The sequence below is a fragment of the Haloprofundus halophilus genome (assembly GCF_003439925.1).
Taxonomy (GTDB): domain Archaea; phylum Halobacteriota; class Halobacteria; order Halobacteriales; family Haloferacaceae; genus Haloprofundus; species Haloprofundus halophilus.
In genome coordinates this window covers 1,786,405-1,841,595 of sequence record NZ_QQRR01000001.1, presented here as the reverse complement: position 1 = coordinate 1,841,595, position 55,191 = coordinate 1,786,405, and the positions used below count along the sequence as shown (strand labels likewise).

Annotated in this window: 55 protein-coding genes and 1 tRNA gene (2 of these 56 cut by a window edge); 31 read left to right on the top strand and 25 right to left on the bottom strand. The window is 66.2% G+C overall.

The window, feature by feature from the left end; all coding sequences use genetic code 11:
* Positions 1 to 439 carry the 5' portion of a hypothetical protein gene (locus tag DV709_RS17715; protein ID WP_157972696.1) on the bottom strand. 407 nt of this gene lie to the left of the window's left edge, so only the first 439 of its 846 coding nucleotides appear in the window; the start codon lies at positions 437 to 439; the stop codon falls past the left edge of the window.
* Positions 440 to 535: 96 nt separating this feature from the next.
* On the opposite strand from DV709_RS17715, the gene DV709_RS09265 reads away from it, so the two are divergent.
* From DV709_RS09265 to DV709_RS09245, 5 genes are all read left to right on the top strand, one after another.
* Positions 536 to 1,039 (top strand): ACT domain-containing protein, encoded by a 504-nt coding sequence (locus DV709_RS09265; RefSeq protein ID WP_117593896.1) that lies wholly within the window; start codon positions 536 to 538, stop codon positions 1,037 to 1,039.
* Positions 1,040 to 1,068: 29 nt separating this feature from the next.
* Positions 1,069 to 1,581 carry a hypothetical protein gene (locus DV709_RS09260; protein WP_157972695.1) on the top strand — a complete coding sequence of 171 codons (513 nt, stop codon included), beginning with the start codon at positions 1,069 to 1,071 and terminating at the stop codon, positions 1,579 to 1,581.
* Between the two features lie 58 nt (positions 1,582 to 1,639).
* Complete coding sequence (locus tag DV709_RS09255) at positions 1,640 to 2,269, top strand: IMPACT family protein (RefSeq protein ID WP_117594213.1); 630 nt, start codon at positions 1,640 to 1,642, stop codon at positions 2,267 to 2,269.
* Between the two features lie 58 nt (positions 2,270 to 2,327).
* Positions 2,328 to 3,482, top strand: coding sequence for an NAD(P)/FAD-dependent oxidoreductase (locus tag DV709_RS09250; protein ID WP_117593893.1), 1,155 nt, complete (start codon positions 2,328 to 2,330; stop codon positions 3,480 to 3,482).
* A gap of 68 nt (positions 3,483 to 3,550) precedes the next feature.
* Entirely contained in the window at positions 3,551 to 3,904 is a 354-nt protein-coding gene (locus DV709_RS09245; RefSeq protein WP_117593891.1) for a hypothetical protein, read from the top strand.
* A gap of 22 nt (positions 3,905 to 3,926) precedes the next feature.
* Here the strand turns inward: DV709_RS09245 and DV709_RS09240 are convergent, their stop codons facing one another.
* The 3 genes from DV709_RS09240 to DV709_RS09230 form a co-directional block, all read right to left on the bottom strand.
* Positions 3,927 to 6,635, bottom strand: coding sequence for a TRAP transporter permease (locus DV709_RS09240; RefSeq protein WP_117593889.1), 2,709 nt, complete (start codon positions 6,633 to 6,635; stop codon positions 3,927 to 3,929).
* The gene (locus DV709_RS09235; protein WP_117593887.1) at positions 6,632 to 7,135 is read right to left on the bottom strand and encodes a DUF1850 domain-containing protein; all 504 of its coding nucleotides are present in this window, start codon (positions 7,133 to 7,135) and stop codon (positions 6,632 to 6,634) included. The genes DV709_RS09240 and DV709_RS09235 overlap by 4 nt, the downstream gene beginning before the upstream one ends.
* Positions 7,136 to 7,237: 102 nt before the next feature.
* The gene (locus DV709_RS09230; RefSeq protein ID WP_117593885.1) at positions 7,238 to 8,353 is read right to left on the bottom strand and encodes a TAXI family TRAP transporter solute-binding subunit; all 1,116 of its coding nucleotides are present in this window, start codon (positions 8,351 to 8,353) and stop codon (positions 7,238 to 7,240) included.
* A 172-nt stretch (positions 8,354 to 8,525) separates the two neighbouring features.
* Here DV709_RS09230 and DV709_RS09225 point away from each other — a divergent pair, with 172 nt between their 5' ends.
* Entirely contained in the window at positions 8,526 to 10,589 is a 2,064-nt protein-coding gene (locus DV709_RS09225) for a S9 family peptidase (protein WP_117593883.1), read from the top strand.
* A 161-nt stretch (positions 10,590 to 10,750) separates the two neighbouring features.
* Here DV709_RS09225 and upp read toward each other — a convergent pair whose 3' ends face one another.
* A complete protein-coding gene (gene upp, locus DV709_RS09220) occupies positions 10,751 to 11,428 on the bottom strand; it encodes a uracil phosphoribosyltransferase (RefSeq protein ID WP_117593881.1) in 678 nt (225 codons plus the stop codon).
* Positions 11,429 to 11,612: 184 nt separating this feature from the next.
* Here upp and DV709_RS09215 point away from each other — a divergent pair, with 184 nt between their 5' ends.
* Together DV709_RS09215 and DV709_RS09210 are read left to right on the top strand one after the other, a co-directional pair.
* Complete coding sequence (locus DV709_RS09215; protein ID WP_117593879.1) at positions 11,613 to 12,770, top strand: GNAT family N-acetyltransferase; 1,158 nt, start codon at positions 11,613 to 11,615, stop codon at positions 12,768 to 12,770.
* A 329-nt stretch (positions 12,771 to 13,099) separates the two neighbouring features.
* Positions 13,100 to 13,999, top strand: a complete 900-nt coding sequence (locus tag DV709_RS09210) for a TylF/MycF/NovP-related O-methyltransferase (protein WP_117593877.1) — start codon at positions 13,100 to 13,102, stop codon at positions 13,997 to 13,999.
* Positions 14,000 to 14,041: 42 nt separating this feature from the next.
* Here the strand turns inward: DV709_RS09210 and DV709_RS18045 are convergent, their stop codons facing one another.
* Positions 14,042 to 14,218 carry a hypothetical protein gene (locus DV709_RS18045; protein WP_168191214.1) on the bottom strand — a complete coding sequence of 59 codons (177 nt, stop codon included), beginning with the start codon at positions 14,216 to 14,218 and terminating at the stop codon, positions 14,042 to 14,044.
* Between the two features lie 59 nt (positions 14,219 to 14,277).
* Between DV709_RS18045 and DV709_RS09205 the strand changes: the two genes are divergently transcribed.
* Positions 14,278 to 14,592: a hypothetical protein gene (locus DV709_RS09205; protein ID WP_117593875.1), complete on the top strand. Its 315-nt coding sequence runs from the start codon at positions 14,278 to 14,280 to the stop codon at positions 14,590 to 14,592.
* 56 nt (positions 14,593 to 14,648) lie between these two features.
* Complete coding sequence (locus DV709_RS09200; protein WP_117593873.1) at positions 14,649 to 15,059, top strand: SRPBCC family protein; 411 nt, start codon at positions 14,649 to 14,651, stop codon at positions 15,057 to 15,059.
* 42 nt (positions 15,060 to 15,101) lie between these two features.
* On the opposite strand, the gene DV709_RS09195 is transcribed toward DV709_RS09200, so the two are convergent.
* Complete coding sequence (locus DV709_RS09195; protein WP_117593871.1) at positions 15,102 to 16,343, bottom strand: CobW family GTP-binding protein; 1,242 nt, start codon at positions 16,341 to 16,343, stop codon at positions 15,102 to 15,104.
* A gap of 163 nt (positions 16,344 to 16,506) precedes the next feature.
* On the opposite strand from DV709_RS09195, the gene DV709_RS09190 reads away from it, so the two are divergent.
* From DV709_RS09190 to DV709_RS09180, 3 genes are all read left to right on the top strand, one after another.
* A complete protein-coding gene (locus DV709_RS09190) occupies positions 16,507 to 16,803 on the top strand; it encodes a hypothetical protein (protein ID WP_117593868.1) in 297 nt (98 codons plus the stop codon).
* 2 nt (positions 16,804 to 16,805) lie between these two features.
* The gene (locus DV709_RS09185; RefSeq protein WP_117593866.1) at positions 16,806 to 17,774 is read left to right on the top strand and encodes an ArsA family ATPase; all 969 of its coding nucleotides are present in this window, start codon (positions 16,806 to 16,808) and stop codon (positions 17,772 to 17,774) included.
* 167 nt (positions 17,775 to 17,941) lie between these two features.
* Complete coding sequence (locus DV709_RS09180; protein WP_117593864.1) at positions 17,942 to 19,744, top strand: carbon starvation CstA family protein; 1,803 nt, start codon at positions 17,942 to 17,944, stop codon at positions 19,742 to 19,744.
* A gap of 83 nt (positions 19,745 to 19,827) precedes the next feature.
* Here the strand turns inward: DV709_RS09180 and DV709_RS09175 are convergent, their stop codons facing one another.
* Complete coding sequence (locus DV709_RS09175; protein ID WP_117593862.1) at positions 19,828 to 20,448, bottom strand: hypothetical protein; 621 nt, start codon at positions 20,446 to 20,448, stop codon at positions 19,828 to 19,830.
* Entirely contained in the window at positions 20,445 to 20,816 is a 372-nt protein-coding gene (locus DV709_RS09170; protein WP_117593860.1) for a cupin domain-containing protein, read from the bottom strand. Before DV709_RS09170 ends, DV709_RS09175 begins: the two co-directional genes overlap by 4 nt.
* Positions 20,817 to 20,909: 93 nt before the next feature.
* On the opposite strand from DV709_RS09170, the gene DV709_RS09165 reads away from it, so the two are divergent.
* The 7 genes from DV709_RS09165 (at position 20,910) to DV709_RS09135 (ending at position 25,417) form a co-directional block, all read left to right on the top strand.
* On the top strand, positions 20,910 to 21,140 hold the full coding sequence (locus DV709_RS09165) for a hypothetical protein (RefSeq protein WP_117593858.1): 231 nt from the start codon (positions 20,910 to 20,912) through the stop codon (positions 21,138 to 21,140).
* Positions 21,141 to 21,223: 83 nt separating this feature from the next.
* The gene (locus DV709_RS09160) at positions 21,224 to 21,907 is read left to right on the top strand and encodes a DUF5828 family protein (protein WP_117593856.1); all 684 of its coding nucleotides are present in this window, start codon (positions 21,224 to 21,226) and stop codon (positions 21,905 to 21,907) included.
* Between the two features lie 169 nt (positions 21,908 to 22,076).
* Positions 22,077 to 22,322: a hypothetical protein gene (locus DV709_RS09155; protein WP_117593854.1), complete on the top strand. Its 246-nt coding sequence runs from the start codon at positions 22,077 to 22,079 to the stop codon at positions 22,320 to 22,322.
* Between the two features lie 43 nt (positions 22,323 to 22,365).
* The gene (locus DV709_RS09150; RefSeq protein ID WP_117593852.1) at positions 22,366 to 22,737 is read left to right on the top strand and encodes a helix-turn-helix domain-containing protein; all 372 of its coding nucleotides are present in this window, start codon (positions 22,366 to 22,368) and stop codon (positions 22,735 to 22,737) included.
* 124 nt (positions 22,738 to 22,861) lie between these two features.
* On the top strand, positions 22,862 to 24,172 hold the full coding sequence (gene thrC, locus DV709_RS09145; RefSeq protein ID WP_117593850.1) for a threonine synthase: 1,311 nt from the start codon (positions 22,862 to 22,864) through the stop codon (positions 24,170 to 24,172).
* Positions 24,173 to 24,294: 122 nt separating this feature from the next.
* A complete protein-coding gene (locus DV709_RS09140) occupies positions 24,295 to 24,918 on the top strand; it encodes a hypothetical protein (RefSeq protein WP_157972694.1) in 624 nt (207 codons plus the stop codon).
* Positions 24,919 to 25,030: 112 nt separating this feature from the next.
* Positions 25,031 to 25,417 carry a hypothetical protein gene (locus DV709_RS09135; RefSeq protein ID WP_117593846.1) on the top strand — a complete coding sequence of 129 codons (387 nt, stop codon included), beginning with the start codon at positions 25,031 to 25,033 and terminating at the stop codon, positions 25,415 to 25,417.
* Between the two features lie 85 nt (positions 25,418 to 25,502).
* On the opposite strand, the gene serA is transcribed toward DV709_RS09135, so the two are convergent.
* Entirely contained in the window at positions 25,503 to 27,122 is a 1,620-nt protein-coding gene (gene serA / locus DV709_RS09130; RefSeq protein WP_117593844.1) for a phosphoglycerate dehydrogenase, read from the bottom strand.
* Between the two features lie 299 nt (positions 27,123 to 27,421).
* On the opposite strand from serA, the gene serB reads away from it, so the two are divergent.
* Positions 27,422 to 28,069 carry a phosphoserine phosphatase SerB gene (serB, locus tag DV709_RS09125; RefSeq protein ID WP_117593842.1) on the top strand — a complete coding sequence of 216 codons (648 nt, stop codon included), beginning with the start codon at positions 27,422 to 27,424 and terminating at the stop codon, positions 28,067 to 28,069.
* 2 nt (positions 28,070 to 28,071) lie between these two features.
* Here the strand turns inward: serB and DV709_RS09120 are convergent, their stop codons facing one another.
* From DV709_RS09120 to DV709_RS09100, 5 genes are all read right to left on the bottom strand, one after another.
* Positions 28,072 to 29,391, bottom strand: coding sequence for an O-acetylhomoserine aminocarboxypropyltransferase/cysteine synthase family protein (locus tag DV709_RS09120; RefSeq protein WP_117593840.1), 1,320 nt, complete (start codon positions 29,389 to 29,391; stop codon positions 28,072 to 28,074).
* A gap of 166 nt (positions 29,392 to 29,557) precedes the next feature.
* Positions 29,558 to 30,838: a homoserine O-acetyltransferase MetX gene (gene metX, locus DV709_RS09115; RefSeq protein ID WP_117593838.1), complete on the bottom strand. Its 1,281-nt coding sequence runs from the start codon at positions 30,836 to 30,838 to the stop codon at positions 29,558 to 29,560.
* Positions 30,835 to 32,127 (bottom strand): O-acetylhomoserine aminocarboxypropyltransferase/cysteine synthase family protein, encoded by a 1,293-nt coding sequence (locus DV709_RS09110; protein ID WP_117593836.1) that lies wholly within the window; start codon positions 32,125 to 32,127, stop codon positions 30,835 to 30,837. Before DV709_RS09110 ends, metX begins: the two co-directional genes overlap by 4 nt.
* 110 nt (positions 32,128 to 32,237) lie before the next feature.
* The gene (locus DV709_RS09105; protein ID WP_117593834.1) at positions 32,238 to 33,437 is read right to left on the bottom strand and encodes a pyridoxal-phosphate-dependent aminotransferase family protein; all 1,200 of its coding nucleotides are present in this window, start codon (positions 33,435 to 33,437) and stop codon (positions 32,238 to 32,240) included.
* Between the two features lie 73 nt (positions 33,438 to 33,510).
* On the bottom strand, positions 33,511 to 34,317 hold the full coding sequence (locus DV709_RS09100) for a hypothetical protein (protein WP_117593832.1): 807 nt from the start codon (positions 34,315 to 34,317) through the stop codon (positions 33,511 to 33,513).
* Between the two features lie 94 nt (positions 34,318 to 34,411).
* On the opposite strand from DV709_RS09100, the gene ligA reads away from it, so the two are divergent.
* Both ligA and DV709_RS09090 read left to right on the top strand, forming a co-directional pair.
* Positions 34,412 to 36,475 carry an NAD-dependent DNA ligase LigA gene (gene ligA / locus DV709_RS09095; protein WP_117593830.1) on the top strand — a complete coding sequence of 688 codons (2,064 nt, stop codon included), beginning with the start codon at positions 34,412 to 34,414 and terminating at the stop codon, positions 36,473 to 36,475.
* Between the two features lie 58 nt (positions 36,476 to 36,533).
* Complete coding sequence (locus DV709_RS09090; protein ID WP_117593828.1) at positions 36,534 to 36,749, top strand: hypothetical protein; 216 nt, start codon at positions 36,534 to 36,536, stop codon at positions 36,747 to 36,749.
* Between the two features lie 32 nt (positions 36,750 to 36,781).
* On the opposite strand, the gene DV709_RS09085 is transcribed toward DV709_RS09090, so the two are convergent.
* The 3 genes from DV709_RS09085 to DV709_RS09075 form a co-directional block, all read right to left on the bottom strand.
* Entirely contained in the window at positions 36,782 to 37,597 is an 816-nt protein-coding gene (locus DV709_RS09085; RefSeq protein ID WP_117593826.1) for an ABC transporter permease subunit, read from the bottom strand.
* A complete protein-coding gene (locus tag DV709_RS09080) occupies positions 37,594 to 38,520 on the bottom strand; it encodes an ABC transporter ATP-binding protein (RefSeq protein WP_117593824.1) in 927 nt (308 codons plus the stop codon). Before DV709_RS09080 ends, DV709_RS09085 begins: the two co-directional genes overlap by 4 nt.
* Before the next feature lie 127 nt (positions 38,521 to 38,647).
* The gene (locus tag DV709_RS09075) at positions 38,648 to 38,911 is read right to left on the bottom strand and encodes a hypothetical protein (protein WP_117594211.1); all 264 of its coding nucleotides are present in this window, start codon (positions 38,909 to 38,911) and stop codon (positions 38,648 to 38,650) included.
* Positions 38,912 to 39,060: 149 nt separating this feature from the next.
* Between DV709_RS09075 and DV709_RS09070 the strand changes: the two genes are divergently transcribed.
* A complete protein-coding gene (locus tag DV709_RS09070) occupies positions 39,061 to 40,806 on the top strand; it encodes an excinuclease ABC subunit C (RefSeq protein WP_117593822.1) in 1,746 nt (581 codons plus the stop codon).
* 250 nt (positions 40,807 to 41,056) lie between these two features.
* Complete coding sequence (locus DV709_RS09065; protein ID WP_137047812.1) at positions 41,057 to 41,293, top strand: hypothetical protein; 237 nt, start codon at positions 41,057 to 41,059, stop codon at positions 41,291 to 41,293.
* Positions 41,294 to 41,376: 83 nt separating this feature from the next.
* On the opposite strand, the gene mdh is transcribed toward DV709_RS09065, so the two are convergent.
* Entirely contained in the window at positions 41,377 to 42,291 is a 915-nt protein-coding gene (gene mdh, locus DV709_RS09060) for a malate dehydrogenase (RefSeq protein ID WP_117593818.1), read from the bottom strand.
* Positions 42,292 to 42,485: 194 nt separating this feature from the next.
* Between mdh and DV709_RS09055 the strand changes: the two genes are divergently transcribed.
* Positions 42,486 to 43,121, top strand: coding sequence for an Sjogren's syndrome/scleroderma autoantigen 1 family protein (locus DV709_RS09055; protein ID WP_117593817.1), 636 nt, complete (start codon positions 42,486 to 42,488; stop codon positions 43,119 to 43,121).
* Positions 43,122 to 43,206: 85 nt separating this feature from the next.
* Here DV709_RS09055 and DV709_RS09050 read toward each other — a convergent pair whose 3' ends face one another.
* The 4 genes from DV709_RS09050 to DV709_RS09035 form a co-directional block, all read right to left on the bottom strand.
* A complete protein-coding gene (locus tag DV709_RS09050) occupies positions 43,207 to 43,464 on the bottom strand; it encodes a hypothetical protein (RefSeq protein WP_117593815.1) in 258 nt (85 codons plus the stop codon).
* A 308-nt stretch (positions 43,465 to 43,772) separates the two neighbouring features.
* Positions 43,773 to 46,217: a DEAD/DEAH box helicase gene (locus tag DV709_RS09045; RefSeq protein ID WP_117593813.1), complete on the bottom strand. Its 2,445-nt coding sequence runs from the start codon at positions 46,215 to 46,217 to the stop codon at positions 43,773 to 43,775.
* 97 nt (positions 46,218 to 46,314) lie between these two features.
* Positions 46,315 to 46,560 (bottom strand): ferredoxin, encoded by a 246-nt coding sequence (locus tag DV709_RS09040; protein WP_117593811.1) that lies wholly within the window; start codon positions 46,558 to 46,560, stop codon positions 46,315 to 46,317.
* 107 nt (positions 46,561 to 46,667) lie between these two features.
* Complete coding sequence (locus DV709_RS09035; protein ID WP_232819708.1) at positions 46,668 to 47,951, bottom strand: RNA-guided endonuclease InsQ/TnpB family protein; 1,284 nt, start codon at positions 47,949 to 47,951, stop codon at positions 46,668 to 46,670.
* 329 nt (positions 47,952 to 48,280) lie between these two features.
* Here DV709_RS09035 and DV709_RS09030 point away from each other — a divergent pair, with 329 nt between their 5' ends.
* The 4 genes from DV709_RS09030 (at position 48,281) to DV709_RS09015 (ending at position 53,505) form a co-directional block, all read left to right on the top strand.
* A complete protein-coding gene (locus tag DV709_RS09030; protein ID WP_117593809.1) occupies positions 48,281 to 50,692 on the top strand; it encodes an ATP-dependent DNA helicase in 2,412 nt (803 codons plus the stop codon).
* The gene (cgi121, locus tag DV709_RS09025) at positions 50,689 to 51,183 is read left to right on the top strand and encodes a KEOPS complex subunit Cgi121 (RefSeq protein ID WP_117593807.1); all 495 of its coding nucleotides are present in this window, start codon (positions 50,689 to 50,691) and stop codon (positions 51,181 to 51,183) included. The genes DV709_RS09030 and cgi121 overlap by 4 nt, the downstream gene beginning before the upstream one ends.
* Before the next feature lie 254 nt (positions 51,184 to 51,437).
* On the top strand, positions 51,438 to 52,643 hold the full coding sequence (locus DV709_RS09020) for an MFS transporter (protein WP_117593805.1): 1,206 nt from the start codon (positions 51,438 to 51,440) through the stop codon (positions 52,641 to 52,643).
* A 70-nt stretch (positions 52,644 to 52,713) separates the two neighbouring features.
* The gene (locus tag DV709_RS09015) at positions 52,714 to 53,505 is read left to right on the top strand and encodes a TrmB family transcriptional regulator (RefSeq protein WP_117593804.1); all 792 of its coding nucleotides are present in this window, start codon (positions 52,714 to 52,716) and stop codon (positions 53,503 to 53,505) included.
* A gap of 120 nt (positions 53,506 to 53,625) precedes the next feature.
* On the opposite strand, the gene DV709_RS09010 is transcribed toward DV709_RS09015, so the two are convergent.
* A tRNA-Gln gene (locus DV709_RS09010) sits at positions 53,626 to 53,698 on the bottom strand.
* Between the two features lie 208 nt (positions 53,699 to 53,906).
* Positions 53,907 to 54,740, bottom strand: coding sequence for a homing endonuclease associated repeat-containing protein (locus tag DV709_RS18040; protein ID WP_198665672.1), 834 nt, complete (start codon positions 54,738 to 54,740; stop codon positions 53,907 to 53,909).
* 317 nt (positions 54,741 to 55,057) lie between these two features.
* Between DV709_RS18040 and DV709_RS09000 the strand changes: the two genes are divergently transcribed.
* A protein-coding gene (locus DV709_RS09000; RefSeq protein ID WP_198665671.1) for a hypothetical protein crosses the window boundary here: on the top strand, positions 55,058 to 55,191 show its 5' end (the start). Its footprint extends 262 nt past the window's final position; the window shows 134 of its 396 coding nt (coding positions 1-134); its start codon is at positions 55,058 to 55,060; its stop codon lies off the right edge, out of view.

The window sequence follows — 55,191 nt, the reverse complement described above, 5'->3', positions numbered from 1 at the left end:
CGCCCTCGGCGTCGAGCGCGAGCGGGTCGTCGAACCCGGTCGTGTCGATGGCGTCGCCCGGCGACGGTACCGTAGGCGTCTGTTCCGGGTCCGGGTTCGACTCCGTCTGTATCCCCTCGTCGGGTCGGGCGTCGTCGGTGGCGTCGGTGGTTTCGGCAGCGTCGTCAGCGTCGGCGGTGTCGGTGGCGTCGGTGGTTTCGACAGGTTCCGGCGACGGGGACGACGCGTCGGGGGTCGAAGAGCCGCTCGCCGGTTCAGCGCCGCCGAGCACGTCGACGAGCGGTTCGAGGACAGTGCCGAGTTTCTGCCGGCAGGTCGTACAGAGCACGACCGTCCGCTGCTGGTCGTCGGTCGGGTCGAACCGCGGCGGGACGACGGCGAGTTCGGTGAGGCCGTCGCCGAACGTCCCGCAGAAGTAACACGAGTCGAGGTCGGCCATACGCCAGACGCGCGGGCCGGCGGCTAAAAACCAACGGCGCGGCCGGCGGAGACGGCCACAACTAAGACCGCGAGGCGCGCAGGCACTCGCAAGCGAATGTTCGACGAAATCATGGAGAAGTTCGAGGGGAGTCCGAGCCAACAGGCGGTCATCCGTCTGCTCCTCGAACGCGGCTTTTCGGTCAACGACGAGGGACGCGTCGTCTCCGGCAGTATCGAGATTCCGAACACCCAGATCGCCCGCGAGATCGGCGTCGACCGCCGCGTCATCGACTCGACGACGGAGGCGGTTCTCGCCGACGACGACCTGCGGCCCATCTTCCAGAACATCAGCGCCATCCCGAGTCTGTTGAGCCTCGCGCCCGTGCTCGACTTGGCCGCGCTGACCGTCGAGGTCGGCGACGCCGACGAACCGGGTATCGTCTCGACGATCACGACGCTGTTGGCCGACGAGGGCATCAGCATCCGCCAGACGATAAGCGAAGACCCCGAGTTCACCGACGAGCCGAAACTGTACATCGTCACCGACGACCCCATCCCCGGCGACCTGCTCAACGAGATCTCGGCGCTCCCGTTCGTCCGCCGCATCAGTCTCGCCTGAGTGGTTCGGGGCTCGAACGCCGACCGGCGATGAACAGCGTAATCTACCCCGAGGGGCCAAAAACGCGCATGGACAAGCCGACGGCGGTGCGGTCGAGCGAGCCGACGACCACCGAGAGCGCGGGCGTCACCGTCACGCGCCTCGTCGCCGGGCAGGCGGCGTTCGTCGCGGCGACCATCCACCTCTGGTGGGGGTTCCCGCGGCTGCTCGCCTACCTGCAGGCGGGGTCGTTCGCCGACCCCCGACCGTACCTGTTCGTCCCCTCCGGACTGCTGCTTCTCGGCGTCGTCGGCGCGATGCTGCTCGGCCGCCGCGACCGCGCGCTGTACGCCCTCGCGGCGGCGGTGCTCGCCGCGTACGTCCTCGGCTACGCCTGGTGGCATCTCGGCGACCACGGCGGCCTCGTCCCCGGCGGACACGCCCAGGGACCGCTCGCGACCATCCTCGAACACCTCCTCGAAGAGCCGCGCGACTTCGTGTCGATGTTCGCCGAACTGGTCGGTGTCGGCGCGTTCGCGGCCCTCGTCGGCCTCGACCGCTGAACCGGACCGGTGGAACGACAGAGACAACCCTTTCTCCCCGCGCCCCGCGCACACGACCATGACCGACGCCTATCGCACCGTCGCCGGGCGGGCGAGCGCGCAGTTCGAGGTCCGCGGCTCGGAGTTCATCGGCTACGTCTCCCCCGCCGACGGCGTCGACGCCGCGGAGGCGTTCGTCGCCGAAATCGAGGAGAAACACCCGGACGCAACCCACAACGTTCCCGCCTACCGCGTCCCCGCGGGCCCCGCCTCGGCGTCGAACCCGGGTGACGTGATGCTCCGGGAGTACCAGAGCGACGACGGGGAACCGACCGGGTCGTCGGGGAAGCCGGCGCTGAACGTGCTCGTCCAGCAGGACATCAGAAACGTCGTCGCCGTCGTGACGCGCTACTACGGCGGGACGAACCTCGGCGTCGGCGGCCTCGCGCGGTCGTACTCCCGCGCCGTCAAGGAGGCCGTCGAGGCCGCGGGCGTCGTCGAGGAACTGCCGCACGAGACGTTCTCCGCGGAGGTCGAGTACGACGACTCGGGGACGGTCCGCGGTATCCTGGAGAGCGCGGGCGTCGAGTTCGACGCCGACTACGAGGAGTCGGTCCGATTCGAGGTCCGGGTGCCCGTCGACGACGCCGACGCCCTCAGGGAGCGACTGCGGAACGCCACGAGCGGACGGGTCGAACTCGGAGGGTGAGCACTCGCGCAGTTCCGCCAACGACACACTCACGGCGGCGGGTTACGTCGCCCGAAACATGACCGAACGAGACGAGACGGACGGGGCGTACGAGGCTATCGTCGTCGGCGGCGGCATCGTCGGCGCGTCCGCTGCCTACCATCTCGCCCGCGAGGGGTGCGAGACGCTGCTCGTCGACCGGCGCGACGAGGGGAGAGCGACCGACGCCGGCGCGGGCATCCTCTCGGCGGCGACGAGCAGTCGCGGCGGCGACAGCACGTGGTTCGACTTCGCGACGACGGCCGTCGACTACTACGGCGAACTCGTGGCGGCGCTGGAAGCGGAGCAGGACGGACCGCACGGCTACGCGAAACGGGGGCTGCTGAACGTCGCGTTCGACGCCGAGGAGGCCGAACAGTACGACGAGGTGCTCGCGCGCATCCGCGAGCGACAGGCCGCCGGCGAACCGCCCGCCGAGGGGACGGTTCACGAACTCAGCTCCGAGGAGGCCCGCGAGCGCTTCCCGCCGCTGGGCGAGTCGGAGCGAGCGTTCTACTACGACGACGCCGCCCGCGTCGACGGGCAGACGTTCGAGGGGGCGCTCCGCCGCGCGGGCGAGAACCACGGCCTCGATACGTTGGAGGCGAGCGTCGAGTCGCTCGTCGTCGACGGCGACGAGGTGACGGGTGTCGTCGTCGATGAGACGGAACTCGCCGCCGACGCCGTCGTCGTCGCGGGCGGGGCGTGGTCGAACGCCTTCGGCGCGCAGTTGGGCGTCGAGATACCGGTCGAACCGCAGCGCGGCCAGATCGTCCACCTGGACCTCGACGCCGACACCGAGGGCTGGCCTATCGTCAGCCCCTACCGCCACAAGTACCTCGTCTCGTGGGACGACGGCCGCGTCGCCGTCGGCGCGACCCGCGAGACGGGTGCGGGGTTCGAACCGAAGACGACCGTCGAGGGTCTGCACGACGTGTTCAGCGAGATTCTCCGCGTCGCACCGGGACTCGCGGACGCGTCGCTTCGGGAGGCCCGAGTGGGACTGCGACCGCTCGCCAAGGACGGACTGCCCGTTCTGGGCGAGGTGCCCGGCGTCGACGGCGCGTTCGTGGCGACGGGCCACGGACCGACCGGGCTCCAACTGGGGCCGTACAGCGGCAAACTCGTCGCCGACGCGGTCCGCGGCGAGGACGCGACCGGGGAACTCGAACCGTTCGGCGTCGACCGGTTCTGAGGCCGAGCGGGAAGTGAGAAGGGGTCGTCGTCTGAACACTTATATCGACTGTCCGAAAAGCGGGACGCATGCTCCTCCAACTCGCGGGAAGCGAAGCCTCACTTCCCGAATACGCGCCGGAACTGGCGTTCGTCGTCCTGCTCGCGTTGGTCTCGTTCGCGGCGACGTATCTCGTCGTTCGGACGCTCTCCGTGGCGTTCGTCCGATGGACGGTGCGCGACGCACGGTCGCGTCTCGGAGCGGTCGGGACGACTGCCGCGAACGCGTTTTCGGTTCTTGTCGCGCTCGGCGTAGCCACCGGCATCGCCGGGTTCGGGTCGTTCGGACCGCTGTTCTCGCTTCTCGCCGTCGCCGGTCTCACCGCGTTCGCGGGCGTCGCGTACCGCGTCGAGCGGTCGCTGACGAGCGGACAGCGGTCGTAGAATCGGGAAAAGAAAGCCGCTCTCAGTCGGTCGTCGGCGACGCCGACGACGGTTCGGCGCGCTCGCCTTCCATCTGCCGCCGGTTCAGAAGCGTCAGCGCCCCCAACAGCACGCCGCCGACCGCCCGAAGCAGCAGGTCGAGCGTCAGTATCTCGACGCCGACGCTCATCCCGGCTCCCGAGAGAATCGTGAACAGCGGGTCGAGGAGCATCTGCGGCGCCATGAGCAGAATCGAGGAGACGGCGAACAGCGAGCGCTCGGCGCTGCCGAGCGGCGAGTAGAGATAGCCGATGATAGTCGGACCGAGCGCGAACACCCCGAGGAACAGCCCGACGATGGGGACGACCACCTCCGGGACGAAGTAGCCGAGGTCGGCGACGTCGGCGAAGTTGATGATGTGGTACTGCTCGGTGCTCTCGCCGCGGATGAGCAGGATGCCCGGCGCGAAGACGAACGCGAACGGGACGATAGCCTTGTTCAGAGAGAGCGTGAACGCCTCGACACCCGTCTTGAACGGGTCGGACTTCGCCACGCCGGAGGCGGCGTAGGCCGCGACGGCGACCGGCGGCGTGATGTCGGCGATGACGCCGAAGTAGAGGATGAACAGGTGCGCCGCCAAGAGCGGGATGTTCGCCAGTTCCGAGATGGCGCCGCCGAGCAGCGCGACGAGGATGATGTACGTCACCGTCGTCGGCATCCCCATCCCGAGGATGATAGAGGAGATGGCCGTGATGACCAGGAGGAGGATGAGCGACCCGCCGGAGACGGCCTCGATGAGCGCGACGAGGTTCGGGCCGAGACCGGAGACGCTGATGACGCCGGGGATGACGCCCGCGGCGGCGACGGCGACGACGACGACCGTCGCGGTTCTCGCACCGGACTCCATCGATTTGAGCACGAACGTCCCGAAGCGGTAGGCGTTGTTGTCGGCGAGCGAGCGGCGGCCGAGCGCGTCCGCCGTCTTCTCCGCCGAGTCGTCGACGGCGGGGTCGTACTCCAGGAGCGGCGACGGGAGTCGCGGTCGCGCGACGAGGAACGCCGCGCTGACGAGCACGATGATGGTGCCGAGCTGTCCGGCCGCGGCGTCGAGCGCGGCGCGGGGCGCCATCCCGCCGGTTCCCGCGCCGGTCAGCGCGCCGACGATGCCCGCGCCCGTCAACAGGCGCGCGACCGCCTCGGCAGCGAACAGCGCGGCGATGGTCCCGAGAAGCGGGACGCGCGTCCGTTCGTTGTAGGTGGCGACGAGCGCGATGAGCGCGATGATGGCGACGATGGTGTACCACGCCGACCGCGACACCGAGTAGCGAATGCCGATGAGGTAGACGAGCAGCAGCGCGATGGGCGCGAGGTAGTACCAGCCGCTCCGCAGGTGGCTGCCGACGGCGACGAGTTCGGAGGGGTCGACGCCGCCGATGCCCTCGCGCGACGCTTCGAGGTGGACCATCACCCAGACGCCGAAGAAGAAGACGATGGCGGGTATCGTCGCGGCGACGATGACGGTGTCGTAGGAGACGCCGACGAACTCGACGATGAGGAACGCCGCCGCGCCCATCACGGGCGGGAGAATCTGCCCGCCGGAGGAGGCGGAAGCCTCGACGCCGCCGGCGAACTCCGGTCGGTAGCCCGAGCGCTTCATCAGCGGGATGGTGAACGCGCCCGTCGTGACGGTGTTGGCGATTGAGGAGCCGCTGATGGTCCCCATGAACCCGCTGGAGAGGATGCTCGCCTTCGCGGGACCGCCCTTGCGCGACCCGGTCATCGAGTACGCGAGGTCGATGAACCACTGGCCCGCGCCGCTCATCTCCAGGAACGCTCCGAAGAGGACGAAGATGTAGATGTAGCGGACGCTCACCTCGACGGGGACGCCGAAGACGCCGTTGGCGGTGTTGTACCAGAGGTTCTGAATCACCGAGTCCCACGACGCCGAGGGCGTCGAGAGGATGCCGAGATACGGTAGGTCCTGCGGGATGTTGCCCGCGTACCGCGCGTAGAGGATGAACGTCGAGACGATGACCATGAGCAGCGTCCCGAGCGTCCGCCGCGTGGCTTCGAGCACGAGCAGGACGCCGATAGCGCCGAGAACGAAGGCGTACGAGACCTCGTCTATCGGGACGCCGAGCGCAGCGACGGCGTCGACGAGCGGCGCGAGAAAGGGGTACATTTCGCCGGTGGTACGCCCGGAGCCGAGTCCGAGCGCGCGCATCGTCTGGATCTCCTCGTAGTCGGTGATCATGTACGCCGCCGTCAGCGCCGACAGGAAGACGAGCACGAGGTCGACGGGCGTCACCCGCCGCCGGGACGGGTCGGCGATGGCCCAGCGGACGCCCGAGCGGACGCTCGTCGCCGCCCGCGTCGCCGGATGGTCGGCCCCGTAGCTGCGTTCGAGTCCGGGGACGACCCGGGAGAGTCGCCGGGAGAAGAACCCGCCGCTCGACGTCGCCGGGTAGAGCATGAACGCGAGGACGAGCGCGAACACGACGTGAATCGCGCGGATCTGTAGCTGTTGGAGCGCGGCGAGGCGCACCGAGCCGACGACGGGCAGCGTCAGCTCGAAGATGAACCCGCGCGCGGCGAGCCACATCTGAAACGCCGAGAAACAGATGCCGATGAACGCGACGGCGACGGCGGCGGCGCCGCGGAGGTTCCGTTTTCGCTCCAGTTCGTCGATGAGTTCCTGCTTCTCCTCCTCGGAGAGTTCCTCTTCTTCCGGTGGGGTGTCGTCGACGGTCATGGTATCATCTGTTGGAGTATACTGCGGTGTTCGACGTGAATCCGTACGGTGTCGCCGTTCGAGCGCGAAACGAGGTCGTACGTCTCGTCGCCGACGCGGAGCCGGTGGCCGGCGACGTCACCGGGCGAGACGTACAGCTCCGTGAGACGGACGTCGTCGGGTCTGTGGACGAACGTTCCGTTCTCGCGGGTGACGTTCGCCTGTGCCGGGAAGCCCCAGCCGTACGACGCGAACTCCATGCGCGTCATCACGAGTTCGTCGCCGCGGACCGCGTACACGTCGCGGACGGGACTGCCCTCGACGCTGTGGTTGTACGCGAGCGTCACCGTCGTGTCGTTTTCGACCGGCGCGGTGAGCAGCCGTTCGCCGGTGTCCGCGTCTTCGACGACGACCGCGCGGTCGGGTTGCGTCGCCACCGCGCCGCCGGCGAGAACGAGTGCGAGCACGGCCAGCGACGCGAGTGCGACCCCGACCGACCGACGACCGGAGCGGTCGCTCATGGACGGTGCGAAGAACGCAGAGTCGGTCGAAAGTGCATCTGTACGGGTCAAGAGACCGCACTGTTGTGTGCGGTCGTCCGAGCGAAGTCGGGCCGGGTGCGCTTAGTTCGACTCGTTGCCGCTGGTTTCGTTACCGCTGGTTTCGTTACCGCTGGTTTCGTTGCCGCTGCCACCGGTGCCGGCGGAGTCGAAGTACGCCTGCGCGCCGGGGTGCAGGTCGATGGACATCCCGTCCTGTGCGGTGTCGACGGTGATGAACTCCTGTTTGATGTTGATCTCGTCGGTGTTCTCGAAGATGGCTTCGGTGACCGACTGGACGACCTCCTCGGACTGCTCCTCGTTGGTCGCGATCATCGCCTGCACGGCGACGGTCTGGACGGGTTCGTCGATGCCGCTGTACGTGCCGGCGGGAATCTCGTCGTCGGCGAAGTACGAACCGGCCTCTTTGACCTGCTCGCGCGCGTCGCCGGATATCTCGACGATTCGGATGTTGCTGTTGTTCGCGAGGTCCTCGATGGCACCGACCGGCCAGCCGCCGACGACGAACGCCGCGTCGACGTCGCCGTTCTGGATCTGCTCTGCGGCCTGCGAGAAGTCGGTGTTCTGCTCGGTGTAGTCCTGGATACCGACCGCTTCGAGAATCTGTCGGGCGTCGACCTGCGTGCCGCTGCCGAGGTCGCCGGTGTTGATGGTCGCGCCTTCGAGGTCCTGCACCGACTGGATGTCGGAGTTGCCGGGCGTCACCACGTGGATGGTCTCGGGGTAGAGCGTCGCCACGCCGCGGATGTTCGGGATGGCGTTCCCCTCGAACGCCTCGATACCTTCGCCGTTGACCGCGAAGTACGCGACGTCGTTCTGCAGGAGCGCGAAGTCGGCGTCGCCGTTACCGAGACTGCCGGCGTTCTCAACGCTGGCACCCGTCGACTGCACCTGCAGGGTGTAATCGGTGTTCGCCTCGACGACGCTCTTGAACTGATTCGACAGCGGGTAGTACGTGCCGCCGGTGCCGCCGGCGTGCCACGTGAGTTGGGTGTCGCCGCCGTTTCCGCCCTCGGAGTCCGTCCCCTCGCCGTCGGTGTCGTTTCCGGTGTCGTCGCCGCCGGTGTCGTTGTCGCCGCCGTTTCCGCCGTTTCCGCCGTCGGAACAGCCGGCGAGGCCGACGAGGCCTGCCGCACCGGTCGCAGCGATGAACTTCCGCCGATTGAGATAGCGAGCCATACATCAGAATGTCGTCCAGAGATATATATCACTAACTGTAGTCCAATGTCAACTAATCTCATGCATACCTGAACGTCTCGAACTGTTAACAAGATTTCAAGAGCCGTTCTCACCACCGGCGGACCGTTCCTGCTTCCGAAGGCTATTCCCGAGCGGGTACGAGAGGCGCGGTATGCGACGCGTCAGCGCTGCCGACTACCACGACATCGCCAAACCGGAGAGCCCTCGACTGTCTCCGGGCGGCGAGCAGGTCGCCTTCGTCCGGAAGGTGCCGACAGACGACGAATCGTACGAAGCGACGATCTATCTCGTCCCCGCCGACGGCAGCGACGAGCCCCGCAGATTCACCGTCGACGAGGGCGTCGACAGCCAACCGCGGTGGAGTCCGAGCGGCGACCGCCTCGCGTTCGTCTCGACGCGCGGCGACGGCGACGACCGCCCGCAACTGTGGGTCGTCCCCACCGACGGCGGCGAGGCCCAGCAGGTGACGGACGTCCCCGGCGGCGTCAGCACGCCCGAGTGGAGTCCCGACGGCCGTCGAATCGCGTTCGTACAGGCGACGACCGAAGCGGAGCGCGAGGAGCAACTCGACCTGAGCATCGCCGACGAGGAGGAGTACGAACGCGAGACGCCCGACCCGCGGGTCGTCGACCGCCTCGTCTACCGCCAACTCGCCCGCTACATCGACGGCACCCGCGGCCACGTCTACGTCGCCGACGTCGAATCGGGCGACGTGGAGCGAGTCACCGACGGCGACTACGACCACGGCAGCCCCTCCTGGAGCGACGAGACGACGCTGTACTACACGTCGAAGCGTACCGAGGACCCCGACGACAACGTCTACGTCGACGTGTTCGCCTACGACACCGAGGCGAACGAGGAGGAGCACGTCCTCCAGACGACCGGGTGGGGGACGGGTCTCGCCGTCGCCGGAGACGGCCGCGTCGTCTACGCGCGGACCCCCGAGGACCGCACCTCGATGCGACAGACGGACCTCGAGCTGTTCGACCCCGAGTCGGAGGAGACCACGGTACTGACCGCCGACATCGACCGCACCGTCGGCGCGGTCGGCTTCCAGTGGGACCCCGACGAGGAGTTCGTCTACTTCGTCACGCCCGACGAGGGCGACTACGTCTGTCGCCGCGTCGACGACGCGGGCGCGGCGATCGAAGTCGTCGCGGGCGACGGCCACCTCACAGACATCTCCGCGGGCGACGAGGCGGTCGTCTACGCGAAGAGCGAGTGGGACCACCCGGGCGACGTCTTCGTCTCCGTCGACGGCGACGAGACGCGACTCACCGAACTCAACGCCGACTACCTCGCCGACATCGAGGTGGGCGAACCCGAGGAACTGCGCTTCGAGTCCGACGACGGCGTCGAGGTGCAGGGCTGGGTGCTGACGCCGCCCGACTTCGACCCGGACGGTAGCGGAGAACCGTCCGGTCCCGCGGACGAAAGCGAAACGTACCCGCTGGCCGTCGAAATCCACGGCGGCCCGCACGCGATGTGGTCGACGGCGGGGACGATGTGGCACGAGTTCCAGACCCTCGCCGCTCGGGGCTACGTCGTCTTCTGGTCGAACCCGCGGGGGTCGACCGGCTACGGCGAGGCGTTCGAGATGGCCATCGAGCGCGACTGGGGCGACGTGACGATGACCGACGTGATGGCGGGCGCGGAGCTCGTCGCCGAGCGCGACTACGTCGACGCCGACAACGCCTTCGTCACCGGCGGGAGCTTCGGCGGCTTCATGACCGGCTGGATCGTGGGTCACACCGGCTTCTTCCGCGGTGCGGTCGCCCAGCGCGGCGTCTACGACCTCTCGTCGTTCTACGGGTCGACGGACGCGTTCAAGCTGGTCGAGTGGGATTTCGGCGCGAAGCCGTGGGACGAACCGGAGTTCCTCTGGGAGCAGTCGCCGGTCGCCCACGCCGCGAACGCGACGACACCGACGCTCGTCGTCCACGCCGACAACGACTTCCGCGTCCCCGTCAACAACGGCGAGATGTTCTACCTCTTCCTGAAGAAGAACGGCATCGACACCCGCCTCGTCCGCTACCCGCGCGAGGGCCACGAACTCTCGCGGTCGGGCGAGCCGGGCCACGTCGTCGACCGAATCGAGCGCATCGCCCGCTGGTTCGACGGCTACTCGGACCACCACGACGTCCCGCCGGCGTTGGAGCGCGGCGACGACGGCCTCTCGGCTGGAAGCGACGGAGACGACGAAGACGACGAGTAACGGGGGCGGGGAGAACAGAGCGTTTCCCGGGCGCTCCACGGGACCGTTTCGACAGGAACGCGCCCGCGTCAGACGTGCTCACCGTGGGCGGTTTCGAGTCGAAGAGAGGGGGTTCGGAGACCGCCGAGCCCTCGAACCGTCGAAAAGCGAGGAGCGAGTCGCTACTTGGTGCGGAAGGCGCGGTCGCCGGCGTCGCCGAGACCGGGGATGATGTAGCCGTGCTCGTCGAGGTGGTCGTCGATGGCGACGGTGAGCAGGTCCGCCTCGTCGAACTGGCCGCCGACGCGGAGCAGGCCGTCGGGTGCCGAAACCGCAGAGAGGACGAACAGGTTCTCGAAGCCGTCCGCTTCCTCCAGCACGTGGTCCAGGACGGTACACATCGTGCTACCGGTGGCGAGCATCGGGTCGGCGACGATGACGGTGTCCTTCTCCGTGATTTCGGGGAGTTTCACGTAGTCGATCTTGATGGGGAACTCGCCCTCGTCGTTCATCCCGGCGTCCTCGTCGCGTCCGGCGCTGATGACGCCCTGCTTCGCGCGGGGAAACGCCTTCAGCAGCCCCTCGACGAACGGGGTGGCGGCGCGGAGGACGTTGACGATGACGACGTCGTCGAGGCCTTTCACGCGCTCGCCGGTCGTCTGAGCCATCGGGGTCTCGATGGAGACGAACTCGGTCTCCATCGCGCCGTCGATTATCTCGTAGCCGGCGATGCGGCCGAGTTTCACGAGACCTTTCCGGAAGGCGACCTGTTCGGTCTCGACGTCGCGGAGCTTCGACAGCGTGTCCTTTGCGAGCGCGTGGGTGATGAGGTACGCGTCGTCGCGGTCTTCGATGGGCATGTGTAGAGCGGAAACGCCGAACGACATAAAAGACCTCATCGCCGTCTCCGCGGGGGAACGAGTGTCGTACGCGACGGATGCTCGGCCACAAGCGAACGTTTACTCGTCGAAACCGTCGGGAGGGTCTGCACGGTCGGCGTTCGGCGACGAATAACAAAACGTGCGGTTGCGGAGCGACAGCACGATGTCCCCGACGACAGGGTCCGCCCGGGCCGGCCCGAGCGCGGAGACGAAACGCGACGGCGAGTACCGAATACGGGGCTACGAGGCGGGCGACAGAGACGGCCTGCTGGCGCTCGACCGAACCGTGTGGGGCCGCCAGCGCGGCCGCGAGTGGTTCGAGTGGAAGTACGTCGAGAACCCCTACGTCGACCACGTCCCGATTTTCGTCGCCGAGCGCGACGGCGAGATCGTCGGCGCGCGACCGTTTCTCGTCCTGCCGCTCCGCGGACCCGACGCGAGCGGGGTCGCTTTCCAACCGGCGGATACGATGGTCCACCCCGACCACAGACGGCAGGGCGTGTTCACGAACATGACGACGGCGGCGCTGTCGTACTACGCCGACGCCGACGGAGGGCCCGACCTCTACTTCAACTTCCCGAACGAGGCGTCGCGGCCGGGCTACGAGAAACTCGGCTGGCGGGACGCGGGCCGACGGACGACGTTCTATCGGGTGCAGAAGCCGAGCACACTCGTCGGGACTCGCTTCAGCGAAGTCGGCGAGTCGGTCGCGCGGTTGACGACGCCCGTCGCCCGGCGCTACTACCGGAACCGCGACAGGGCCGCCCGAACCGACCGGCAGTTCGTCGTCCACAGACACCGGACGCTGCCCGTCGACCGCCTCGCGGCGCTGTACGAGCGGTCGATACCCGACCGCCTCCACGCGCACCGCGACGCGGCGTTCTACCGCTGGCGCTTGGGGAGCCCGCTCTGGGGACGGCTCACGTACGTCGTCGAGAACGACGAGGGGCCGCTCGCCGCGCTCGTCGCGCGGACGCGGACGACGGAGGACGGTATCGCCGTCACGCAGTTCGTCGAGATCGCGCCGCTCACCGGCGGCGACGAGTGGCTGGCCGGTGTCGCCCGCCTGTTCGACGCCGCGCTCGAAGAGCACGCCGACTCCGACATCGTCGCCGTCTCCGGGAGCGGAGTGCCGCGGGAGTTCCTCACCGAGCGGGGCTTTCTCGCCGACGACGAACGGCCGCTGTCGCTTTTGACTCGGAGTCGGGTGACCATCGTCTCGCGGCCGGTGACCGAGGACGGGCCGCGGGAGTTCGGCGGCCTACCGCTGGACGAACGCGAAAGTTGGTACGTCTCCTTTCTCGAACGGGACACGACGTGAGTCGGGTCGTCGATGCGCGCCGAAGGGGCGCGAGGGGAGACGAGTCGTCGATGCGCGCCGACGGGACGAGAGACGCGTAACGAGCTACGTCGACGAAACGCAGAAAGGAGATACTGCGACGAAACCCACCGACGAGGCGGGGAAAACGAAACGAACGGAGAGAGTCAATCGAAGGTTTCTGATGGAGGCGGCGCGCGAAATCCCGTTTCGAGGGGCGGGACGGCGGTTCGGCGGCGACCGACGCAGTCGCATCGGCCGGCGGCCGAAACGGTCAGACGGTCGACGATAGCGACCGGATAACGATACCCGAGAGAACTGACCCGAACTCGATGACAGAGACACGAACGCGGGTGAGAGCGACGCTGACGCGGGCGTACAGGCTCGGGCTGCTCGTGCTCAGCGTCCCCATCGTTCTCGGCGAGTACTTCGACGCCGACACCGGTGCGGCCTACGGCGTCGACCTCGGGACGAAGTGTCGCCTCGTCGCCCGGATGTTCTGGAACAACCTCCGACTCCCGACGGGGTCGTCGTTCGTCGAACACCTCGTCGTCGCCACGAAGATACTGCAGCTACCGCCCGACGAGGAGGGCGTCGTCGTCGAGTGCGGCTGTTACCTCGGCGGGAGCACGGCGAACCTCTCGCTCGTGGCGGGGCTCTGCGACCGAACGCTCGTCGTATTCGACTCCTTCGAGGGGATGCCCGAACCCGACGAGACGGACGAGGCGCACGTCCTCGTGCAGTCCGAGCAGGTCCACACGTACGAGGCCGGGTCGTGGCGCGGATCGCTCGACGACGTCCGTCGAAACGTCGCCGCCTACGGCGACGTCGACGCCTGCGAGTTCGTAGAGGGCTACTTCGAGGAGACGCTCCCGGCGTTCGACCGGCCGGTCGCGCTCGCCTTCCTGGACGTGGGTCTTCGACGTTCGGCCGAGACGTGTCTCGAAGGGCTCTGGCCGCTGCTTCGACGCGAGGGCTACCTGTTCACTCACGACGTGAAACACATGGAAATCTCGTCGCTGTTCTTCGACCAGGCGTGGTGGCGCGACCACCTCGACAGGGACGCGCCCGGACTCGTCGGCGCGGGCAGCGGGGTCGGCCTCCACCCGCAGCGAAACGGGTTCGGGAGCCTACTGGGCTACGTTGTCAAAGACCCGCGACTCGACCAGTTCGAGCGGGTGGAAGAACGGGGCGCGGGAGCCTACGGCGACGAACTGCTGCGAGACGAGTGAGCGAGGGTCCGGTCGACGCGGCGCGTCCCCGTCTCCGACCGCTCACCGGACGACGAGAAACGTCAGCGCCATCAGTACCCCCGTCGCGATGGCGAGGCGTTGCCACGTGAACGAGAGGAGGCCGACGAACTCGAAGCCGTAGAGGACGACCGACGCGAACGCGAGAGACAACACCAAGTTCATCACGAACAGGACCCGCGGGTCCCCTTGAGACTGCATAGCGCCTCCTGGTTCGGCGTGGCACTTAGCTTCTTTGTGCGGGCGGCCGTCACCGACGTATGCGACTCGGGAACCGCGAGGGGACGCCGGTCGACGCCGTGCCGTTTCTCGTCACGACGTCGCTCACGTTCGCGCTGACGTTCGCGTTCGGTCCCGCTTACGGCCTCTCGCTCGGCCTCCCGTTGAGTGTCGCCGTCGCCGCCTCCGGAGCCGTCTTCGCCGTCGCCGCGGCGGCGGCGTACTATCGGCTCGTCTGGTCCGTCAATCCCGACATCCGACGGGAGGTTCCCGCCGACGTACGACTGCTGAAACTGCTCTACTTCGTATTCGCGGTGTTTCTTCTCCTGTCGTTCCTCTCGGTGCTACAGCTCTGAGTTCGAGGGTTCGTCGGTCGGGGACACTTATGAGACCGCGGCGTCACGGACGACCCATGCACGAGGTGACGGTCTCTCGGTTCGTCCGCGCGCCCCCGCGGGTCGTCCGACGCGCGCTCACGCCCGAAGCGGTGATCCAGTACGAAGGGAGCTTCGAGGTCCGCGACGTCGAAGAGACCGAGGACGGTCCCGTCGTCGTCACCGGCACGGATCGCTTCCAGTTTGCGCTCCGCTTCGAGACGCTCGACGACGGCCTGTTCTACGAGCAGGCGGGCGAAGCCGGACCGTTCGACGCGATGGAGACGACGGTCGGCGTCGCCTCCGAGAACGAGGGGTCGCGGGTGACGGCCCGTTCGTCGGTGAGTCTCGGTCTCCCGCTGGCGGGGCTCACCGACCGCATCGCCGCCTGGAAACGGAAGGGGGAACTGAAGCGCGCGTTGGACGCCTTGGCCGCGGACGTGGAGTGACGCGACGCGGAACGGGTAGCGCGAGTCGAACGGGTACCCGACTCAGGGTTCGGTGACGACGAACTCCTCGCCCTGTCTCGGGAACGGGTTCTCGAACGTCGACCAGTCGGCGTCCATCTCCTCGTCGGTGAGCAGACAGTCGTCGAGCGTCGCCGTCGTCGCTTCCTCGTCGAGGTCCGTGCCGATGACGACGAACGCGGTGCGTCGGTCGCCCCACTCGTCGTCCCACGCCAACTCACTGTGGTTCGACCGGTAGAGGTCCTGGTCGAGTTCGGGGAGAGTCGCAATCCACTGACCGACCGCCTCGGCGCGCACCGACGGCCCCGCTTGGCCGACGACGACGGGCGATTCCCGCCCGGCGACCCAGCAGGTCCCCTTCGAGCGGACGACGTTCGTCGGGAGGTCGGAGAGCAGCGCCGCGAACCGCTCGGGGTGGAACGGCCGACGACGACGGTAGGTGAACGAGGAGACGCCGTACACCTCGTCGGGGTGGCGGTGGTCGTGGTCGTCGCTCCCGTGAGCGTGGCCGTTGTGGGCGTGGTCGTGCGTTCCGTCGTCGCCCTCGTCGGCGGCGTCGAGCGCCTGTTTCCACCCCGCCATCTCGGCGGCGGTCGCCGGGTCGTACAACTGCCGGCCGAACAACCGGTCGGGGTCGACCGCCGACTCCGTCGTCCGGAGAATCTCGGCGTCGGGCACGAGCGCCCGCACCATCTCCTCGACGGCGGCCATCTCCGCCTCGGAGACGAGGTCGGATTTGTTCAGCAGCACGAGGTTAGCGAACTCCACCTGTTCGACGAGGAGGTCGGAGAGCGGACGGCTGTCGTCCTCGTCGGTGCCGCGGCGCTCGGCGACGCCCTCACCGCCGAAGGCGTCGTAGAACAGTCGAGAGTCGAGCACCGTCACGAGCGAGTCCACCTCGTACAGCGCCGCCGCGCGCGACCCGGTGGTGAAGAGGCGGGCGACCGGTTCGGGTTCGCTGATGCCCGAGGACTCGACGACGAGAACGTCGAAGTCGCGGTTTCGCGCGAGTCGGGTGACCGCAGTTTCGAGGTCGTCCTGCAGTTCACAGCAGATGCAGCCGTTCGACAGCTCGGCGACGCCGTCGCCGACCGAGAGGTCGGAGTTCGCGCTCACGAGTTCGGCGTCGACGTTGAGGTCGCCCATGTCGTTGACGAGAACGGCGATGTTTCGGTCCCCCGCGTTTCGGAGGAGGTGGTTCAACAACGTCGTCTTCCCGGCACCGAGGCTCCCGCTGAGAACAGTGACGGGAATCGTCTGCGTCATGTAGACACACTCGCCACCCGACGACCATGAAGCTACGGCGTTCGGCGGCGCGTGCCGGTTCGCGCCGGGGAGAGGCGAGGACGCGTCGGGGTCCGAGCGCGAGTCCCGGAAACGGACGACGTGAGCGACATGCTTTTGCCCGCTCCGAGAAGGACGTGAACGTATGACACTCGCAGAGCGCATCGCGGCCTTCCGCGACATCGCCGAGGAGTGGCTTCGAGGACTCTACCACGGGATGATAAGCCACCCGGCGTACGAGAAGATAGAGAACGAGGCCGAAGACGTCGAGGATGCGTTCATGCTCGCCTGTTTCCCCGACGCGTTCGGCATCCCGTCGCCCGTCTCCTACTACACCGCCGAACTGCTCCCCTATCTCGAAGACGAGTTCGAGGCGTGGGAGCGACGGATGTGGGACCGCGGGTCGCTGCTCGAACGCAAAGGCCAGCAGTACCACTTCTGACGATGCGGAAGTTCGTCTTCTTCGGCGGCAAGGGGGGCGTGGGCAAGACGACGGTGTCGAGCGCGTACGCCTACAAGTGTGCGAACGCGGGGCTTCGGACGCTCGTCGTCTCGACGGACCCGGCGCACTCGACGTCGGACGTCTTCGACCAGCAGTTCGACGACACGCCGAAACCGGTCGACGGCGTCTCCGGCCTCGACGCGATGGAACTCGACCCCGAGGAGGAGGTGAGTCGCCACCTCCAGGGTATCAAGCGGTCGCTGTCGACGCAGGTGAGTCCGGCGATGGTCAACGAGATAGACCGCCAGGTCGAGATGGCCCACCAGACGCCCGGCGCGTACGAGGCGGCGCTGTTCGACCGCTTCGTCGACGTGATGCGCGAGAGCGACGAGTACGACCGCGTCGTCTTCGACACCTCGCCGACCGGGGGGACGCTCCGGTTGCTGTCGCTACCGGAGTTTCTGGAGGGGTGGGCCGAGCGCCTGCTCGCCAAGCGGAAACAGAGCGTCCGTCTGTTCGAGCGGGCGGCCATCGGCGGGAGAGAGCCGCGACGGATGCGCGAGGGCGACCCCGTCATCGCGCAGTTGGAGGAGCGCCGCGACCGCTTTGCGCTCGCGGGGGAGTTGCTCCGCGAGGAGGCCGCCTTCTTCCTCGTCGTCAACCCCGACGAGCTGTCGATTCGGGAGACGGAACGGGCGATCGGGTCGCTCGACGACGCGACGCTCGACGTGCGCGGCCTCGTCGTCAACAAACTCACACCCGAGCCCGACGACGACGAGAACGGTCGAGGAGCGCGCTTCCTGCGCGACAGGGTCCGGACCGAGCGCGAGCGTCTGAAGACGCTGCGCGAGGAGTTCGACAAACCGGTCGTCGCCGAGATCGTGACGCGCGTCGCGGAGGTGAAAGGCGACCTGCTGACCGAGGTGGCCGCCGAGATGGACGTCGAGGTGCATCGAGAACCTGTTAAATGACCGGAGAGTCGCTAAATATTAGTAGAAATTTCACACATCCGCACTGACTGGTTGTGGACTCAAAGAGAGAAAACGCGGAATACAACGTCTATCGCGTACGGCAGCGTCCGTACTGGAAGCTAACGTTTATATGTGGTATACACACATCCACGATGTGGTAGCGTAACATGGTGCAAATCATCTGGCTGGTGGCGACGGTGCTCGTACTGTTCAGCGTGGGGTACTTCGGGTACTCGCGGTATCTCGCGCGGTTCGTCGAACTCGACGACGCCAACACGACACCGGCGCACAAGTACGAAGACGGACAGGAGTACGTCCCGGCGAAGAAGCCGGTGCTCTTGGGGCATCACTATTCGAGTATCGCGGGCGGCGCACCCATCGTCGGCCCCATCACGGCCGGCGTGGTGTGGGGCTGGGTGCCCGCGCTCCTGTGGATTGCCATCGGCAACCCCCTGATGGGCGCGACCCACGACTTCGTCTCGCTGTCGGCGAGTCTCCGACACGACGGGAAGTCCATCGGGTACATCGTCGGCGAGTACGTCGGCCAACGGGGCAAGAACATGCTGCTGTGGTTCGCGTTCCTCACGATAATCCTCGTCGTCGCGGTGTTCGCGCTCGTCGTGGCGATCGTGTTCAACGCCTTCCCGCAGGCGGCGACGGCGAGCCTGATCTACATCGGGCTCGCGGTGCTGTTCGGCGTCTACCTGTACCAGTTGAACTTGCCGTTCCTCGCCGGGACCGCGGCGTTCGTCGTCGCGATGTTCGTCGGCGTCTACGTGGGTATCCTGTACCCCATCGCGCTGCTCCCGGGCGATTACCCCGCGGGTACCATCGTCCTGCTCTCGATGGAGGGGGCGTGGCTCCCGGCCGCGGAGGCGTTCGGCGCGAACACCGCCGCGTGGATTCCGGTCGTCCTCGTCTACGGCGCAATCGCCAGCGCGCTTCCGGTGTGGGTGCTCCTGCAACCGCGCGACTACCTCTCGTCGTTCCTGCTGTACACCGGCGTCGGCGGCGCGCTGCTCGCCATCATCGTCGGCACGTTCTTCGGCGCGAGCGAACCGCTCGTGACGAACCTCGAACCGTACTACGGCTTTATCGGCCGCGGCGGCCTGCCGCTGTTCCCGCTGCTGTTCATCACCATCGCCTGCGGGACCATCAGCGGCTTCCACTCGCTCGTCTCCTCGGGGACGACCTCGAAGCAGCTGAACAAGGAGTCCGACGCCCGCCTCATCGGCTACGGCGGGATGCTCGGCGAAGGGCTGCTGGCCGTCGTCGCGCTGTCGGCGGTCGCAATCGTCTCGCCCGACGTGGGCAGCGGTATCGGTCTCGCACTCCCGACGTTCGCGACTGGCGGCGGCATCATGCTCACGAGCTTCGGTATCCCGACGAGCTTCGGCGGCCCGTTCATGGCGCTCGTGCTCGTGAGCTTCCTGCTCACGTCGACGGACACGGCCGTCAGGCTCGGTCGGTACATGATGGAGGAGATCGTCGACACGCCCGAGACGTCGGTGCAGTCGTTCGCAGCCGACCGGTACGGCAACGCGCTCGTCCAGACGCTTCCGGCGTACATCCTCATCGCGAGCGGGTCGTGGGAGACGCTGTGGGCGCTGTTCGGCGGCGCGAACCAGCTGCTCGCCGCGCTGGCGCTCCTGACGGGGACGGTCTGGCTGGCGAACTGGAGCGACTCCAAACAGCTCGTGAGCACCGGCGGCCCGATGGTGCTCATGGTCACCATCACGGTGATCGGCCTGACGTGGATCGCGATCCACGACAACCTCTACGCGAAGTTCCTCGACTCGGAGTGGATGGCCTCCGCGAGCATCTTCGAGATTCTCGCCGGGGTGGCGCAGATCGCCATCGCACTCACCCTCATCTACCTGGCGCTCTCGCTGGTGAAGTTGGGGTACGAGAACATCCAGAGAGTCCGCGAGGAGCCCGGTTCCGGCGAGTTCACGCCCGGCGACGACTGAACTGAACGCGACCGGTTTCTTTCCGTTTTTCACCGCAGCCAGCGACGATACCGAGTTTCGACGAGAAGAGGGCGGCCGTCGCGTCAGCGAAGCCGACCGAACAGTCGGGAGAGCAGGCCCTCTCTCTCGGTCGGGTCGACGTCGCTCCAGAGCGCGAACGCGCGGGCGACGTCGGCGTTCTCGCTGGCGACGACCGCTTCGTCCTCGGGGGCGACGACGACCAGATTCGTCTCGTAGTGGCCGTAGTAGCCGTACTTGATGAGCGTCCGGCTACTGTGGCCGGCGACGAACTCGCGGACGTCGTCGGGTATCTCGGGGACGACGAGGACGAACGTGAAGTCGGTGCCGTAGTGTTCCTCGTCGGCGACGAGCCACTGCGGGTCGTCGGCGAGTTCGTGACCCAGCGAGACGACCGCCTCGAGGTCGGCGACCGAGACGCCCGAGCGACGCTGGGCGAACAGATACTCCTCGGAGGCGTGGTTCGCGTAGTTGAGCGACGGGTGGAAGAAGTGCTTCTGGCTCTCGACGCGCATCCTCCCGAACAGGTCGAACGCCCGCCCGTGGACGGTCCGGTCCCTCTCGAGGTCGTAGTTGAACATGATGCGGTCGCTCACCCGGTCGAGGTACTCGTCCTCCCAGTCGGGGATGTCCGGGTAGAGCGGCTCCTCGGCGTCTCGACCGGCGCCCTCACTCGCGTCGCTCATGGGTCGTACGCAGTCGCGTCGCCGCTGACCTTGGGTGCACCGATGGCGAGTACGTCGACGGGTGCGTCGGCGTCCTCGGGGTTGTGCGCACGCTGTGGGTCGCCCGGCGAGACGGCGAACAGACAGCCCTCGTCCACCTCGAACGTCTCCTCGGGCGTCTCGACGAACAGCGTCCCCGAGAGGACGAAGAACGCCTCCTCCTGTCTCTCGTGGGAGTGATACATCAGCGGAATCTGCTCGCCCGGTTCCGCGCGGAACCGATTGACGGCCATCTGTTCGAGTCCGGCGGCGTCGGTGAGTCGCCGGAGTTCACAGGGACGGTCGGGGGTCGGGTCGACCGCGTCCGAGTCCACGAGACGGTAACTCATACCGGAGACAGACAGCACGGCGACAAAAACGCGTCGGGAGCGCGGGAGAAGCTTTAATCCGCGTTGTCCCCAACGACCGTGCGAGAGAGACACATGGGAGGAAAACGAACCGAGGCGTGCGGCCGCTGCTCGATGAGCTCCGTCGTGTCGCTGACGACGGAGGGACGTGACGAAGCGGACGGAGAGAGTCGGACCCCGTTTTCGGGCGCGCGAATCGAACTCGACGACGACCAACTCCGTCGCGCCTCGCCGTCGGCGTGGTTCGAGGGAACGCGGCGTCGCCTCGACGAGCTCGCGACGAGACTCGCGTACGGCGAACGGTAGCGGCGAACCGGCGCTCGGTGAGTGCGAACGGTGCTCACCGGGAGACGCTTATTAGTGTCGGGCGACGTACCCACTGGCAGGCGATGGAAGAGAGTATATCAGGGTTCAAGCTTCACGGCTCGTGGGGCGAAATCGTCGAACACGGCGAACGCATCACTCGCGCCCTCCACGATGTGGGAGCGTCGGGCGACGCGTTCGAGGAGTGGGACGAGTGGCGTCCGAAGGTCCACGAACGACTCGCCGAGGACGTAAACGAGAAGACGGCCGAACAGGCGAGCGTCGGCGAGGGCAAAGGTGAGAAAGCCGGGAAGAATCCGGACGACGACCTTCGTACGGCCGGCGAGAAGCTGTCCGAGTCCTACGAGAGAGTCGAGCAGGGCGACAACGAGGGCGCGATGGAGCGCTGGCAGGACTCCATCGGCTACGTCGCGCGGGCGGCGGACTCCGCCAGCAGGAAGGCGGTTCGCGCCGTCGAGAGCACCGTCTACCAGAAGGTGATGACCCAGCTCGCGCCGTACTACTTCGACAACGAACTCGTCAGCGCGAACATCCAGAAGACGACCCGCGGCGACAGCGAGCAGTTCATCTTCGAGGTGAACGTCAACGACGACGAGTTGAAACGACAGGTGTCCGAGCGTCTCGGCGAGTACGAAGACAGCATCGACCGCTGGCACGTCGACACCGAAAAGGAGACGGAGACGGCTGAAGCCGTCGACGGCGTCGAACCGCCTGAACCGAGGGGGACGACGCGCTCGACGACGAACTAGTGCGAGTTCATCTCGCACCGAATCGTCGGCGGGCGCGAGGAGACGACGAACTAGTGCGAGCCTCGTCCACACTGAACCGTCGGCGGGCGCGAGGAGAACCGTCGAAGACGCCATCGCACTCTTCCCCGAGCGAAAACAGTCATAGCGGTCGCTCTCTATCGTACGGACGATGGCAGGACCGCTCCGGGCAGAGGCGGGCGAACTGAGTACAGACGAGATTCTGAGCGCGCTGCGAGACGGTCGTCGTGTCGTCATCACGACGCAGATGTTCGGGAGCGACCACGACGTGACGCTCCGGCACGACGGCGCGACGTACTACTGCGACACGCCGACGACGCTACACAAACACGAGGAGGAGTCGGAGATGCTCGCGTGCATCGAGAAGATGGGATACGGGCGCGTGGACGCAGAGTGACAGTAACGGAGGGCTTTAATCAGCGACGCCGCATACATCGAGTATGACCGACACACCCGAGATGGAAGACCTCGTCCGGACCGACGACCCCGGTTTCGGGCAGGTTCTCGCGTGCGTCTTCGGGGTTCAAGAACACGAGAGCCGAACGTATCTCGTCTTGTTGGAGTATCCGGGAAGCACCGTCGCCGAACTCGCCGAGGAGCTCGACCGAGACAGGAGCAACGTCAACCGCTCCCTGATGACGCTTCTGGAGAAGGGCCTCGCCGAGCGACAGCGCCGACTGCTCGACCCCGGCGGCTACGTCTACCAGTACACCGCGACGCCGCTGCCGGAGGCGAAGACGATGCTGCACGACGCGCTCGACGAGTGGGCCGAACTCGTCCACGAGCGCATCGACGAGTTCGGCGGCGAGTAGCGCCGACGCTCGCGCCGGCCGCACCTCCCGCGAGACGGCCGGCGTCGACGACCGACGCCGACCCGCTCGGCAGCATTCCCCCGAACCTGCGGACTTTTCCCTCCCGGGCGTTCAGGCCATACCGATGAGTCTGAAGCTCTCACGACAGTCGCAGACGGCCCCCGAGGTGGCCGACGACGGAATCTGGCTGGAGTGCATCGAGTGCGGCGAGGCGTTCGCGCCGTTCGAGACGGTTCGTTACACGTGCGACGACTGCGACGGCCTGCTGGAGGTCCGCTACGACGACCTGCCGACGTGGGACGAGTTCGACGACGACCAGCGCGGCGTCTGGCGCTACAACGCTGCGCTCCCGTTCGAGGAGGGGGTGAGTCTCCCCGAAGGCGACACGCCGCTTCACGAGGTGCCCCGACTGGAGGAGTCGGTCGGCGTCCACCGCCTCCGCATCAAACACGAGGGGATGAACCCGACCGGGAGTTTCAAAGACCGAGGGATGACCGTCGGCGTCCGCGTCGCCGAGGAACTGGGCGTCGACCGCCTCGCCTGCGCCTCCACCGGAAACACGAGCGCCGCGCTCGCCGCGTACGGCGCTCGCGCCGGTCTGGAGACGCTCGTACTGCTCCCCTCGGGGAAGGTCGCCGCCGGCAAAATCGCACAGGCGAGCCTCCACGGCGCGCGAATCCTCGAAGTCGACGGCAACTTCGACAGCTGCCTCGACATCGTCCAGGAGCTCGCCGCCCGCGGGGAAGCCTACCTCTTGAACTCGCTGAACCCCTTCCGACTGGAGGGACAGAAGACTATCGGCCTCGAAATTCTGGAACGATTCTACGCCGACGAGGGGCGATACCCCGACAGAATCGTCCTCCCGGTCGGCAACGCGGGCAACACCGCCGCGCTGTACAAGGCGTTCCGCGAACTCGTCGCCAGCGGCGCGCTGCACCCGCGCGACGTGCCGAAGCTCACCGGCGTCCAGGCCGAGGGCGCGGCACCGATGGTCGAAGCCGTCGAGAACGACGCCGACGAGGTCCGGCGGTGGGACGAGGTGGAGACCAAAGCCACCGCGATTCGCATCGGCAACCCGGTCAACGCGCCGAAGGCGCTGCCGGGCATCCGCGAGACGGGCGGTACCGCGGTGTCGGTCTCCGACGAGGCCATCACGTCGGCACAGCGCGCGCTCGCACGGGAGGGTATCGGCGTCGAACCCGCCTCGGCGGCCTCCGTCGCCGGCCTCCAGAAGCTTCGGAATCGAGGTGTCGTCGACGCCGACGAGGACGTCGTCTGCCTCACGACGGGCCACCTCCTGAAAGACCCCGACGCCGCGTTCGAGGCGGGCGACGACCCCGAACCCGTTCCCAACGACACCGACGCGGTGCTCCGTCACCTCGAAGGTCGAAACGGCGGAGTTCTCTCCAAACTGAAGGGTCGGTTCGGTCGCTGACGACCCAGCAGACCGAACACTCTTGCGTTCCTGTGTGAGTATGACCATTGTCTGACACGGGTTTTTCCCAACTGCACTACCTACGAGCGTCTATGCCGCTATCGGGCTTTCCGACGGGTACCGTGAGCAGACCGAACAGCCGGACGTATCCGGCCGGGGAACGACAGGAACGAACCGCCGAGCGGCGGCGCGAGACGGAGCAGGGTCGTCTGCCACAGCGAACCGCGCGGTCAGTCGACGTCGTCGACTCGGGTACGCCGACGGACACTGCCGACTCCCACGAGGACGCGCGCTCGACGGTCGCAGTCTCGTCGTCGCCGCAGTCGCCGCAAGCGTCGGAGTCGTCGCCGCAGTCGCCGCAAGCGTCGGAGTCGTCGCTCGCCTCGTCGCAATCGTCGGAGTCGTCACTGCAGTCGTCGCAGTCGTCGTCGCAGTCGTCGACACCGCTCGTCGACGAGTCGACGAGCCTGCTAGACCGTCTCGGGGCGGTCGAAACGCGCATCCGGAGACTCGAATCCGAACTCGACCGCCTCGGCTCCGAGCGGGGTTTCGTCGACGTCCAATCGCGCGAGGAACGACGCGGAGGCCGCTCGAAACGCGACACCTGGGCGCGAAACCGAACGCAGCGACGGAGTCGAAAACCGCTCCGAGACCGGAACGACGACAGGAACCTGCTTCCGAAGCAGCAGGGGAGCCTCTTGCCGAAGAAGAACGACAACCTCCTCCGGAAACTGTTCTGGCCCTGAACGGTCGGCGGTCCCCGCTGACACTCCAACGAAGCCAAGAGTTTCTTTTTCGTGAAGGAGTGTGACAGTGGTCTGACGCAGACTTTTGGTACTCAATGACATATCCGAACGTGTGTCGCTCTCCGACCTCCCAACTGGCACCGTCAGCGAACCGACCTCCCGAACGTATCCAGACCGTGCGTCGACTCGGCGGCCGAGACGACTGCCGAGATCCGACGGCGGCTTCGACGTCCGACGGCCGCCGCAGTCGTCACGCGGAGACGCGAGCGGCTCGAACGGCCGGCTGCCGTCCGGAGCGACGGCGGACCGACAGCAGCTCGAAGCGCTCCGAGCGCGTATCCGACAGCTAGAAGCGGAAGTCGAGCACCTCGAATCGGAGCGACAGGCCGTCATCGACCACTACGAAGAGCTGTTGCGAGAACAGCGAACTCGGAGCGACGAGAACCGGGGACACCGCCGTCGGGACGAACATCCCATCCGTCGGCTGCTCGGGCTGTAGCCGTCGACTACACGGCTCTGACCGCCGGCTGGACGACCCTAACCGCCGACTACACGACTCTAACCGCCGGCTGCTCGGACCTCGATTACTCGGCGGCGATGTCGAGTCGTCGCGCCTCGGCGTCGCCGTTGAGGACGATGGTGCGGACGCCGATGATACGGTCGTCGGCCAGAAGCGCTTCGGCGGCTTCCTCGGGAACCGCCGAGTCGAGGTTGTAGACGGTGAGCGCCTCGCCACCGCGAGTCTCGCGGGCGTTGAACATCCCCGCGATGTTCACGTCGTGGTCGCCGAGAACGGTGCCGATGAGGCCGATGACGCCCGGTTTGTCGTAGTTGCGCGCGACGAGCATGTGACCGTGCGGGACGGCGTCGACGCGGTAGCCGTCGATGCGGACGATTCGCGGCTCCTCGCCGGCGAAGAGGGTTCCGCTCACGGAGAGCGTCTCCTCGCCGTCGCCGACGGTGACGGTGACGAGGCTCTGGAAGTCCTCGCTCTGCCTGCTCTTGCTCTCGGTGACGTCGATGCCGCGCTCCTCGGCGAGGTGCGGCGCGTTGACCGCGTTGACCTGCCACTCCAGCGGCTCGAAGACGCCTTTCAGGCCGCTCGCGGTGACGAGTTCGACGTCCTCGGCGGCGATGTCGCCGTCGTAGGCGACCTCGATCTCGGAGACGCGCTCGCCAAACACCTGCGCGGCGATCTTGCCGGCCGTCTCCGCGAGGCCGATGTACGGCTTGATGCGCGGGAACGCCTTCTCGTCGACCGATGGCGCGTTCAGTGCGTTGAGAACGGGCTCCTCCGCGAACGCCGCGAGCACCTGTTCGGCGGTGTCGACGGCGACGCTCTCCTGGGCCGCTTCGGTCGATGCGCCGAGGTGCGGCGTGACGATGATGTCGTCGACGCCGAGTAGCGGCGAGTCCTCCGCGAGCGGTTCCTCCTCGAACACGTCGAGCGCCGCGCCGGCGACGGTGCCGTCTTCGACGGCCGCCGCGAGCGCGTCCTCGTCGATGATGCCGCCGCGCGCGCAGTTGACGATGTAGCCGTGGCCGAACGTGTCGAGTTCGTCCTCGCTTATCATCCCGCGCGTCTCGGGCAGGAGCGGGGTGTGAATCGTCAGGAAGTCGGCGCGGGCGAGACAGGCGTCGAGTTCGTCGACGAGCTCCGCGCCGAACTGGTCGGCGCGCTCTTCAGAGATGTAGGGGTCGTAGACGACGAGGTCCGTACCGAGGTTGCCGAGGCGTTTGGCGACTTCCTGGCCGACGCGACCGAAGCCGACGATTCCGAGGGTCTTACCGTTGATCTCGGTGCCGAGGTAGTCGCTCTTGGCCCACTCGCCGGCCTTCAGGCGGACGTGCGCCTGCGGAATCGAGCGCGCGGCGGCGAACGCCATGGCGACGGTGTGCTCGGCGGCGGCGCGGACGTTCCCCTCCGGCGCGTTGGCGACGATGACGCCGTGGTCGGTGGCGGCGTCGATGTCGATGTTGTCGACGCCGATGCCGGCGCGGCCGACGATGACGAGGTCGGGGGCCGCGTCGAAGACGGCCTCGTTCACGTCGGTTCCGGAGCGAACCACGAGCGCGTTGGCGTCGGCGACGGCCGAGAGCAGTTCTTCGCCCGCTACGTCGTAGGCGGTTTCGACTTCGTGACCCGCCTCGCGGAGTCGTTCCAAGCCGGCGTCCGCGATAGGGTCGGTGACCAGCACCTTCATGGCTCTACGCTTCTTCGGATAGCGGTTAAGGGTTTCTTCACAGGCATGCTTGGCGAGGGGTGATACAAGTCGCTCGATATGCACGTTTGTGTCCAATCTGGCGCGTCGGATTGCACGAAGGATTCGGTGACGTGCATCGCTTCGGCGGGACCGGTCGGCGAGCGCGACGGCGATAATCGGGAAACGACCCAGTCGTCCGCGTTCGGCTCGTCTCCCTCGATAGCGACCCGGTGAGGGGTAGGGGCGCGAAACGTGCCGTTTCGGGTGGTTTCAAACCCGCGGCCCCCCTCTCACTCGGCATGAAACTCGTCGCGTTCGACTTCGACGGAACGCTCTCGGACTCGGAGATGACGGTGCTGCTCGGCAAGCGGAAGGGTGTTGCCGACGAGATGGCTGACATCACCGAGCGGGCGATGAACGACGAACTCAGCTACGCGGAGAGCCTCTACGACCGCGCGGCGCTCCTCGAAGGACTGGAGGAGGAACGCGCGCAGGAGGCGTACGACGAGGTGAAACTCCGACCCGGCGCGGCGAAACTCATCAGACGGCTCAACGACTACGGCCACCACACCGCTATCCTCACCGGCGGGTTCGAGCGCGGCGTCGAAACTGCACTGGAAGCGGAGGGGGTCGACGTGGACACCATCGTCGCCAACCGCCTCCCCGTGAAGGGCGGGCGACTGACCGGCGAGGCGGAAGGCCCGCTCATCGAGGGGACGAAGGACCGCGAACTCGAACGCCTCGCCGACGAGTTGGACGTCGAGATGAGCCAGACCGTCGCCGTCGGCGACGGCGCGAACGACCTCCCGATGCTCGAAGTCGCCGGGTTCTCGGTCGGATTCCTCCCGAAGAAGGCGGTCCGGCCCGCCTGCGACACCATCGTCGCCTCGATGTATCGACTGGGGAAGGTGTTCGAGGGACGGAGCATGCTGCGGCCCGAGGAGTAAGCTCAGTTCGTCGCCGCCTCGATGGCTTGGTCCAAGTCGGCGAGGATGTCCTCGGGGTCTTCGATGCCGACGGAGAGCCGAACCATGTCGTCGGTGACGCCCGCCGCCTCCTGCTCCTCCGCGGTGAGTTGCTGGTGGGTCGTCGACGCGGGGTGGATGACCAGCGTCTTCGCGTCGCCGACGTTCGCCAGCAACGAGGCGAGTTCGACGCTCTCGACCGTCGCGCGGGCGGCGTCGTACCCTTCCGAGAGGCCGAACGTAATCATCCCGCCGTAGCCGCCCTCCAGATACTCCGAGGCCTCCGCGTGCGTCTCGTGCGATTCGAGTCCGGGGTAGTTCACCCACTCGACGGCCGCGTGGTCGTCGAGATACTCGGCGACGATTTGGGCGTTCTCGCAGTGGCGCTCCATTCGCAGGGGTAGGGTCTCCAGTTTTTCGAGCGTCTGCCAGGCGTCGAACGGCGACTGCTGGTTGCCCAAATCCCGCAGACCGCGGGCGATGGCGGCGTACGTGAACGCGGCGTCGCCGAAGCGCTCGGCGAAGTTGACGCCGTGGTACGCCGGATTGTCGGTGGCGATTTCGGCGTACTTCTCCGCGTACTCCGCCCACGGGAACGACCCGCCGTCGACGAGCGCGCCGCCGACTGTCGTGCCCGCGCCGGTAATCCACTTCGTCGTCGACTCCCAGACGAGGTCCGCGCCGTGTTCGAGCGGACGGCACAGCGCGGGAGTGGCAAACGTGTTGTCGACGAACAGCGGTGCGCCGTTCTCGTGGGCGATGTCGGCGATGCGTTCGATGTCGGGCGTCACGAGCGCCGGATTGCCGATGGTTTCGAGGTGGACGTACGCTGTGTTTTCGTCGATGGCCTCCGCGTAGGCGTCGTAGTCGAGCGCGTCGACGAACCGCGTCGAGATGCCGCGGCGTTCGACGGTGTGGGTGAGGTAGGTGTACGTCCCGCCGTACAGCGCCGACGACGAGACGACGTTGTCGCCGGCTTCGGCGAGCAGGAACGTCGCGAGGTCGAACGACGCCATCCCCGACGAGGTGGCGACCGCGCCGACGCCGCCTTCGAGCGACGCGAGGCGCTCCTGCAGCATCGCGTTCGTCGGGTTCATCAGCCGCGAGTAGATGTGCCCCGGCTTCTCCAGGGCGAACTGCGCGGCGGCGTCGTCGGCGTCGTCGAAGACGTAGGAGGTCGTCTGGTACAGCGGCGGTGCGCGCGCGCCGGTCGCCGGGTCGGGGTCCTGCCCGGCGTGGAGGCTCCGCGTTCGGAAGCCGGGGCTGTCGGATGCGTCGGGGGTGTCGTCGTTCTCCTCGGACATGATGGTTCGTTAGCAGTCGACGGGGGTAAAACGGGGTGACCGAGACAGGAACTGCCGAGAACTACGGCGACACTACCGGGAGCGACGGCGCGAACGACCGACGAGTCGGTCGTGTGAGACCGAAGTGACCAGAGTCGGTCGTGTGGGACCGAAGCGGTCGGACGAGTCAGGTCGAGAACAGACTGGAGTGGACGGGCGCGAACTCGGTTTCAGTGCCCCCGTCGCTCTCGACGGCCGTATCGGTGATGGCGCGACCCTCGACGCCGTCTTCGAGGAAGTCCGCGACGGGCGGGCCGACGTTCTCCGGTTCGACGAGGAACGCGTCGTGGCCGTGGTCGGAGTCGACGACGTGGTGGGCGACTGGAACGTCCGAACTCCGAAACGCCTCCGCGAGCGACTCGGACTGCTCGACGGTGAAGTGCCAGTCGGCGGTGAAGGAGAGCAGCAGGGCTTCCCCCGCGAACGCCGCCAGTGCGTCGGCGTCCGAGTCGTACCCCTCACGGAGGTCGAAGTCGTCCATCGCCCGCGTCAGGTAGAGGTAGGAGTTGGCGTCGAAGCGGTCGACGAAGCTGTCGGCGTTGTAGTCGAGATACGACTCCACGTCGCGGTACGGGAAGAATGAGGCCGCGGGGTCCGACGGAAACGTCTCGCGGTGGGCGTCGCGGCCCGCCGAGCGCCGGCCGAACTTCTGGGCCATCGACGACTTCGAGAGGTACATCACGTGGCCCAACTGCCGCGCGAGCGCCAGTCCGTTCTCCGGCTCCGATTTTCCGTAGTAGTCGCCGCCGTTCCAGTCGGGGTCGGTCGTGATGGCGCGGCGGGCGACGGCGTCGAGCGCGAGGCACTGCGGGTCGAGGCGGGCGGCGGCGGCGACGACGACCAGTCGGGTCACGTCGTCGGGGTAGCGCCGCGCCCAGTCGAGCGCGTTCATCCCGCCGACGCTGCCGCCGACGACGGCGTGGAGGCGGCCGACGCCGAGCGCGTCGAGCAGGCGGCGCTGCGCGCGCGTCCAGTCGCCGACGGTCACGGGGGGGAAGTCGGTCCCCCACGGTTCGCCGTCGGGACCGTCGCTCGACGGGCCGGAACTGCCGTAACACGACCCGGGGACGTTCGCGCAGACGACGTAGTACTCGGAGGTGTCGATGGCTTTGCCGGGGCCGACGACGTCGTTCCACCACGCGCGAGCCTGTCCGGCGGTCTGTGCGGCGGTGTCGCCTTCGGCTTCTGCTTCGTCCGCCTCGCCGACGCCGGCGTCGTCGCGCGACCACGCCGACCGGTCCACGTCGGCGACGTGCTGGCTCCCCGTGAGCGCGTGGCAGACCAAGACGGCGTTGTCGCCGGTGAACTCGCCGTACGACTCGTAGGCGATTCGCAGGTCGTCGACGGACTCGCCGCACTCGAACTCGAACTCGCCCAGCGAGACGGTGTCGCGGTCGACTGTCGTCATGTTTCTCCGCCGGAACGTGTCGCTCGGTCGATGCTGCGCTCTACGTCCGCCAAGATATCTTCCGGGTTCTCGATGCCGACCGAGAAGCGGAGCATGTCCGGGCGAACGCCCGCCGCGCGCTGTTCCTCCTCCGTCAACTGGGCGTGGGTCGTCGAGGCGGGGTGGATGACGAGCGTCTTCGCGTCGCCGATGTTCGCGAGGAAGGACGCGAGTTCCGTCTCCTCGCAGAACGTCTTGCTCGCCTCGTAGCCGCCTTCGAGACCGAACGTGACCATGCCGCCGAAATCCGCGAGGTAGCGGGCGGCGTTATCGTGCGTCGGATGCGAGTCCAGCCCGGGATGGGTCACCCACGCTACCTCGTCGTGGTCGGCGAGGTACTCGGCGACGATGCGGGCGTTCTCGCAGTGGCGGTCCATCCGGAGGGGGAGGGTTTCGAGCCCTTGCAAGGTCTGCCAGGCGTCGAACGGCGACTGCTGGTTGCCGAGCGAACGGACGGCGCGCTGTCGCGCCGCGGTGGCGAACGCCGCGTCGCCGAAGCGCTCCGAGAAGTCGACGCCGAACGCGGGGTTCTCGCCCGCGAGTTCCGGGTACTTCTCCGCGTGGTCGGCCCACGGGAACGACCCGCCGTCGACGAGGATGCCGCCGACAGTCGTCCCGGAGCCGTGGAGCCACTTCGTCGTCGACTCCCAGACGATGTCCGCGCCGTGTTCGAGCGGGCGACACAGCGCCGGCGTCGCGAACGTGTTGTCGACGAACAGCGGCGCGCCGTTGTTGTGGGCGATCTCGGCCACGCGCTCGAAGTCGGGGGTCACGAGCGACGGGTTGGCGATGGTCTCGACGTGGACGAAGGCAGTCTCTCCGTCGATTGCCTCGGCGTAGGCGTCGTAGTCGAGCGTCTCGACGGTTCGGGTCTCGATGCCCCGTCTGCTGGCCATCTTCGAGAGGTAGGCGCTCGTCCCGCCGTAGGCGTCGGCGCTGGCGACGACGTTGTCGCCCGCGGAGGCCAGAATGCTGGTCGCGCTGTCGAACGCCGCCATCCCCGAGGCGGTGGCGACGGCCCCGGTGCCGCCTTCGAGGTCGGCGAGACGGTCTTCGAGGATTCGGACGGTCGGGTTCGAGATGCGCGAGTAGACGTCGCCCTCGGCGTCGAGCGCGTACAGGTCGGCCGCGCGGTCGGCGTCGTCGAAGACGTACGACGTGGTCTGGTAGATGGGCGGCGCTCGCGCGCCTGTCACGGGGTCCGGCGCGTGCCCGGCGTGGAGGCTCCGGGTTCTGAAGCCGCGAGTCATGTACGAGAAGCATATTCTCTGAGAAGGATATAACCGTCAGTTACGGCAAATGCTGCAGGCTCGTCGCTGCCGCTCGCTCGACGACGGTCGGAGAGAAAACAGGGCGTCGTTCAGTCGTCAGAGGTCGTCGCGGTCGCGGTCTCCAACTGTTCCTCGGCCGTCTCCAGTCCCGCCTCGACATCCACGTCGACGCCGACCTCGTCCATCGCCTCGCCCACCGTGCGAATCCCGCGGAGAATCTGCTCGCTCGTCAGGTGACCCATGTTGCTCACGCGGAAGATTTCGCCGCCGAGGTGCGCCTGCCCGCCGGAGATGCTGACGTTGCGGTCCTTGACCGCGTCGAAGAATTCACTCGACGCGTCGCCGCGAATCTCCTCGGGCAGCGAGATGGCGGTGAGCGTGTTCGAGAACTCGGTCGGGCCGTCGGCGTCGGGGAACGACTCCAGCCCCATCGCGCGGAACCCCTCGCGGAACGCCGCGGACTGACGGCGGTGTCGCGCGATGCGCTCGGCCATTCCCTCCGCTTCGATCTCCTCGACGGCGACCGCGAGCGCGCGGAACAGCGGGACGGCGCTCGTGAAGGGCGTCTGGTGGCTCTCGGCTTTGCGGAGGTGCCAGTCGAGGTCCTCGTAGAAGGGCGCGGACTCGCCGTCGAACGCCTCGACCGCTCGCTCGCGGACGTACATCGCGCTGACGCCCGGCGGCGCGGCCAGCGCCTTCTGTGCATCTGTGATGGCGATATCGACGTTCCAGTCGTCGAGTCGGATCTCGTCGCCGCCGATGCTCGTCACGCCGTCCATCACGAAGATGGCGTCGTGGTCGGCGGCGATTTCGCCGACCGCTTCGGCGGGGTTCAAGAGGCCAGTACTGGTCTCGTTGTGGACCATCGTCACCACGTCGGTGTCGTCGGTGACGGCCTCCTCCACTTCGTCAACCGGGATGGAGTCGCCCCAGTCGGCTTCGACGCGCGTCACCGACGCGTAGCGGTCGGCGATGCGGGCGAAGCGGCGGCCGAACTTCCCGTTGACGAGCGAGACGACCTCTCCCCCATCACCGACGAGGTTGGCGACCGCAGCCTCCATCCCCATCGTCGCGGTGCCGTTGAGAATCAGCGACGTTCCGTCGTCTGCGGTCGACTCGCCGGAGAGCGTCGACTGCGTGAAAACGTAGTCGAGTCCGTCCTGCGCGCGCTCGTACACTGCTTCGAACTCGGCGGATCGGTGCGAGACCATCGGTTCGGCCATCGACTCCAGCACCTCGTCGGTGACCGGGACCGGGCCGGGGTTCAAAAGGAGGAACTCCTCGTCCATACGGCGGCGTTGACTGTCCGTCGGGATAAGCCTCGCGGGATTCGCAAACGTCGCCAGTAGACGATTCGACTCGTTACGAACCGCCACGCGTCGCTGTCGCGGCGTCGTCAACCCAGTCGGGGGTGTCGACGCGAATCCCGTGGTCTCTGTACTCGTACGAGATCTCCTGTGTGACAGCGTCGTCCCGCACGAGCAGGTAGTGGGCGTACGTCGGTGTCCCGTCCGCGAGCGTCCACTCCACGTCCGCGGAGTGTATCACGTCCGTCGTCGGGTCGAACCGTACTTCGCCGGAGACGTCCGTGAGGCGGTACGACCGACTACCGTTGTACCAGCCGTTCTGTGGACGGAGCACCCGCAGTCCCTGCTCGTCGGCGGACGAGACGCGATCGTACGTCGACAGCAGTAAGGTTCGAGTGACCACCGACGCCGCTCCCGATGGGTCCAGTTCGTCCCCCGGTTCTCTCGCGACCGAGACGACGGTGACTGTCTCACCCTCCCACTCCTCGCTGACGACCGTGCGGTCGGAGTTGTCTCTGAGATGCCGTACTCGTCTCTCGGCGCTCTCCCCGGTGAATACGCTACGGGTGTGTATCGTGTCGGAAGTCGCGTTCTGATAGGACTCGGTGACCGCCTCCTCGGACACGTGCCGCGTGTACCGTCCCTCGGCGTCCGAGATGGTCGCCTCGACCGAAACGACCGTCTCACCGTCGACGGCGAGACGCGCATCGACCGCGTACTCGTCGGGTTCGTCGACGACGAACGCGTCCTCGACCGGACGGTGGTCTCTCTCCGAAAACGGATAGAGGGCGAGTGAGCCCATCGTCGCGTTGACCACCACCAGGAGGACGATGGTCGAGAGGGCGAGCGCGCGTTTATTCATGATTGCTGTGAGATGAGGCGCGGCTAAAACTAGTGGGATGACGAACGAGCGAAGTCTGACGCTTTTTATCGGAACGCCGACCAAGGGAGAGGTAATGAGCGACGAGTCGTCGAATCCGTACCTCCGCGACCCATCGACCGAGTTCGAGCCCGTCGAGGACCTCTCGGAGGACGAAGCCGAAACACAGGCCGAACAGCTACGCGAGGCCGTCCGCGAGCACGACCACCGCTACTACGTCGAGAACGACCCGATCGTCGCCGACCGGACGTACGACGCGCTGTTCGCGCGATTGCGGGAACTGGAGGACGAGTTCAGTCTGCAGACCGACGACAGCCCGACGCGTCGCGTCGGCGGCGAACCGATGGACGGGTTGGAGACGGTCGAACACGTCGCCCCCATGCTCTCCATCGACCAGAGCGTCGAGGCCGACGACGTTCGAGCGTGGGCCGACCGCGTCCGCTCGGAGGTCGGTGAGACCGAGTTCGTCTGCGAACCGAAGTTCGACGGCCTCTCGCTGGAAGTGATCTACGAGGACGGGGCGTACCGGCGGGCAGCGACCCGCGGCAACGGCCGCGAGGGCGACGACGTGACCGAGCAAGTCCGCAGAATCCGCTCGATTCCGTCGCGTCTCCGCGGCGACTACCCCGACGACCTCGCCGTCCGCGGCGAGGTGTTCATGCCCCGCGACGCGTTCCAGGAGCACAACAGAGCGCGCGTCGAGCGCGGCAAGGACCCCTTCGCCAACCCGCGCAACGCCGCCGCCGGGACGCTCCGCCAGCTCGACCCGAACGTCGTCGCCGAGCGACCGCTCGACTGCTTCTTCTACGACGTTCTGCGCGCCTCTATCGACTTCGAGACGAACGCCGACGAGTACGAGGCGTTCGACGACTACGGGTTGAAGACGAACGACCGAATCGAGGTCGTCGACGACATCGAAGACGTGATAGCGTACCGCGACCGGACGATGGGCGCCCGCGACGAGTTGAACTACGAGATAGACGGCGTCGTCATCAAGGTGAACGACCGCGAGAAGTGCGAGGAGTTGGGCGCGACGGCCCGCTCCATCCGCTGGGCGTTCGCCTACAAGTTCCCCGCGCGGACCGAGGTGACGACGGTCCAGAACATCGTCGTGCAGGTCGGACGCACGGGACGGCTCACGCCGGTCGCCCTCCTCGACCCAGTCGACGTCGGCGGCGTCACCGTCTCGCGGGCGACGCTACACAACGCCGACGAGATAGCCGAACTCGGCGTCAGCGTCGGCGACAGAGTCCGTATCAAGCGGGCGGGCGACGTGATTCCCTACGTCGAGGAAGTCGTCGAAAACGGCGAGGAGGGTCACTTCGAGTTCCCCGAGCACTGTCCGGTCTGCGGGAGCGCCGTCGAGCGCGACGGCCCCATCGCCTACTGCACCGGCGGACTCGCGTGCGACGCCCAACTCGAACGCGCCATCGAACACTACGCGAGCAGGGACGCCCTCGACATCGAGGGACTCGGCGGCGAACGGGTCCAGCAGTTGCTCGACGCCGGCCTCGTCGAGAGCCTCCCCGGTCTCTACGACCTCACGCGCGAGGAACTCGCCGAACTCGACGGCTGGGGGGAGACGAGCGCCGACAACCTCGTCTCGGAACTCGAAGCCGCGAAGGCGCCGGCTCTCCCGGAGTTCCTGACCGCCATCGGCATCCCCGACGTGGGACTGGCGACCGCGCGCGACCTCGCCAACGAGTTCGGGAGCTTGGACGCCGTGATGGACGCCGACGCCGAGGGGTTGGAGGCGGTCGACGGCATCGGGTCGACCGTCGCCGGAAAAGTTCGGGAGTTCTTCGAGAGCGAGGAGAACCGCGAGACCATCGCGGCGCTGCGCGAGCGTGGTGTCGAACCCCAAGAGCACGAAACGGAGAACGGCGGCGACGAACTCAGCGGACTGACGTTCGTGTTCACGGGCGCGATGTCGGTGACGCGCGACGATGCCGAGGCGCTCGTGCAGGCGCACGGCGCAAATGCAACAGGAAGCGTCTCGGGCAACACCGACTACCTCGTCGTCGGCGACAGCCCCGGACAGTCGAAGTTGGACGACGCCGACGCGAACGACGTGCCGGTGCTAGAGGAGGACGAGTTCGCCGAGTTGCTGGCGGAGTACGACGTCGAGTACGAGCCGTAGCGCGGACGAGAGCGAGAAATAGATATATTAATCGTGATGTTGAACAGTGTCTCGGACGATGCTCGACGTGACGAATCCCAGACCCGCGAAGTCGAGTACGCTGCGAGCCGTCGGGTTCGTCTACTTCGCGGCGTTGCTCGTCGCCGCCGTACTGCTCCAGACGTTCGCACCCCCGCCACTGGCGGTCCCGCTGTTTCTGGTCGTCGGGGTAGTGGTCTCGATGCCGTGTTTCCGCCTGTTTCGGCGTCTCGGTTCGGACGACCGTCGGGAGTGAACGGCACGTAGAGACGCGCGACCGTCGTCGCCTCAGAGGTCGGCCGCGTCGAACCGCAGGAAACCGAGAAGCGGCGGCACCGCGAGCCACACCAGGAGCATCCCGGCGGCGGCGAGTTGCAGCCGCGCGCTCTGTCCGGCGAACAGCTGTCCGCCGAGGAACGCCTCGGAGATGATTTTGAACGCCGCGTTCGGGTTCAGCAGTTGGAACGCGGTGAACAGGTCCTGACCGGAGACCGGGAGCCACGACGGTCCACCCCCCATCCCGAGGTACAGCTGCAGCGGGAAGCGAACCGCCCCCCACAGCGGGACGAACAGGAAGTACAGCGCGATAGCGCCGGCGACGGCGAGTCGCTGCGAGGACATCGCCGCGGAGAAACCGACGGCGATGGCGACGAACACCACCCCGAGGAACACCGTCAGGAGCGTGTAGCCGACGTACGAACCGGCGTCGAACTGCAGCGGGCCGAGCGCCAGCAGAAGCGCCGGGACGATGAATCCGACGACGATGGGCACCGCCAACGCCAGCGAGCGGCCGGCGACTTTGCCGAACACCACGTCGGCGCGGGAGTGCGGCAGCGAGAGCAGGAGCTTCAGAGAGCCCGAATCGCGTTCGCCGACGACGGCACCGTAGGCCATCACGAGCGCGATGAGCGGGATGAGCGTCGTTACGATCGTCCCGCTGACCATCCCGAGCAGTTGGTTGGAGCTGAACGTCTGACCGGGACCGGGGCGGACGAAGTACGCCGCGGCCGCGATGAGCAGCACGAAGAACGCGGTGAGACCGAGCACCCACCGCGAGCGGACGGCGTCCTCGAAATCCTTCTGCGCGATCGCTTGCCAGCTCATGCCGACACCTCCCGTTTCTCCTCGCTCTCGGTGTACGCGAGGAACAGGTCCTCCAGCGACGCCGACTGCGTCTCGAAGTCTCGAACCGTCACGCCCTGGTCTTCGAGCGCGGCGATGACTGTCGTCTTCGCGCCGCTGTTACAGGAGACGGTGACGGTGCCGCCGTCGGTCGTCGCGCCCGAGACGCCGTCGAGCGCGCGGACGGCGTCGAGGTCGTCCTGACTGGCGCTGTCGACGGTGAGTACGAGCGTCTCGTCGCCGCCCGCCGCCTCGCGGAGGCTCTCGATGCTGTCCTCGGCGATGAGTTCGCCCTCGCGCATGATGCCGACGCGGTCGCAGACGGACTCGACCTGTCCCAACACGTGACTGGAGAAGAACACGGTCGCGCCGCGGTCGGCCTCGCTGCGCACGATGTCGCGCATCTCCTTGGCTCCGGCGGGGTCCAGCCCCGACGAGGGTTCGTCCAAAATCAGGAGGTCCGGGTCGCCGACGAGCGCCATCCCGAGCGCGAGGCGCTGGCGCATCCCCTTCGAGTAGCCGCCCGCCTTCCGGTCGGCGGCGTCGGAGAGACCGACGCGCGCGAGCATCTCGTCGGGGGAGACGTCGACTTCCTTCGAGCGGATCGCGAACTCGATGTGTTTACGCCCCGTGAGGCGGTCGTACACGTCGAATCCCTCCGGGAGCACGCCGGTTCGCTGCCGGACGGTGACGCTCTCGCGCTGGGCGTCGTGGCCCAGCACGCGGACCGTCCCCGAGGTGGGGCGGACGAAATCCAACAACATGTTTATCGTCGTCGATTTCCCCGCGCCGTTCGGTCCGAGGAAGCCGAACACCTCGCCCTCCGAGACCGTGAGGTCGAGGTCGCGGACGGCGGTCACGTCGCCGTACCGCTTGGTCACGTCCGACAGTTCGATAGCTGGCATGGTGCGGGCTTGCCGCGGTCCAAAATAAAGTGTTTTGGGTTCCGTGCTACCGTGGTTCGTGATGATTTCGCGGGGCCGTTTCACGGCACAGCGGCCGTACGACCGCCGCAGAACCCCGATGAGGGAGTCACACCTCGTCGTCGGGAGCGTGCGACTCCGCCATCCGCTCGGCCTCCGTCGCGTAGCGTTCGCGACGTTCCGGGTCGTCTATTCGTTCGAGATTCTCCGGGTCGACGTCGACGGCGGCGGTCACGTCGTACTTGTCGATGACGGTGACCGCGAGCTCCTTTCGGTAGCTTCGCTCGCCGTCGAGCGTCGCGTACGTGAGGACGATGAGGTCGCGGTCGGTGTAGTCGCGCTCGACGAACCAGCAGCGGACGGAGTCGGCCATAACGCCACGTTCGGGCGACGACGGTTTGTAGGTGGCGGGAGGGACCGAGTCGGCCCCCGGGCCGCGAACCGACCCGCCGCGACGGCGGTCCCGGTCGAGTCGAACCGAACGCGTCACCCTCAAGCCCGTTCGCGCCCAACCGCAGACGAATGGACGCGAGCGGCGTTCGCGAACGCGTAACCGAGTTACCGAGTGAGCCGGGCGTCTACCAGTTTCTGGCCGACGACGCCGTCCTCTACGTGGGGAAGGCCGTCGACCTGAGAAGCCGCGTCCGGTCGTACGCCGATCCCCGAAGCGACCGCATCCGGCGGATGGTCCGGCGGGCCGACGGAGTCGACTTCGCCGTCACCGACACCGAGACGCAGGCGCTGCTGCTGGAGGCGAACCTCATCAAGCGCCACCAGCCCAAGTACAACGTCCGCCTCAAGGACGACAAGTCCTACCCGCTGGTCCAGTTGACCGACCACCCCGTCCCGCGGATCGACGTGACGCGCGACCCGGAGGAGGGAGCGACGGTGTTCGGACCGTACACCGACAAGGGGAGGGTGGACGTGGTCGTGAAGGCGCTCCGCGAGACCTACGGCGTCCGCGGCTGTTCGGACCACAAGTACAGCGGACGCGACCGACCCTGTCTCGACTACGAGATGGGTCTCTGTACGGCCCCCTGTACCGGCGAGATATCGGAGGAGGCGTATCGGGAGGACGCGGACTCGGTCGTACGGTTCTTCGAGGGCGAGACGGGCGTACTCGCCGACCCGCTCCGGCGGGCGATGGAGGAAGCCGCGCAGAATCGGGAGTTCGAGCGCGCCGCGAACCTCCGCGACAAACTCGACGCCGTCGAGTCGTTCCACGGCGGCGGCGGCGAGGCCGTCTCCGGGCGGAGTCGTGAGCGCGAAGTCGACGTTCTCGGCGCGGCCATCGAGGGCGACACGGCGACCGTCGCCCGCCTGCACAGCGAACGCGGACAGTTGGTCGACCGGTCTCGGCACCGTCTGCAAGCGCCCGAGGGCGAGGACAGAGTCGCCGAGGTTCTCTCGGCGTTTATCCCCCAGTACTACGCCGAGCGCCGGCTTCCCGACGCGCTGTTGCTCTCGGAGCGACCCGAAGACGGCGAACTGCTGGCGTGGCTCGAAGCCGAGGGCGTCGGCGTCCGCGTCCCGGGCGCGGGCCGGGAGGCGAAACTCGTCGAACTCGCGCTGAAAAACGCCCGACGCGGCCCCGCCCGCGGCGACGAACTCGGCGCACTGGCGGACGCGCTCGGCATTCCGCGGCCGACGCGAATCGAGGGATTCGACGTGAGCCACGCGCAAGGGAAGGCCGTCGTCGGCAGCGACGTGTGCTTCGTCGACGGAAGCGCCGAAAAGTCCGACTACCGGCGGAAGAAGCTCCCCGACAGAAACGACGACTACGCGAACATGCGGGAGTTGATTCGCTGGCGGGCCGAACGCGCCGTCGATGGCCGCGACGACAGACCGGACCCCGACCTGCTGCTCGTCGACGGCGGCGACGGCCAGTTGGGCGCGGCGCGGGACGCGCTTCGGGAGGTCGGCTGGGACGTTCCCGCCATCGCGCTGGCGAAGGACGAGGAGTTGGTCATCACCGACTCGGGGGTGTACAACTGGCCGAGCGACGCCCCGCACCTCCACGTGCTCCAGCGCGTCCGCGACGAAGCCCACCGATTCGCCGTCTCCTATCACCAGACGCTCCGCGACGACGTGAAGACCGTCCTCGACGACGTTCCCGGCGTCGGTCCGGCGACGCGACGGAATCTGCTCAGACGTTTCGGGAGCGTCGACAACATCCGCACGGCGTCGGCGGGCGACCTCCGCGACGTGCCGGGCGTCGGCGAGAAGACGGCGACGGCGCTCAAACGGCGGCTCTCGGGCGGGCAGTAGCGAACGGACCGATAGTGGACGAACGGACCGATAGTGGACGAACGGACCGATAGTGGACGAACGGACCGATAGTGGACGAACGGACCGGTTTTCCAGTCGGTCGGTTCCGACGTCGCTGAGGCGCCACTCGCTCCGGACGCTCACCCCGCCGGTGACTCTCCCGCCGTTTCGGCCGTTTAGCCGCCGAGAAAGCGAGAATAGGCATCGGTTTCGGGCGAGTCGGGTCTGCTTACCGTCGAGTAGTCGGCGTATGTCGTTATACCCGGTCGGCGTAGCGACGGGTGTGATTCCGATGCTCCACGCCGCAGCGACCGTCCCGCTCTCCGGAGTCGTCGCGGGCCTCGACCAGTTGAACCAGACCGGGTTCGAGTTGGCCGTCGGGACGGGCGTTCTCGTCTTCTGTCTGCTGATGTGCGGTCACACCGCCGTCGGCTACGTCCGCGCCCGGCGTCGACAGGCGCGTCTGTTGGAACAACTGATACGGTAGCAGCGGCCCACTCGACCGACACTCGGCGTCGGTAGCGGCGAGGCGCAAAAAACGCGGGAGAATCGACCGCCGTCGAGTCGCAGTTACGCGATTTTGTCGTACTGGTCGCGGAGTTTCTCGGCGGCGTCGTCCATGAGATCCCGCTCGTACTCGTCGAGGTCCCAGTCGACGACTTCGACGACTCCCTCCGAGCCGAGTTTGACCGGGACGCCGAAGGCGGTGTCCTCGTAGCCGTACTCGCCGTTGAGGACGAGACTGGCCGGCAGAACCTCGCCGGTGTCGCGGAGGACCGCTTCGACCATGTGAGCGACGCCCGTCGCCGGACCCCACTGGGTCGCGCCCTTTCGGCTGATGACGTCCATCGCCGACTCCTGGAGGTCGGAGAGAATCTCCTCCTTCTCGTCGTCGGTGAACTCGGGGTCGCGGCCGTCGACGCGGACTTTCGAGAAGACGGGCACCTGCGCGTCGCCGTGTTCGCCGAGAATCGTCGCCTCGACGTTCTTCACGGGGGCACCGAACCGCTCCGAGAGCACGTAGCGGAAGCGCGCCGAGTCGAGGCGGCCGCCGAAGCCGATGACCTTGTGGCGGTCGCGGTCGCCGGCCTCGTAGAGGTGGCGGTTCAGCAGGTCGACCGGGTTCGAGGTGGTGATAGAGACGAAGTCGTCGTTGTACTCCGCGAGCGAGGAGCCGATATCCTCCATGATGGGCGCGTTGTCGCCCGCGAGGTCGATGCGAGTCTGGCCCTCCTTGCGCGGGATGCCCGCCGTGATGACGACGACGTCGGAGCCCTCGGTGTCCTCGTAGCCGCCCTGTCGGACGACGGTGTTCGAGTCGTAGGCGACGCCGTGGTTCGTGTCGGCGGCCTGGCCGACCGTCTTGTCCTCCATGTCCGGGATGTCGACGAAGACGAGTTCGTCGGCGATGTCCCGCAGCGCGATGTTGTATCCAGCGGCGGCGCCCACCGTCCCGGCGGCACCGACCACGCTCACTTTCGTCATACCACGTAAATCTGACCGCGGAACGCGATTAAACGCTTCGGAACCCCCCACAAAACCCGACTGACCCGAATTCGTGGTTCGTCGATCGTCGAAATTCGACGACGGTCGCCGGCGGGGGACGGACGCTGGTCCCGTCGTCGCCGCGGGACTGTTCCCCGGTGACTTTTTCGGCACAGGAGACCTTGTGCCGCGATATGAGCGAGTTCGACAAGGAAGCGGAGCGAGAGAAACTCCGAGAGAAGTTCGCCCGCGACGAGGAGAAGCGCAAATCCACCCAGCGGATGAGCGAACTCCTCCTCAAGGGCGCGACGATGACGAACAGACACTGCGACACCTGCGGCGACCCCATCTTCCGCTATCAGGGTCAGGAGTTCTGTCCGACGTGTCAGAACGCTCGAGTCGCGGAGTCGGGCGGGGCGGCCGGTTCAGCCGAATCGGCACAGTCCGAAGCGACCGCCGACGGAACGCAGCCGGAGCGAGAACCCGGAGACGACGCCGACGAAAGCGACGAAGTCGAAGTCACACCGGAACCGCCGCAGTCGGGAGAACCGTCGACGACTCGGCGCGCGTCGGCCGACGAGAGCGAGGCCGCTTCACCCACCCAACAGTCTCTCTCGCCGTCCGCCGCGTCGGTGGACGCTCGAACCACGACGACGGAGCCGGCGTCGCAGTCGACGTCAGAAGACTTGAGCGACGCACGCGCCGCGCTGGTCCGAACGGTGACGCGCTACGCCACCGCCGCCGAGTCCGCCGAGGACCCACGACGGGCAAAAGAGCTGTTGTCGGCGGCCAGAGAGGCGGCGGAGACGCTCTCGGCGTTGAACCGATAGCGCGACGGTCGAACCGAGCCGAGGGCGGGTTTCGAAACCCTACTCTCTCGACGGACCACGGAGCGAACATCGCGCCGAAACGCCCTCAGTCGGTCGTCGACGCGTTTCGTGCCGACCGATTCCGCCGGTCGACGGGGTCGGTTCCGTCGAAGTCGGCGCCGTCGAAGTCGGCGACGACGGTCGGCCGCGCGAGTTCGCTTCCGGAACAGGGGTACGGACCCGTCGCCGCCTCGTGTTGCGGTGGGCCGTACAACGGTTCCGGGGTGTTCGGCTCCGTCTCGTGCTGTGCCGTGCCGTACAGCGCCATCTCTTCGCTCGAATCGAACGAGTCGTGAGATGCCATCTTCCTGAGTCGTGGGCGAGTCGTAGCCCGTGAACTGCTGCGAGTTCTGGTATTCGAACAACGGTGCGTTCAAGTGGGACGTGAGTCCGCGTCTCGATAGTGCGGCGTGACGGTGTATCGACTCCGTTCGGCCGGACGCGTCCGCTCGCTGCCGCCGTAGAGTAGTCTCTCTTCCGACCAGTAGTGTTCGTGTTGCGGAGGTCCGTACCGCGAAGTGTCGTTCGACCACACCATGCTACTGAGTCCCAGACCGAGCTATTTGAGCCTTACTCCGGAACGCCGTGTGGCCCCTAGGGGACCTAATACGCCTAGTAGTCGCTTCCGACGACTTCGCGGATGCGGTCGGCCGTCACCTCGCCGACGCCGTGGACCTCCAGCAGTTCGTCTTTCGAGGCGATCATCACGGCTTCGACGGAGCCGAAGTGTTCCAACAGCGCCCGCGCCGACACCGGACCGATGTCGGCGATGGAGCTGACGACGTACTCCTGCTGTTCGTCGAGCGTCTTCGCGCTCTTCTCGCCGTGGACGTTGACCGACCGCTCGGCGCTCACCTGCTCGCGGGTGGCGACGACCTCCAGCAGGTCGGCGGTGTCCTTCTCGTCCTCGGTCCGGAGGACGCTCACCCCGAAGTCGACGGCGAGACTGGAGAGCGCGCCGCGAATCGCGTTCGGATGGACGTTTCGCTCCTCGTAGAGGCGGTCGCCCTCGATGACGACGATGGGCCGCGAGTAGTGTCTCGACATGTCGGCGACCTGCTCGAACAGCGAGCGGTCGCCGCCGGTGAGCGTGTCGAGGAAGTCCGACACCGACTTGCGCTCGACGGCGACGCGGTCCGAGAGCACGTAGTCGCCGACGGCGAGCGTCTCCAGTCGGGTCCTGACTCCCTCGCGCGTCGAGAGGTCGCGGGCGATGGTCGAGTCGAGTTCGCGCTGGTCGGCGACGATCTCGACGACGTCCTCGTCGTCGCCGCTGTCGGCGGTGGCGACGACGCCGTCCGAGTCGTCGGTGTCGTCCTCGTCGGGGGTCACTCCCTCGTCGTCCGCGCCGTCGACCGTCGCACTGTCGACCGTCGAGCCGTCCCCGTCGGACGCGGAGAACTCCGTCAGGCCGGGTTGTAACCGTTTCTCGCGGGCGACCGAGCCGCTCTCTCCGCCCGCACTTCCCTCGAAAGCGTCGAGACTCTGCTGGGAGTCGTCGAGTTCGTCTTCGACTTCGTCGGCGACGCCCTTCAGTTTCTTCAACTCGTCTTCCATCTGGCTCTCTTTGCGTCGGGAGATCCAGAAGTACGCCTCGTCGCGGGTGTCTTCGGCCATGAGGACGACGACTCGACCTTCGGTCTGGCGACCGGTTCGGCCCTTCCGCTGGATGGAGCGAATCGCCGTCGGGACGGGTTCGTAGAACAGTACGAGGTCGACCTCGGGCACGTCGAGACCCTCCTCGGCGACTGAGGTCGAGACGAGCACCTCGAACTCGCCGGCTCGGAACGCGTCGAGCGTCTCCTGCTGTTCCTTCTGGGTCATCCCGTCGGAGCCCTCCTTGTCGCCCTGGCCGACGAAGCGCCGCGTGTCGAAGCTTCCCGAGAGGAAGTCGGTCAGAGCTTCGGCGGTGTCCCGGGACTCGGTGAAGACGATGACGCGCTCGCCGCCGCCGAGGCCCAGCGTCTCGGCGAGGAGGATGCGCGTCTTCGAGAACTTCGGATGGAGTTCGTCGAACGACTCGGCCAGTCGCATCGCCTCTCGGACCTTGGGTTCGGCGACGAGGCGCTGGCTCGCCTTCGACGCGCCCGACGAGCGGGCGGCGTTTCGCTGCCGCTCGAAGTATCTCCGGACGGATTCGACGCTCTGCGTCTCGACGAGTTCGACCGCCCGCCGGAGTTTCATCACCTCCGCGTGGACGGACATGCCTTTGTAGCCGTCGCCGTCGTCGGCGTTGATCATCTTCTGCAACTCGGCGCGGATGCCGTTCAGCTGCTTCTGGGAGATGTCGGGGCTCGTCGCCCGCGTCACGCCGAGCGACTTGAGTTTGCTCAGCCGGTCTTTGATGACCTCGTTGAGCGCGTCGCGGATAGTCAGAATCTCCTCGGGGAGGCTGATTCGCTCCCACTCCACCTCCGTGTCGTAGGTGTACTCGGCCACGTCGGCGTCGTCTTCGGTCATCACCGTCACGTCGACGAGCCCGAGGTTCTCGCAGACGGTGAGGATATCCTCCTTGTCGCCGCCAGGTGACGCGCTCATGCCGGTGACGAGAGCGTTCTCCGCATCTTGGTGGTAGCGCTCGGCGATGTAGACGTACGCGTAGTCGCCAGTGCCGCGGTGGCACTCGTCGAAGGTGAGGTGTGTCACGTCGGCGAGGCTCACTCTGCCGCCGACGAGGTCGTTCTCGACGACCTGAGGAGTGGCGATGACGATTTGAGCCTCGTCCCACAGCGCCGCCCGGTCGTCGGGGCGAACGTCGCCGGTGAAGACGACGATGTCGTCGTCGGGTATCGACAGAGCTTCGCGGTAGAAGTCGGCGTGCTGCTGGACGAGTGGTTTCGTCGGCGCGAGGAGGAGCGATTTGCCGCCGACTTCGGCGAGGCGTTCGGCCGTGACGAGGAGGCTGACCGTCGTCTTCCCGAGCCCCGTGGGGAGGCAGACGAGCGTGTGAGCGTCGCGTGCAGTGCCGGCGAGTTGTATCTGGTAGAGCCGGCGCTCGATGAAACTGGGGGCGAGAAGCGGGTGGTCGACGTACGCGACCTCGTCGGAGGCGGCCATCGGGGCCCGCTTCGTCGTTCTCTCGGATAAGCGTTCGTGAACCGCGGTGAAAGTAGAGCGAGCGGGTGGCGACGCCACCTGACCCCGTCTGCGGCGTCTACGGGACGAGCTGCTCGCCGTCGTCGTCGTACACTCTGATGGCGTCGACGGGGCAGACGCGGGCAGCGAACTCCGCGTCGAACTCCGCGTCTTCGGGCACTTCTCGGACGAACAGCTGGTCGTCGACCTCTTCGCTGTCTTCGAGGTCGGCTTTCCCCTCGTCCATGTTCTTCTGGAACGCCTCCCACTCGTCGACGCACTGGTACATCCCGATGCAGGTGTCGCGGTCGAACTCGATTCGCATAGGGAGAGTTCGACAGTCGGTTACAAAGCCGTGACGACCCAACGGCGGAGCGCGGCGACTCCGGGTTTCACTTCCACCGCGCCTCCGACAGTGTGAACTGCCCCACCCTACCGCTCGCCTGACGGCTCGCACTTGAGTGTGTCATCAGAAAGCTCTGCTTTCTGACTGCTAACCAGATCCCCTTGTGATCTGGTGATGGGGCTTCCTGCTTCCATGACACGCTTTGCAGGAACCGAAGTGGTTCCTGTAGGGAGCGCGGTCTCCACAGGCGTTGATTCGGAGCGTTCCGCCCCTATATCTTCGAGACCGCGAGAAAGGATGTTCCACGATGCATTTGCATCTCTATCCGCCTCGAACCCACACGACGGGCACGAATGCTCACGCACCCACAACGGTTTGTCCGTCTCTGTTCCGCACGACGCGCACTCTTTGGTTGTTCCTCGCGGGTCCACAGCAACAAAGTGCGTACCTTCACGCTCGCACTTGTATTCGAGCATTCGAAGGAACGTTCCCCACGAAGCACCGGTTCGGTTCCGAGAGTTGCCCGGTAGTTCGACCAACCCCTTCGCGTCCAACTTCTCGACTGCTACAAGGTCGTGCTCCCGCGCGTAGTAGTTCGACAACTTGTGGAGGAAGTCCCTGCGCTTGCGTTTCAGGTCGGCGTGACGTCGAGCGACCGTCTTGCGCTGTTCCTCCCAATTGTTCGAACCGTGTTCTTTCCGCGAGAGGTTGCGTTGAGCGCGCTCTAAGCGCTCGCGTTCGTCGGAGAAGTCCGGTGACTCGACGGCGGTTCCATCAGAATCGTGTACGTACTTCAAGATTCCCACGTCAATACCGACAACTCGCTCTAGATTCTCCGGTTTCTGGGGGGTATTTTCGTCTACGTCAATGCCGAACGTGGCGAACCACTCACCCGTGGGTTCTTGCTTGACTGTGACCTGTTTGATTGTCGAGTTCTCGGGAATGTCTCGGTGGAGAATGATTGGTATCTCACCGATTTTGCTCAACCATAAGACAGGCCGACCACTCGTATTCTTGAGCTTGAAGCCGGATTGGTTGTAGGTGAGCGACCGATACTCCCGGGGACACTTCCACTTGAGCCTTCCAACAGTACGCCCACTCTCCTTCTGTCGTTTCAGCCTGGAGAGATTATCGTAGACGCGCTTGACGACCATCTGTAATACTTTTGAGTGAACGTCGTTCAGGTCGTCCCACCACGTTTTGAGCTTGGGGAGAGTCCCCTGCACCTTGTAGCGTGCTGGAATATCCTCCGACTCGTTGAGTTTGGAGAGAACGTGGTTGTACAGTTGTCTACAAGTATCGACGTGGTGCAGAAGCGTCTCGGTGAGGGCTCCTGGGGGGTCGAGTCGATACTTGTAATTGTAGTGCATCTATGCTTCTCGTTCCTCGATTAGTTCGTCCAACTTTGCTTGGACAAACGACGAGAGGCTCAGGTGGTTTTCCTGAATCCACTCCTCTTGGTCGTCGCGGATAGATATGGTCTTACGCGTTGCCACGTCATAACTTGCGTAATTTGCATAGAAGTAGTTTATGATGAGTGTAGCGGTTGTAAATCAAGTGTCACAGAGCTCTTGTGAGGCAAAATGACGCTGTCTCCTCCCCTAACTACGCTATATTGGCCTTCGTGCTGCGTCGCCACTTGAGGTGAGTGAGTAAGTGTCTGAAAACAGTTAAACGGAGGACGCGCCAACTCCGTCCAATGAAGACCGCGGACCTCACGGGTCTGCCGGCGGGCGTTCCGGAGTTCTTCCACGACGGAGGAATCGAGGAGCTCTATCCGCCGCAGGCCGAAGCCGTCGAGGCGGGCGTCACCGACGGCGAGAGCCTCGTCGCCTCCATCCCCACCGCCTCGGGGAAGACGTTCATCGCCGAGCTCGCGATGTTGTCGAGCGTCCAGCGCGGCGGGAAAGCCCTCTACATCGTCCCGCTTCGGGCGCTCGCCTCCGAGAAGAAGGCCGAGTTCGAACGATTCGAGCAGTTCGGCGTCGACGTCGGCGTCTCCACGGGTAACTACGACTCGACGAGCGAGTGGCTCGCGACTCGGGACATTATCGTCGCGACCAGCGAGAAAGTCGACTCGCTCGTCCGCAACAACGCGTCGTGGATTTCGGACCTGACCTGCGTGGTCTCCGACGAAGTTCACCTCGTCGACGACCGCCACCGCGGACCGACGCTCGAAGTCACCTTGGCGAAACTCCAGAAGATAAATCCCGGCCTGCAGGTCGTCGCGCTCTCGGCGACCGTCGGCAACGCCGGAGAAGTCGCCGACTGGCTCGACGCGACGCTCGTCCGCTCGGACTGGCGGCCGATCGACCTGAAGACGGGCGTCCACTACGGCAGCGCCATCAACTTCGACGACGGCAGCCAACGGGAGGTGAGCGTCGAGGGCAGCGAGAAGCAGGAGGCCGCGCTCGTCGCAGACACCCTGGAGGAGGGCGGTTCGTCGCTCGTGTTCGTCAACTCGCGGCGCAACGCCGAAGCCGCCGCGAAACGCCTCGCCGACGTCTCGGACGCCGCGCTCACCCCCGAGGAACGCGACGAGCTCTCCGAACTGGCCGCCGAGATTCGGGACGTCTCCGACGCCGAGACGAGCGCGGATCTGGCCCGAACCGTCGCCAAGGGCGCGGCGTTTCACCACGCCGGACTCGCGCCCGACCACCGCAGCATCGTCGAGTCGGCGTTCCGCGACCGACTCATCAAAGTCGTGAGCGCGACGCCGACGCTCGCCGCCGGCGTCAACACGCCGAGTCGCCGCGTCGTCGTCCGCGACTGGCGGCGCTACGACGGCGAGTTCGGCGGCATGAAGCCGCTGAACGTCCTCGAAGTCCACCAGATGATGGGCCGCGCGGGCCGACCCGGCCGCGACCCCTACGGCGAGGCCGTCCTCTTGGCGAAGAACGCCGACGAGATGGACGAACTGTTCGAGCGCTACCTGTGGGCCGACCCCGAACCGGTGCGCTCGAAACTCGCGGCCGAGCCCGCCCTGCGGACCCACGTACTCGCCACCGTCGCCTCCGGATTCGCCAACAGCAGAGAGGGACTGCTCGAATTCCTCGACCGGACGCTGTACGCGACGCAGACCGACGACGAGAGCCGACTCGAAGCGGTGACCGATTCGGTGCTCCGGTATCTGGAGGTCAACGAGTTCGTCGAGCGCGACGGCGACACGCTGCGGGCGACCGGCGTCGGCCACACCGTCTCGCGGCTCTACCTCGACCCGATGAGCGCCGCCGAGATCATCGACGGCCTGCGGGAGTGGGAGCGCAAGGGCGGGAAGAAAGCGAGCGAGGCAGGCGACGCGGCCGAGGCGGGCGACGCGGCCGACGCCGGATTCGTCTCCGCGAGCGACCTGCGGGACGACGAAGCGGCGTCCGAGTCGACGGGCGACGCTCCCCACCCGACCGCGCTCGGTCTCTACCACCTCGTCTCCCGAACGCCGGATATGTACCAGTTGTACCTCAAATCCGGCGACCGGTCGACGTACACCGAACTCTGCTACGAGCGCGAGAGCGAGTTCCTCGGGAACGTCCCCTCGGAGTACGACGACGTCGCCTTCGAGGACTGGCTGTCGGCGCTGAAGACGGCGAAGCTGCTCGAAGACTGGTCCAAAGAAGTCGACGAGGACCGCATCACCGAGCGTTACGGCGTCGGTCCCGGCGACATCAGAGGGAAGGTCGACACCGCCGAGTGGCTGCTGGGCGCGGCCGAACAGCTCGCGGGCGAACTGGACTTGGGCTCGAACGTCGCCGTCCGCGAGGCGAAAAAGCGCATCGAGTACGGCGTTCGAGAGGAACTACTCGACCTGGCGGGCGTCCGCGGTATCGGTCGGAAACGCGCCCGTCGACTGTTCGAGGCGGGCGTCGAGAGTCGCGCCGACCTCCGCGAGGCCGACAAGTCCGTCGTCCTCGCGGCACTTCGTGGGCGTCGAAAGACGGCCGAAACAGTACTGGAGAACGTCGGTCGACGCGACCCGTCGATGGACGGCGTGGAAGCCGACGAGTCGGCAACGCCCGTCGAGTTCACGTCCACGGGCGGAACTGCCTCCGCGTCGAGTGGTGCGAGTGGCGGCGACGGTAACGACGACCAGTCGAGTCTGGGTGATTTCGGGTGAGACTCGTCGAGGGCGTCGCCGACGTCGGAGACGTCGACGCCGTCGTCGCCGCACTCGGCGACATCGCCGAGGAGTACGGGACGACCGTTCAGGCGTTCGACGCTCGCTACGTCGCCGACCGCGCGCACCTCGAACGAGCGGTCGAACTCGCCGACCGCGCAATCGAACGCGGCGAGAACGTCGCGCACGACCGCGCTGTCGAGATTCTGCTCTACGCGGCTGGACGACGCCAGATAGACCGGGCGTTCGAGATGGGGCTCCGAGAAGGCCGACTGCCGCTCGTGGTCGTGGTCGACGGCGGGGCGGAGTCGACGGCCGTCGATTCGGTCGTCGACGAACTACGTCTCGACGGGACGACGACGCTCGGCGAGTACGACAGAAACCGCCTCTTCGAGTTCTTCGAGATTACGGAACGGGAGTTGGAAGCGACCGACGGAACGGTCTCGGAAGCCGTCCGTGAGCGGGTCGCGTTGCTCGATGTCGAGAAGTGATTGTAAAGGATTTCGATTTCGAACAACCCCTTCGTTTCGACTGGAAACCGAGAGACTGCGTCGTGGTAATCTCGCGAAATCCGGACGGGTAGACGAGTGCTGGCTGCACGGAAACTCGTCTCCAAGCGCACCGTCGGTGAACTACCGGGGACCGACGCGAGAAGCGACAGTCGTATTTCCGTCGCCGATGTACTGACCGGACAGTCAGTTATGTATCCGACGAACCCGTCTTCGCCCGGAGGTCAGCGTCCGCGGTGAAGCGCCCGCAGACAGTCGTTCTCGCGGTCATCGCCAGCACGTTCTTCGTCGGGTTCGGCGGCGGCGTCATCTTCCCCATCCTCCCGAATCTCGGGGCGGTTCTCGGCATCTCGCCGTTTCTGGTCGGGTTGATCCTGAGCGCCAACCGTTTCGCCCGTATCGTGGCCAACGCCCCCGCAGGGGCGCTCGTCGACCGTATCGGCACCCGAAAACCCTTCGTCGCCGGCCTGTTCGTGGAGGGGTTCGCCACGCTCGGCTACGTCGTCGCCGTCGAGTCGTCGCTGCCGGAGTTCTGGTTCCTCCTCGCGCGAGTCCTCTGGGGACTCGGCAGCGCCGCCGTCTTCGCCACCGCCTACACTATCGCCGCCGACGTGAGCGACGGTAGTTCTCGCGGGACGAACATGGGTGTCGTCCGCGGCGGCATCACGCTCGGGTTCCCCGCCGGACTCATCCTCGGCGGCATCGTGAGCGATGTGTACGGCGTCGGCGCGGCGTTCGTCGTCGCCGCCGCGTTCGCCATGTTCGCGGGCGTCATCGCCTACTGGCAGGTTCCGGAGACGCACATCACGACCGGGTCGTCGGCGAGCGCGCCGTGGGAGATCGACACGAGCACCCCCGCACTCACCGTCGGCTTCGTCAACTTCGGCCTCTTCTTCGCGTACCTCGGCGCGCTGTTCGCGACGCTCGTACTGTTCATCGAAGCGAACGAGATCAGCCTCCTCGGTTACGGGCCGCAAGGTGTCTCGGGGGTGCTGATGGCGGTGACCGTCGTCTCCGCGTCGGTGTTCATGCTCGCTGGGGGGAAAGTCAGCGACGACTACGGCGCTCGCGTTCCCGTGCTGATGGTGTTTCTCGTCGTCTCCTTCGTCGGCTTTCTCCTCCTCTCGCGGGCCTCCTCGCTCCCGACGCTCGTCGTCTCCTGTGTCTGCATCGGCGCGGGACAGGGCGGGACGAGCGGCCCGCTCATGGCGCTGCTGGCGGACCTCACGCCGACCGAGCGGATGGGCCGAGCGACGGGGACGAACAACGTGTTGGGCGATCTGGGCGGTGGTATCGGGCCGATGGTGTCGCTGCCGCTGGTCGAGACGGTCGGGTTCGAGCCGGTGTACGCGGCCTGTGCGGTGATTCCGCTCCTCGCCGGGTTTGTGCTTCTGGGCGGGGTGTACGCGAAGACGGGAAGCGTGAATCCGCAGACGGAGTGAGTGGCAACCCGGTGCGGCCGTGTTCTCGACGCTGTGTGGCCTTTTTACCCCTACCAAGTCAATTGTTACCATGGTCAGTTTCGAGGAGGAGCAGGCTGTAGCCGAAGCGCTCGACCGATTGCAAGACCTTGGGCTGTCCAAGTACGAATCTCAAACTCTCATCAATCTCGTCCGACTCGGGACGGGAACCGCACAAGATATCACGCGAATCAACGGTGTCCCGCGGACTCGCGTGTACGAATCCGCGGAGCGACTCCACGAATTGGGATTCATCGACATCCAGCACACGACGCCGCGAAAGTTCACCGTAATCTCCGAGGAGACGATCATCCGAATGCTCAACGTCAAACGCGAGAACACGATTACCGAACTCGCGGAGTGTCTAGAAGAGATCGGCCCCGCTCAACCACAGCGCGAACAGTTCGGCGTCTGGACGGTCACCGGACGTGAGGCGGTGTCATCCCGCATTAGTGAGTTCATCGCCGACGCTGACGAGCAGATAGTTTACATGACTATCGACGAACTGCTTACTGACGAACACCTCGACAGGCTTCGGGCTGCCGCAGATCGTGGTGTCGATATCTACTTGGCAGGGATTTCCGAAGAGGTCCAGAAACGCATCCAGGAAACGGTGCCGGCGGCCGAGCTATTCGAGACCCTCTGGGAATGGAGGGAGACGCCCGCTGGGAGCCTGCTGATTACGGATGAAGAGACGGCGCTCGTGAGCGCGCTCGTGGACGGTGCCTCCACAACCGAAGATATCGAGGAGACGGCTATTTGGGGGGCCGGCAATCGAAACAGTCTCGTCGTCGTCCTACGGGCGATTTTTACTTGGCGACTCGACGGGAACCAGTCGTCTTGACATACACCCCGGGTGAATCCGTGAGCAGAGCGTCGACACATACACGCGTCTACGCCTGAGAAATCGTATCGTTGAGAGAGTCGAGACAGTCTCGACTCGAATTTGCAAAAGTGAGGAAAATAGTCCCACACGGATTCGAACCGCGGTCGTTGCCCCCAGAAGGCAACAGGATTGGCCACTACCCCATGGGACTTTTGGACATTCGTCAACTCGACACGTTCGTCGGTGACTCAGTCAGCATTCCTTCGTTGCGCGCTGACGCATATGAGTGTTGCGAAGTCACGTAATGGGCATAGAGACAGACACACACGGGCCAATGGAGCCTGGAAAGTCAGCTCAGAAGAAAGGTCGTTAGTTACCGACGACTGAAGTTGTGGGCTTCCGCCTCGAATCTGTGTGACTTAATCGTCGTCAGCGGGAGCGTGGGTGGGAGTCAGACTTCGTGTTCTAGGTTGGCTTACGTACCCAGTGGTGTTTTCGGGCTCACACTTGTCGAGCGATTCGTTCTCATAGTCACCCGTTAGTTCGTTCTCATTTCGACCTCGTTTCCAGCTACCAGTTCGGTTCCGGTGGTGGAGTTTCCGGTGGCAGTTCGCACAGAGAAGTTCGCATTTTTCGATCTCTTCGCGAAGACGGGCCTTTCCGTAGCCGTAGGTGATCATTTTGCTAATCGATTTCTCCTTCGTTTCGGGATTGAGATGGTGGAAGTCGAGACAGGCAGGATGGTGTTCAGAGCAGTTCGAACAGCCGTCAGAGGCTGCTTTGTACTCGAAGACCCACGCACGGATGTAGTCGCGACGACGTAGTGTGCGGGTGGCGTTCTGCTCACGGTTGCGGTAGTGCCAGCGTTGGTCGACGGAGAGAGTCGCCCACTCAGCGCGAATGGAGTCGTCGATATCGATGTCGTCGGGTGGGGGAGTGACGCGTGAGCCAGTCGAAGAATGCGTCTTTAATCCCGCTTCTTCTTTAGCGGCGTTCCAGCCGCCGAGCGTACGGATAATCGTCGCAGATGCGGGAGTGAGGCCGAGGGCTTCGTAATCGGCTTTGGAGGGGGAGTGACCGAGTTGGCGTGCGGCAGTACGGAGCGCGGAGAGACAGGCGTCTGTGGTCGTGTTTGTTTCGTCCGTCGTACTGACTTCGTTCGTCTGCCTACTGTCGGTGGGTAAGTCAGTGTCTACGGAAGTGGTCGATACGGTCGTCTCAGTGGGTAGATTCGAGTTTCGGTGTTCGTTCATTCACTCACGCGGGACGGCCGTCAGTGGGTGGGTGCCCCGCACCCTGTGGGGGCCGATAAAATGGACGTCGGTCGATAGGAGGGTCGAGGGAGGGAGACGGCGGTGTTCTAAAGATATCTGTCCGGACGAGGAAGCTCGATATGATGGTCCATGCGCGTGAAGGCCGACGTCGTAGGAGGATCACAGTACAGTTCGTTGCATCCTCACACTGGATTGGCTGGAATCGATAGTATACTACCGAAAATGACTGTTTGAATAGATGTAGTATATCACACAGTTTGACAATGGTAAAGTAAGATGGGCAATTCATCGAGAGTGTGTCTACCAGCCCGTCTGAGGACTTGGAATGGGCCGAGCGGTGGGATCAGTTGTTTGACGCGATCTCCGCCGAGCCGCGGCGAGAGATTATTAAGTCGCTACTGGATGTGCCACAAGAGCGACGGCTCAGGTT

Bases quoted from the DNA above. Each gene is read 5' to 3' on its own strand.
- DV709_RS09070 (WP_117593822.1), top strand. From the start codon at position 39,061: ATGGACGCGAGCGGCGTTCGCGAACGCGTAACCGAGTTACCGAGTGAG.
- DV709_RS09260 (WP_157972695.1), top strand. From the start codon at position 1,069: ATGAACAGCGTAATCTACCCCGAGGGGCCAAAAACGCGCATGGACAAG.
- DV709_RS09030 (WP_117593809.1), top strand. From the start codon at position 48,281: ATGAAGACCGCGGACCTCACGGGTCTGCCGGCGGGCGTTCCGGAGTTC.
- DV709_RS09015 (WP_117593804.1), top strand. From the start codon at position 52,714: ATGGTCAGTTTCGAGGAGGAGCAGGCTGTAGCCGAAGCGCTCGACCGA.
- mdh (WP_117593818.1), bottom strand. From the start codon at position 42,291: ATGACGAAAGTGAGCGTGGTCGGTGCCGCCGGGACGGTGGGCGCCGCC.
- DV709_RS09240 (WP_117593889.1), bottom strand. From the start codon at position 6,635: ATGACCGTCGACGACACCCCACCGGAAGAAGAGGAACTCTCCGAGGAG.
- DV709_RS09190 (WP_117593868.1), top strand. From the start codon at position 16,507: ATGACACTCGCAGAGCGCATCGCGGCCTTCCGCGACATCGCCGAGGAG.
- serB (WP_117593842.1), top strand. From the start codon at position 27,422: ATGAAACTCGTCGCGTTCGACTTCGACGGAACGCTCTCGGACTCGGAG.
- DV709_RS09040 (WP_117593811.1), bottom strand. From the start codon at position 46,560: ATGCGAATCGAGTTCGACCGCGACACCTGCATCGGGATGTACCAGTGC.
- DV709_RS09035 (WP_232819708.1), bottom strand. From the start codon at position 47,951: ATGCACTACAATTACAAGTATCGACTCGACCCCCCAGGAGCCCTCACC.
- DV709_RS09085 (WP_117593826.1), bottom strand. From the start codon at position 37,597: ATGAGCTGGCAAGCGATCGCGCAGAAGGATTTCGAGGACGCCGTCCGC.
- DV709_RS09090 (WP_117593828.1), top strand. From the start codon at position 36,534: ATGCTCGACGTGACGAATCCCAGACCCGCGAAGTCGAGTACGCTGCGA.
- DV709_RS09065 (WP_137047812.1), top strand. From the start codon at position 41,057: ATGTCGTTATACCCGGTCGGCGTAGCGACGGGTGTGATTCCGATGCTC.
- DV709_RS18040 (WP_198665672.1), bottom strand. From the start codon at position 54,740: ATGAACGAACACCGAAACTCGAATCTACCCACTGAGACGACCGTATCG.
- DV709_RS09225 (WP_117593883.1), top strand. From the start codon at position 8,526: ATGCGACGCGTCAGCGCTGCCGACTACCACGACATCGCCAAACCGGAG.
- ligA (WP_117593830.1), top strand. From the start codon at position 34,412: ATGAGCGACGAGTCGTCGAATCCGTACCTCCGCGACCCATCGACCGAG.
- DV709_RS09215 (WP_117593879.1), top strand. From the start codon at position 11,613: ATGTCCCCGACGACAGGGTCCGCCCGGGCCGGCCCGAGCGCGGAGACG.
- DV709_RS09110 (WP_117593836.1), bottom strand. From the start codon at position 32,127: ATGACTCGCGGCTTCAGAACCCGGAGCCTCCACGCCGGGCACGCGCCG.
- DV709_RS09235 (WP_117593887.1), bottom strand. From the start codon at position 7,135: ATGAGCGACCGCTCCGGTCGTCGGTCGGTCGGGGTCGCACTCGCGTCG.
- DV709_RS09250 (WP_117593893.1), top strand. From the start codon at position 2,328: ATGACCGAACGAGACGAGACGGACGGGGCGTACGAGGCTATCGTCGTC.
- DV709_RS09265 (WP_117593896.1), top strand. From the start codon at position 536: ATGTTCGACGAAATCATGGAGAAGTTCGAGGGGAGTCCGAGCCAACAG.
- upp (WP_117593881.1), bottom strand. From the start codon at position 11,428: ATGCCCATCGAAGACCGCGACGACGCGTACCTCATCACCCACGCGCTC.
- DV709_RS09120 (WP_117593840.1), bottom strand. From the start codon at position 29,391: ATGTCCGAGGAGAACGACGACACCCCCGACGCATCCGACAGCCCCGGC.
- DV709_RS09100 (WP_117593832.1), bottom strand. From the start codon at position 34,317: ATGAATAAACGCGCGCTCGCCCTCTCGACCATCGTCCTCCTGGTGGTG.
- DV709_RS09170 (WP_117593860.1), bottom strand. From the start codon at position 20,816: ATGAGTTACCGTCTCGTGGACTCGGACGCGGTCGACCCGACCCCCGAC.
- DV709_RS09245 (WP_117593891.1), top strand. From the start codon at position 3,551: ATGCTCCTCCAACTCGCGGGAAGCGAAGCCTCACTTCCCGAATACGCG.
- DV709_RS09180 (WP_117593864.1), top strand. From the start codon at position 17,942: ATGGTGCAAATCATCTGGCTGGTGGCGACGGTGCTCGTACTGTTCAGC.
- DV709_RS09075 (WP_117594211.1), bottom strand. From the start codon at position 38,911: ATGGCCGACTCCGTCCGCTGCTGGTTCGTCGAGCGCGACTACACCGAC.
- DV709_RS09150 (WP_117593852.1), top strand. From the start codon at position 22,366: ATGACCGACACACCCGAGATGGAAGACCTCGTCCGGACCGACGACCCC.
- DV709_RS09210 (WP_117593877.1), top strand. From the start codon at position 13,100: ATGACAGAGACACGAACGCGGGTGAGAGCGACGCTGACGCGGGCGTAC.
- DV709_RS18045 (WP_168191214.1), bottom strand. From the start codon at position 14,218: ATGCAGTCTCAAGGGGACCCGCGGGTCCTGTTCGTGATGAACTTGGTG.
- metX (WP_117593838.1), bottom strand. From the start codon at position 30,838: ATGACGACAGTCGACCGCGACACCGTCTCGCTGGGCGAGTTCGAGTTC.
- DV709_RS09165 (WP_117593858.1), top strand. From the start codon at position 20,910: ATGGGAGGAAAACGAACCGAGGCGTGCGGCCGCTGCTCGATGAGCTCC.
- DV709_RS09105 (WP_117593834.1), bottom strand. From the start codon at position 33,437: ATGGACGAGGAGTTCCTCCTTTTGAACCCCGGCCCGGTCCCGGTCACC.
- DV709_RS09185 (WP_117593866.1), top strand. From the start codon at position 16,806: ATGCGGAAGTTCGTCTTCTTCGGCGGCAAGGGGGGCGTGGGCAAGACG.
- DV709_RS09160 (WP_117593856.1), top strand. From the start codon at position 21,224: ATGGAAGAGAGTATATCAGGGTTCAAGCTTCACGGCTCGTGGGGCGAA.
- DV709_RS09050 (WP_117593815.1), bottom strand. From the start codon at position 43,464: ATGGCATCTCACGACTCGTTCGATTCGAGCGAAGAGATGGCGCTGTAC.
- DV709_RS09155 (WP_117593854.1), top strand. From the start codon at position 22,077: ATGGCAGGACCGCTCCGGGCAGAGGCGGGCGAACTGAGTACAGACGAG.
- DV709_RS09195 (WP_117593871.1), bottom strand. From the start codon at position 16,343: ATGACGCAGACGATTCCCGTCACTGTTCTCAGCGGGAGCCTCGGTGCC.
- DV709_RS09045 (WP_117593813.1), bottom strand. From the start codon at position 46,217: ATGGCCGCCTCCGACGAGGTCGCGTACGTCGACCACCCGCTTCTCGCC.
- thrC (WP_117593850.1), top strand. From the start codon at position 22,862: ATGAGTCTGAAGCTCTCACGACAGTCGCAGACGGCCCCCGAGGTGGCC.
- serA (WP_117593844.1), bottom strand. From the start codon at position 27,122: ATGAAGGTGCTGGTCACCGACCCTATCGCGGACGCCGGCTTGGAACGA.
- DV709_RS09175 (WP_117593862.1), bottom strand. From the start codon at position 20,448: ATGAGCGACGCGAGTGAGGGCGCCGGTCGAGACGCCGAGGAGCCGCTC.
- DV709_RS09200 (WP_117593873.1), top strand. From the start codon at position 14,649: ATGCACGAGGTGACGGTCTCTCGGTTCGTCCGCGCGCCCCCGCGGGTC.
- DV709_RS09055 (WP_117593817.1), top strand. From the start codon at position 42,486: ATGAGCGAGTTCGACAAGGAAGCGGAGCGAGAGAAACTCCGAGAGAAG.
- DV709_RS09080 (WP_117593824.1), bottom strand. From the start codon at position 38,520: ATGCCAGCTATCGAACTGTCGGACGTGACCAAGCGGTACGGCGACGTG.
- DV709_RS09230 (WP_117593885.1), bottom strand. From the start codon at position 8,353: ATGGCTCGCTATCTCAATCGGCGGAAGTTCATCGCTGCGACCGGTGCG.
- DV709_RS09205 (WP_117593875.1), top strand. From the start codon at position 14,278: ATGCGACTCGGGAACCGCGAGGGGACGCCGGTCGACGCCGTGCCGTTT.
- DV709_RS09255 (WP_117594213.1), top strand. From the start codon at position 1,640: ATGACCGACGCCTATCGCACCGTCGCCGGGCGGGCGAGCGCGCAGTTC.